52 protein-coding genes, 1 riboswitch and 2 other annotated features (1 of these 55 only partly in view) are annotated in these 57,671 nt (G+C 48.7%); of the genes, 40 read left to right on the top strand and 12 right to left on the bottom strand.

Going from position 1 to position 57,671, the window contains the following annotated elements:
• The 10 genes from PSHG_RS20745 to PSHG_RS20705 form a co-directional block, all read left to right on the top strand.
• On the top strand, window positions 1-1,933 hold the 3' portion of the coding sequence (locus tag PSHG_RS20745) for an ABC transporter permease (RefSeq protein ID WP_010277177.1). Its footprint begins 236 nt before the window's first position; the window shows 1,933 of its 2,169 coding nt (coding positions 237-2,169); its start codon lies beyond the left edge, outside the window; the stop codon is at window positions 1,931-1,933.
• Window positions 1,934-1,965: 32 nt separating this feature from the next.
• Complete coding sequence (locus PSHG_RS20740) at window positions 1,966-2,643, top strand: response regulator transcription factor (RefSeq protein WP_010277175.1); 678 nt, start codon at window positions 1,966-1,968, stop codon at window positions 2,641-2,643.
• On the top strand, window positions 2,640-3,677 hold the full coding sequence (locus tag PSHG_RS20735; RefSeq protein WP_010277173.1) for a sensor histidine kinase: 1,038 nt from the start codon (window positions 2,640-2,642) through the stop codon (window positions 3,675-3,677). The genes PSHG_RS20740 and PSHG_RS20735 overlap by 4 nt, the downstream gene beginning before the upstream one ends.
• Before the next feature lie 147 nt (window positions 3,678-3,824).
• On the top strand, window positions 3,825-4,760 hold the full coding sequence (locus tag PSHG_RS20730) for a VanZ family protein (protein ID WP_010277171.1): 936 nt from the start codon (window positions 3,825-3,827) through the stop codon (window positions 4,758-4,760).
• 279 nt (window positions 4,761-5,039) lie between these two features.
• The gene (locus tag PSHG_RS20725; protein WP_010277168.1) at window positions 5,040-5,699 is read left to right on the top strand and encodes a TetR/AcrR family transcriptional regulator; all 660 of its coding nucleotides are present in this window, start codon (window positions 5,040-5,042) and stop codon (window positions 5,697-5,699) included.
• A gap of 113 nt (window positions 5,700-5,812) precedes the next feature.
• Window positions 5,813-6,400, top strand: a complete 588-nt coding sequence (locus tag PSHG_RS31610; protein WP_235782094.1) for a hypothetical protein — start codon at window positions 5,813-5,815, stop codon at window positions 6,398-6,400.
• Window positions 6,401-6,407: 7 nt separating this feature from the next.
• On the top strand, window positions 6,408-8,168 hold the full coding sequence (locus PSHG_RS28530) for an FtsX-like permease family protein (protein WP_235782093.1): 1,761 nt from the start codon (window positions 6,408-6,410) through the stop codon (window positions 8,166-8,168).
• Between the two features lie 38 nt (window positions 8,169-8,206).
• Window positions 8,207-8,980, top strand: coding sequence for an ABC transporter ATP-binding protein (locus PSHG_RS20715; protein WP_010277165.1), 774 nt, complete (start codon window positions 8,207-8,209; stop codon window positions 8,978-8,980).
• Window positions 8,981-9,057: 77 nt separating this feature from the next.
• Window positions 9,058-9,870: a helix-turn-helix domain-containing protein gene (locus PSHG_RS20710; RefSeq protein ID WP_010277163.1), complete on the top strand. Its 813-nt coding sequence runs from the start codon at window positions 9,058-9,060 to the stop codon at window positions 9,868-9,870.
• Window positions 9,871-10,005: 135 nt separating this feature from the next.
• Entirely contained in the window at window positions 10,006-10,449 is a 444-nt protein-coding gene (locus PSHG_RS20705; RefSeq protein WP_010277160.1) for a VOC family protein, read from the top strand.
• Between the two features lie 883 nt (window positions 10,450-11,332).
• Here the strand turns inward: PSHG_RS20705 and PSHG_RS20700 are convergent.
• Window positions 11,333-12,232, bottom strand: coding sequence for a LysR family transcriptional regulator (locus PSHG_RS20700; protein WP_010277158.1), 900 nt, complete (start codon window positions 12,230-12,232; stop codon window positions 11,333-11,335).
• 169 nt (window positions 12,233-12,401) lie between these two features.
• Here PSHG_RS20700 and PSHG_RS20695 point away from each other — a divergent pair, with 169 nt between their 5' ends.
• From PSHG_RS20695 to PSHG_RS20640, 12 genes are all read left to right on the top strand, one after another.
• The gene (locus PSHG_RS20695; RefSeq protein ID WP_010277155.1) at window positions 12,402-13,409 is read left to right on the top strand and encodes an ABC transporter ATP-binding protein; all 1,008 of its coding nucleotides are present in this window, start codon (window positions 12,402-12,404) and stop codon (window positions 13,407-13,409) included.
• Window positions 13,381-14,466 carry an ABC transporter substrate-binding protein gene (locus tag PSHG_RS20690; protein WP_010277153.1) on the top strand — a complete coding sequence of 362 codons (1,086 nt, stop codon included), beginning with the start codon at window positions 13,381-13,383 and terminating at the stop codon, window positions 14,464-14,466. Before PSHG_RS20695 ends, PSHG_RS20690 begins: the two co-directional genes overlap by 29 nt.
• A 14-nt stretch (window positions 14,467-14,480) precedes the next feature.
• Window positions 14,481-16,145: an ABC transporter permease gene (locus PSHG_RS20685; protein WP_042122545.1), complete on the top strand. Its 1,665-nt coding sequence runs from the start codon at window positions 14,481-14,483 to the stop codon at window positions 16,143-16,145.
• A 5-nt stretch (window positions 16,146-16,150) separates the two neighbouring features.
• Window positions 16,151-17,461 (top strand): MBL fold metallo-hydrolase, encoded by a 1,311-nt coding sequence (locus PSHG_RS28525; protein ID WP_010277149.1) that lies wholly within the window; start codon window positions 16,151-16,153, stop codon window positions 17,459-17,461.
• 345 nt (window positions 17,462-17,806) lie between these two features.
• Window positions 17,807-18,445, top strand: coding sequence for a TetR/AcrR family transcriptional regulator (locus PSHG_RS20675; RefSeq protein WP_042122435.1), 639 nt, complete (start codon window positions 17,807-17,809; stop codon window positions 18,443-18,445).
• Between the two features lie 2 nt (window positions 18,446-18,447).
• Window positions 18,448-19,344: an ABC transporter ATP-binding protein gene (locus tag PSHG_RS20670; RefSeq protein WP_010277143.1), complete on the top strand. Its 897-nt coding sequence runs from the start codon at window positions 18,448-18,450 to the stop codon at window positions 19,342-19,344.
• Window positions 19,341-20,939: an ABC transporter permease gene (locus PSHG_RS20665; protein ID WP_010277141.1), complete on the top strand. Its 1,599-nt coding sequence runs from the start codon at window positions 19,341-19,343 to the stop codon at window positions 20,937-20,939. The genes PSHG_RS20670 and PSHG_RS20665 overlap by 4 nt, the downstream gene beginning before the upstream one ends.
• Window positions 20,940-21,292: 353 nt before the next feature.
• Window positions 21,293-23,092 carry a cache domain-containing sensor histidine kinase gene (locus tag PSHG_RS20660; protein WP_010277138.1) on the top strand — a complete coding sequence of 600 codons (1,800 nt, stop codon included), beginning with the start codon at window positions 21,293-21,295 and terminating at the stop codon, window positions 23,090-23,092.
• A gap of 25 nt (window positions 23,093-23,117) precedes the next feature.
• On the top strand, window positions 23,118-24,164 hold the full coding sequence (locus PSHG_RS20655; RefSeq protein WP_010277136.1) for a response regulator transcription factor: 1,047 nt from the start codon (window positions 23,118-23,120) through the stop codon (window positions 24,162-24,164).
• Window positions 24,165-24,259: 95 nt separating this feature from the next.
• A complete protein-coding gene (locus PSHG_RS20650; protein ID WP_042122432.1) occupies window positions 24,260-25,165 on the top strand; it encodes an ABC transporter permease in 906 nt (301 codons plus the stop codon).
• Between the two features lie 20 nt (window positions 25,166-25,185).
• Window positions 25,186-26,055, top strand: a complete 870-nt coding sequence (locus PSHG_RS20645; protein WP_010277129.1) for a carbohydrate ABC transporter permease — start codon at window positions 25,186-25,188, stop codon at window positions 26,053-26,055.
• A 32-nt stretch (window positions 26,056-26,087) separates the two neighbouring features.
• The gene (locus PSHG_RS20640) at window positions 26,088-27,656 is read left to right on the top strand and encodes an extracellular solute-binding protein (protein WP_010277126.1); all 1,569 of its coding nucleotides are present in this window, start codon (window positions 26,088-26,090) and stop codon (window positions 27,654-27,656) included.
• Window positions 27,657-27,960: 304 nt separating this feature from the next.
• Here PSHG_RS20640 and PSHG_RS28520 read toward each other — a convergent pair whose 3' ends face one another.
• Window positions 27,961-28,335 (bottom strand): DMT family transporter, encoded by a 375-nt coding sequence (locus PSHG_RS28520; RefSeq protein WP_010277123.1) that lies wholly within the window; start codon window positions 28,333-28,335, stop codon window positions 27,961-27,963.
• Between the two features lie 123 nt (window positions 28,336-28,458).
• Window positions 28,459-28,779: a DMT family transporter gene (locus PSHG_RS20630; RefSeq protein WP_010277121.1), complete on the bottom strand. Its 321-nt coding sequence runs from the start codon at window positions 28,777-28,779 to the stop codon at window positions 28,459-28,461.
• Between the two features lie 120 nt (window positions 28,780-28,899).
• Here PSHG_RS20630 and PSHG_RS20625 point away from each other — a divergent pair, with 120 nt between their 5' ends.
• The 3 genes from PSHG_RS20625 (at window position 28,900) to PSHG_RS20615 (ending at window position 31,454) form a co-directional block, all read left to right on the top strand.
• A complete protein-coding gene (locus PSHG_RS20625) occupies window positions 28,900-29,787 on the top strand; it encodes a LysR family transcriptional regulator (protein ID WP_010277119.1) in 888 nt (295 codons plus the stop codon).
• A 96-nt stretch (window positions 29,788-29,883) separates the two neighbouring features.
• On the top strand, window positions 29,884-30,744 hold the full coding sequence (locus PSHG_RS20620) for an ATP-binding cassette domain-containing protein (protein WP_010277116.1): 861 nt from the start codon (window positions 29,884-29,886) through the stop codon (window positions 30,742-30,744).
• Window positions 30,741-31,454: a hypothetical protein gene (locus PSHG_RS20615; protein WP_026021510.1), complete on the top strand. Its 714-nt coding sequence runs from the start codon at window positions 30,741-30,743 to the stop codon at window positions 31,452-31,454. The genes PSHG_RS20620 and PSHG_RS20615 overlap by 4 nt, the downstream gene beginning before the upstream one ends.
• A gap of 84 nt (window positions 31,455-31,538) precedes the next feature.
• On the opposite strand, the gene PSHG_RS28515 is transcribed toward PSHG_RS20615, so the two are convergent.
• A complete protein-coding gene (locus PSHG_RS28515) occupies window positions 31,539-32,402 on the bottom strand; it encodes a LysR family transcriptional regulator (protein ID WP_010277115.1) in 864 nt (287 codons plus the stop codon).
• 173 nt (window positions 32,403-32,575) lie between these two features.
• On the opposite strand from PSHG_RS28515, the gene PSHG_RS20605 reads away from it, so the two are divergent.
• The 3 genes from PSHG_RS20605 (at window position 32,576) to PSHG_RS20595 (ending at window position 35,093) form a co-directional block, all read left to right on the top strand.
• Window positions 32,576-33,490 carry an NADP-dependent oxidoreductase gene (locus PSHG_RS20605; protein ID WP_010277113.1) on the top strand — a complete coding sequence of 305 codons (915 nt, stop codon included), beginning with the start codon at window positions 32,576-32,578 and terminating at the stop codon, window positions 33,488-33,490.
• 78 nt (window positions 33,491-33,568) lie between these two features.
• Window positions 33,569-34,030, top strand: a complete 462-nt coding sequence (locus tag PSHG_RS28510; RefSeq protein WP_042122429.1) for a MarR family winged helix-turn-helix transcriptional regulator — start codon at window positions 33,569-33,571, stop codon at window positions 34,028-34,030.
• Window positions 34,020-35,093 carry a saccharopine dehydrogenase NADP-binding domain-containing protein gene (locus PSHG_RS20595; RefSeq protein WP_010277107.1) on the top strand — a complete coding sequence of 358 codons (1,074 nt, stop codon included), beginning with the start codon at window positions 34,020-34,022 and terminating at the stop codon, window positions 35,091-35,093. Before PSHG_RS28510 ends, PSHG_RS20595 begins: the two co-directional genes overlap by 11 nt.
• Before the next feature lie 16 nt (window positions 35,094-35,109).
• Here the strand turns inward: PSHG_RS20595 and PSHG_RS20590 are convergent, their stop codons facing one another.
• Window positions 35,110-35,469, bottom strand: a complete 360-nt coding sequence (locus tag PSHG_RS20590; RefSeq protein WP_010277105.1) for a winged helix-turn-helix transcriptional regulator — start codon at window positions 35,467-35,469, stop codon at window positions 35,110-35,112.
• Window positions 35,470-35,658: 189 nt separating this feature from the next.
• Here PSHG_RS20590 and PSHG_RS20585 point away from each other — a divergent pair, with 189 nt between their 5' ends.
• The 4 genes from PSHG_RS20585 (at window position 35,659) to PSHG_RS20570 (ending at window position 38,548) form a co-directional block, all read left to right on the top strand.
• Window positions 35,659-36,204 (top strand): NADPH-dependent FMN reductase, encoded by a 546-nt coding sequence (locus tag PSHG_RS20585; RefSeq protein WP_010277103.1) that lies wholly within the window; start codon window positions 35,659-35,661, stop codon window positions 36,202-36,204.
• Between the two features lie 305 nt (window positions 36,205-36,509).
• Entirely contained in the window at window positions 36,510-37,385 is an 876-nt protein-coding gene (locus PSHG_RS20580) for an RNA polymerase sigma-70 factor (protein WP_010277097.1), read from the top strand.
• Window positions 37,386-37,442: 57 nt separating this feature from the next.
• Window positions 37,443-37,898 (top strand): carboxymuconolactone decarboxylase family protein, encoded by a 456-nt coding sequence (locus PSHG_RS20575; protein WP_010277094.1) that lies wholly within the window; start codon window positions 37,443-37,445, stop codon window positions 37,896-37,898.
• A 119-nt stretch (window positions 37,899-38,017) separates the two neighbouring features.
• Entirely contained in the window at window positions 38,018-38,548 is a 531-nt protein-coding gene (locus tag PSHG_RS20570) for a cupin domain-containing protein (RefSeq protein ID WP_010277090.1), read from the top strand.
• A gap of 463 nt (window positions 38,549-39,011) precedes the next feature.
• On the opposite strand, the gene PSHG_RS20565 is transcribed toward PSHG_RS20570, so the two are convergent.
• Window positions 39,012-39,536: a hypothetical protein gene (locus PSHG_RS20565; protein ID WP_010277088.1), complete on the bottom strand. Its 525-nt coding sequence runs from the start codon at window positions 39,534-39,536 to the stop codon at window positions 39,012-39,014.
• Window positions 39,537-39,753: 217 nt separating this feature from the next.
• Here PSHG_RS20565 and PSHG_RS28505 point away from each other — a divergent pair, with 217 nt between their 5' ends.
• The 5 genes from PSHG_RS28505 (at window position 39,754) to PSHG_RS30750 (ending at window position 44,564) form a co-directional block, all read left to right on the top strand.
• Window positions 39,754-40,551, top strand: a complete 798-nt coding sequence (locus PSHG_RS28505; protein ID WP_010277085.1) for a hypothetical protein — start codon at window positions 39,754-39,756, stop codon at window positions 40,549-40,551.
• 346 nt (window positions 40,552-40,897) lie between these two features.
• Complete coding sequence (locus PSHG_RS29600) at window positions 40,898-41,815, top strand: helix-turn-helix domain-containing protein (RefSeq protein ID WP_010277082.1); 918 nt, start codon at window positions 40,898-40,900, stop codon at window positions 41,813-41,815.
• A 217-nt stretch (window positions 41,816-42,032) separates the two neighbouring features.
• Window positions 42,033-42,614: a GNAT family N-acetyltransferase gene (locus PSHG_RS20550; RefSeq protein WP_010277079.1), complete on the top strand. Its 582-nt coding sequence runs from the start codon at window positions 42,033-42,035 to the stop codon at window positions 42,612-42,614.
• A gap of 222 nt (window positions 42,615-42,836) precedes the next feature.
• Window positions 42,837-44,075, top strand: a complete 1,239-nt coding sequence (locus tag PSHG_RS20545; protein ID WP_010277078.1) for an MFS transporter — start codon at window positions 42,837-42,839, stop codon at window positions 44,073-44,075.
• Between the two features lie 333 nt (window positions 44,076-44,408).
• Window positions 44,409-44,564 carry a hypothetical protein gene (locus PSHG_RS30750; protein WP_157213480.1) on the top strand — a complete coding sequence of 52 codons (156 nt, stop codon included), beginning with the start codon at window positions 44,409-44,411 and terminating at the stop codon, window positions 44,562-44,564.
• Between the two features lie 124 nt (window positions 44,565-44,688).
• On the opposite strand, the gene PSHG_RS29595 is transcribed toward PSHG_RS30750, so the two are convergent.
• Both PSHG_RS29595 and pdxR read right to left on the bottom strand, forming a co-directional pair.
• Window positions 44,689-45,036, bottom strand: coding sequence for an aminotransferase-like domain-containing protein (locus PSHG_RS29595; RefSeq protein ID WP_052310084.1), 348 nt, complete (start codon window positions 45,034-45,036; stop codon window positions 44,689-44,691).
• A complete protein-coding gene (gene pdxR, locus PSHG_RS28495; RefSeq protein ID WP_010277075.1) occupies window positions 45,014-46,129 on the bottom strand; it encodes a MocR-like pyridoxine biosynthesis transcription factor PdxR in 1,116 nt (371 codons plus the stop codon). The genes PSHG_RS29595 and pdxR overlap by 23 nt, the downstream gene beginning before the upstream one ends.
• Window positions 46,130-46,481: 352 nt before the next feature.
• Window positions 46,482-46,745 (top strand) — a binding site (T-box leader).
• A gap of 104 nt (window positions 46,746-46,849) precedes the next feature.
• Here pdxR and ileS point away from each other — a divergent pair.
• The gene (gene ileS, locus PSHG_RS20530; protein WP_010277072.1) at window positions 46,850-50,038 is read left to right on the top strand and encodes an isoleucine--tRNA ligase; all 3,189 of its coding nucleotides are present in this window, start codon (window positions 46,850-46,852) and stop codon (window positions 50,036-50,038) included.
• Window positions 50,039-50,359: 321 nt separating this feature from the next.
• Here the strand turns inward: ileS and PSHG_RS20525 are convergent, their stop codons facing one another.
• Window positions 50,360-51,238 carry an aminoglycoside phosphotransferase family protein gene (locus PSHG_RS20525; protein WP_010277069.1) on the bottom strand — a complete coding sequence of 293 codons (879 nt, stop codon included), beginning with the start codon at window positions 51,236-51,238 and terminating at the stop codon, window positions 50,360-50,362.
• A gap of 172 nt (window positions 51,239-51,410) precedes the next feature.
• Window positions 51,411-51,489, top strand: a riboswitch (ZMP/ZTP riboswitch).
• 199 nt (window positions 51,490-51,688) lie between these two features.
• On the opposite strand from PSHG_RS20525, the gene PSHG_RS28490 reads away from it, so the two are divergent.
• A complete protein-coding gene (locus tag PSHG_RS28490; RefSeq protein ID WP_010277066.1) occupies window positions 51,689-52,486 on the top strand; it encodes a bifunctional 5,10-methylenetetrahydrofolate dehydrogenase/5,10-methenyltetrahydrofolate cyclohydrolase in 798 nt (265 codons plus the stop codon).
• 71 nt (window positions 52,487-52,557) lie between these two features.
• Complete coding sequence (locus PSHG_RS20515) at window positions 52,558-53,175, top strand: cyclodeaminase/cyclohydrolase family protein (RefSeq protein WP_010277064.1); 618 nt, start codon at window positions 52,558-52,560, stop codon at window positions 53,173-53,175.
• Between the two features lie 57 nt (window positions 53,176-53,232).
• Here the strand turns inward: PSHG_RS20515 and metG are convergent, their stop codons facing one another.
• From metG to PSHG_RS20500, 3 genes are all read right to left on the bottom strand, one after another.
• The gene (metG, locus tag PSHG_RS20510; protein ID WP_010277063.1) at window positions 53,233-54,864 is read right to left on the bottom strand and encodes a methionine--tRNA ligase; all 1,632 of its coding nucleotides are present in this window, start codon (window positions 54,862-54,864) and stop codon (window positions 53,233-53,235) included.
• A 136-nt stretch (window positions 54,865-55,000) separates the two neighbouring features.
• Window positions 55,001-55,346 (bottom strand) — a binding site (T-box leader).
• A gap of 104 nt (window positions 55,347-55,450) precedes the next feature.
• Window positions 55,451-56,353 (bottom strand): hypothetical protein, encoded by a 903-nt coding sequence (locus PSHG_RS20505; protein WP_010277062.1) that lies wholly within the window; start codon window positions 56,351-56,353, stop codon window positions 55,451-55,453.
• Window positions 56,354-57,247: 894 nt separating this feature from the next.
• A complete protein-coding gene (locus PSHG_RS20500; protein WP_026021509.1) occupies window positions 57,248-57,652 on the bottom strand; it encodes an organic hydroperoxide resistance protein in 405 nt (134 codons plus the stop codon).
• Between the last annotated feature and the right edge of the window lie 19 nt (window positions 57,653-57,671).

The raw sequence follows: 57,671 nt of genomic DNA, 5'->3' as shown, positions 1-57,671 counted from the left end.
CAACCGCTACCAGCTAAATCGCAGAAGTAAGGAATTTGGCCTTTATCTCATGTTAGGAATGCGCAAGGAACGCCTCGTTCTTCAGCTTTTGGCAGAGGGACTTATTACTTCTATTCTGGCACTCCTTGGCGGTATTTTGATAGGCGGATTTTTAGCAGAAATGATTAGCTTGACGGTTTCCAAATTAGTCGGACAGGGAATTATCGGTCATCAAATCAGCCTCTCGGCAAGTGCGGTGATCTTTACCGTTCTTGGCTTTTTGTTCATTCAATTTATAGCTCTGGCCATTCTTGGCGGACGATTATTTAATCAAGAGCTCCATCAAATGATTTTTGAGCAAATGGAGAAAAAAACCGATATGGGGCATATCAAAGGCAACGTGCTAAACATTTTGGCAGGGGCCGTCCTGCTGGGCGCTGCCTATTGGATTGCTTTATACCGTTTTACGGACTTTGGCGGCCTGTTTCTATTTGCGGCCGTAGCTCTCGGAAGTATGGGAACGATCCTTTTTATGAGGGGCTTCGCAAAGCTGTTAGGCTTATTGGCCAGCTTGTCCCGGCGTAAAGCGACTAAAGGACTGCACACCTTTACGCTAAGGCAGTTTCAGGAGAACATAGCGAACCGTTCGACTTCCGTTGCCGTAACGTCGATTCTAATCACGCTGTCCATCATTTTAATAGCGAATGGGGCTTCCACGATTTTGAGCTATGGAAGTCATTTGTATAATAGAGCATCCTCCCTATATGATTTTACGGTAAAGGGCGAGAGCAGCGAAGTCGAGGAATTTCTGGCTTCAGACATAATGGCTCCCTATGTGGCGGACTTAAACCTCCTCGAAATAGGGAAGATGAAGCAGCCGGACGAGCGCAGGGAAGATGATTTGCCGCAGTCCTTAGTGGATTGGTCTAAATTAAGAGAGCAAATCATTATGGCTTTGCCGAGCGACCATAAAGAACAATTTTTATCCGGGGAAACGACGGGTTACACGATCAGTCCGGACAACCCTGAAGCCCTTAATTTGTTAGGAGTCCTGGCGATAGATTCGACAAGGCCTTACCTCATTTCTGAATCATCCTATAACGGACTTTTGGAGGCTATAGGCAAACAAACGCTGAACCTGCGTTCCGATGAAATGGCTTTATACTTTAATCCGGATTTTATGCCTATGGAAAATCTGGACAGCATGCCTGTCCTGGATCATATTCTCGAAAAGGCTGCAGCAGAAGGGCAGAGCTTGATGAGCATTAACGAACAGGCGGTTATGATCCGCCCATCCGTTCCCATGAGAGGATTGGTGGCAGACCGTTCCGTAGAAATCTTCTCGGCATTTATCGTTCCGGATCCTATGTTTGAACAACTGGTCAATACGGAAACCTATGCATCCTATTGGAATTTTCGTATCCCGCAGCAGCTCCAGGACCAGCACGGCTTAATGAAGCCAATGATGGAGGCTAGGGATCTATTGAAAACTTCCGGTTTCCCGTTTGAAAGTTATTTGCAAAATTTTGGGCGCAAGCTCTTTTATGTTGTTGCCGGAAGCTATACAGTTTTATATATGGGATTCTTATTTCTGATTATTGCCTGCACCGTATTAGCCCTGCAATTTTTGACACAGATGAGGCAGACGGGAGGGCGCTATGTAACACTTTCCATGCTGGGCGCCAAACGCCATCAAATGAAGCAATCCATGCACAAACAGGTGTTGTGGACCTTTCTGCTGCCTTTGTCTCTTGCATGCGTGAGCGGAGCCGTTGGAATCATAGCGATGAGCTCATTTGTTATGATTTACGTCGAAAATCAAGCGCTGCTGTATCCTATTGCCTTCGCTTTTGCTTGTATAGTAATCGGAATTGTGGCGATCTATGGAGTGGCCGTAGCCCGTTCAGCAGATCATGAGATCGATAAATTACGCTGGAAGCCCAATATAGATTAGGGATTCTAAATTTTTCAGAAGGGGGTGCCGAAGTGGCGAGGATAGTCATTGTTGAAGATGATTCATGGATGAGAGAAGAGCTGGTGGATATTTTGCAAAAGGAAGGCTTTGAAACAGCGGCTATTACTGATTATCATGATATCGCTCTTCAAGTTGCCGCTTTGGCACCAGACCTGGTCTTATTAGATATCAATTTACCCGAGCAATCCGGATTTGAAATATGTAAAAGCTTAAAGGCCAAAGGGATTGGCCCCATATTGATTCTAACATCGAGAGATAAGCTGCAGGATGAATTACATGGCCTTCATTTAGGAGCGGATGATTATCTGACTAAACCGTGCAATCGGGATCGATTGCTGGCGCGCATTCACAACCTGCTAAGAAGATTTGAAGGGCAACCGGATTTGATCGATGGAGGCCAGTTTTCACTGGATCCTAATACCTTTACTTTGTATAAGGGATCGCAATCGTTAGTTTTACCAGCGAATGAGGGGAAAATTTTGTTGGCTTTAGTGCAGAATAGACCCGAGATCGTATCCAAATCAGCATTGAGCGAAATTTTATGGGGAACCGACCAATATATAGATGAAAATGCCCTGCAAGTCAATCTCACTCGCTTGCGAAAATCACTGCGGCAGTTTAACCTGGAAGATCAAATTGAAACTGTAAGAGGTCAGGGATACCGGCTTAGGGGGCAGGCAAAGCCATGAGGTGGATTAAGCAAATCTATGATTGTTTGCATGCTTATAAGCTATGGTTTCTTATTTTAGCTGCTACCAATCTCCTGTTTATGTTTTTGGCTTGGCTGGCTTATCCGGAAACGTTCATGGTGTTAGTGGGCTTGATGATTGCATTTACTCTTGCGATGATAGCGATGTCTGTATTCGTCATTATTAGAAAACAAAGCATAATCGAAGAGGCCTTTCAAGATTTTTTGCTGGAAGCGAATGAGACGAACGAGGAAAGACTATGCCGGGTATCCCCTAAAATATATTGGCCGTTTATCCGCAGAGCGGGGAACGCCTTAAGGTCTTATCAGGCGGAGCTTAACGAGCAAGTGATGGAGCTTGCCGATTATGAAAACTTTATAGAAGGCTGGGTTCACGAAATCAAAAAACCTCTGTCTTTAATGACACTGGTGTTGGATAACCGCAGTGATGAAATGTCTCCTCTTGTTAGACAGCGTATGCTGCATAGCAGAGACCAAATTGTTGGAGATGTAGAAAGAATTTTATATTTTGCAAGACTAGGGGCAGCCCATAAAGATTATATTTTTGAGCCCGTCAGCTTGCTTGCATTTTGCAAACAGATCATTGAAGATCATCAGACACTGCTGGATGAATCCGGGTTCCACATCGAGTTCATAGGGGATGAGGAGGAAGTTTTATCTGATCGCAAAGGATTAGCTTTTATCATCCAACAAATCATAGCTAACAGTACAAAACACGCTGCACAGAATCAGGATCGCCCCATTTTGAGATTTGAAACGGGTTATGACCCAGCGAATGACCAAGCCACGTTAACGGTTAGCGATAATGGGCCCGGTGTATCGGAGGAAGATCTGCCTTTTATTTTTGATAAGGGCTTTACGGGAAGAAGAGGGGCTTACACAAGAGAAGCAACAGGGATGGGACTTTTCCTGGTGAGCCGGATGGCTTATGATTTGGCCATTCAGCTGGATGCGCGATCCGAGCCGGGTTCGGGGCTGGCCCTAACGCTGCGATTTCCAAATGTGAAAAAATAATCGTCCCTCAAGATTAGGAATAATAAAGAAAAAATTAAGATTTGTAAAAGAAATAAAAAACAAATGGTTTGCTTTTATTTAGTAACATTTCTAAATGAAAGCAAGCCTTTTTACATGTTAATCATTAGATGGAGGAAAGATAGACAGATGGATCAGAATCGCAGCGCAAAAGAAAAAGTATTGCTGTATTGTATCTACGGGCTTTTTGCACTTTATCTTGTTTTTTTGCTTCGAATCACGCTTTTCAAACAGGCCGGTCTGCCTAATTTGTTTACTGCGATAGGTGCAAGTGAACGAAGCCTTAGTTGGATTCCTTTTGCGTCAATCATGGATATGGCAAGCACAGACACCTCAATAATGCGAATATTGGAAAATGTTCTTGGAAATATCGTTATTTTCATTCCCTTGGGACTGCTGCTGCCTGTTATTTTAAGAAGAGAAGGCAGGAATGTTGTGATCGGCGGCTTCCTTTTAAGTGCATCCATCGAAGTGACGCAGTATATCTTTGGTTTGGGAAGCACGGATATTGATGATTTAATTTTCAATACAGCTGGCACGGCTATCGGTTATTGGTTATTTAAGGTTATAAAGGGAAAGGCCAAATCCAGCTTTGCTTTTTTAGCTTCTATGGCAGCATTGGTCATGGTTTCGGGAACCATCGCCTTTATTGTTTTACTCGTTAATCATACGGATTTGGTTGCTGTCTTACCGAAAAAAATCGTTGTGGAAAACGAAGAGCTTGTTCAAGATTTTATCGAAACGCCACATGATTTTAGCGGAAAGCTTGTAGAAATGAAGGATTCCAGACTGATTGTTGAAAAAAGTGTGCAAAGCGCAGCAGAGCCGAGACAGCTGATCGAATTTGAACTGACAGCCGATAGCCGTATATATATCTGCCATCATAAAATAGATTACTTTTTCAATTCAGTTTCTGGAGAACATCAGCGTTATGAACAAATAGCGTATTCAGATTTTATCTCACAAAAAGCTGAACCATACAGCGGCAGCAATAATAATGTGAGGATATGGAGCACGGATGGGGAAACCGTAGACAGCTTGGTTGTAGTTGAATGGGTTGAATAGCGGGATAAGTTGAACCAATCCTCAGTAAGGGGCTATGTGGAGTATACCCATAGCCTTTTTTGAATGTTTAAAGTTTACCGGGGCCCGCCCGCAAGTACCTGAGTATGCTGCGACGCCAAGCTGTGCTTTGTGGGGATATTTTGAGTATCCGGACTATGTGAAACACGATCTTGACAATCAGATATATTATGTTAATCTTAAATCGACAGGCAGTCGGTCTAAAGAGCGATTTATACACAATAATTATTATACATTTAATCTATAAAAGGAGACAGACAGATGAGAGTAGTCAAAGAAGCGGAGGAACGGAGGAACGAAATCCTTGATGCGGCGGATGAGCTTTTCGCTCAGAAGGGCTTTGATGGCACAAGCACTAAAGATATTCTCGAAATGGTCGGCATTGCGCGGGGAACGCTGTATTATCATTTCAAATCGAAAGAGGATATTATGGACGCGCTGATTGAACGGTATAGCGACCGTCTTTTAAGCGCGGCGCGGGAAGCTGCCGCAGACAAGAGGATTCCCTTAAATGAGCGGATTATCCGTGTTGTGATGGCCTTAAACATTAGCACCAGCGGCAATGGCAAGGAAATTAAGGAGCACATTCACAAGCCTCAGAACGCGCTTATGCATCAGAAAATACAAAAGGTCATCATTACCAGTGTTCCCCCAATCTTGACGGAAATCATCCGTGAAGGCATTGAACAAGGAGTATTCAGTACGCCGTTCCCGTATGAATGCATGGAAATGGTCGTGATCTATCTGAATACGGTATTTGATGATGATAGGGTAACGATGAAGAACGAGGAGCTTATAACACGCATACAAGCGTTTGTTTTCAACCTGGAAAGGCTGCTTGGTGCTGAAAGCGGAAGCCTTAGCTACGTCATGCAGATGTTTGCCAGCGAGGATGGAGACAGCGATGAAAGCGATGAATAACCGAAAGCAGAAAATACGGAAACGAGTCAAAGGCAGTTTGCAGCAGTCCGTACAATCTTCTCAATAATTTGGGGGGGATTGACAAAAGGCGTGCCGTGGGCAGGGGGAAAACGATGTTTTTCAAAATGGTAAAGAACGATTTTCTAAGGAACAAAGTTGTAGCATCGGCTGTATTCATATTTATTACGATGGCCGTAATTTTGACAGCTAGCGCCATCAATAATATTGCCAATCTGCTTCAGTCGATGTCGCAGCTGCAGGAACGTGCGGTTCCAGCTGATATTACGCAGATGCATTCAGGAGAATTCAGTCAGGCCGACATCGATCAGTTTACGGAACAACAGCGTGAGCATATAGCGATGCAGGAGACGATGGTACTGCTGACGGTGGACGGAAGCCATATCCATTATGGCGGCAGCCAAACGATGGCTGGAACGATTCAGGATATTTCATTTGTTGTGCAGAACCGCCAATTTGATTTCATACTGGACCTCAATAATGAAAAGCTGGATATCGCGGCAGGGGAAATCGCCGTTCCCATCTATTTCATGCAGCAGTATGACCTGAAAATCGGTGAGACGATTACAGTGAGAAATGGGGAGTATGAACAGGAGTTTGTCATTTCCGATTACGCAAGAGATTATCAGATGAACTCTTCCTTTACTTCTTCGAAACGGTTTGTTCTGAATCAGGCCGACTAGTGATCAAATGCGCGAAATGCAGGCGGGGGAGCTGGAATATCTCATCCAGTTTAAACTAAAGGAAACCGGGGATTCCCAGGCTGTGCAAACCGCCTATATCGAAGCCGGACTTCCTGCCAACGGCCCTACAGTAGGCGGGCAGATCTTCCTGATCTTTAACGCACTGGCCGATACGGCTGTGGCCATGGTCATTATCCTTATCAGCATGCTGCTCATTATTATTGCTTCTCTCTGTATTCGGCTTACCTTTTTGGCAACGATAGATGAAGATATACGAGAAATTGGTGTCATGAAAGCAATAGGGATAGCCAAAAAGGATATTAAGAAGGTATATCTTAACAAATACAGAATCATGTCACTAGCAGCTGGTTTGATAGGCTATCTGCTTTCCTTTGCCGTCGTGAATCTGTTAAACGGTAATATCAAGCTTTACATTTCTTCGGATGTATCGGGAAATTTAAAATATGTTCTGTCCCTGATAGCTCCGCTCTTGATCTATTTCATGATTGTGATGTACTGCAAGAATGTGCTTAAACGAATCGACAAGATTTCAGCGGTGGAGGCTTTGCGTTCTACGATCGCGGAGCGTGGAGGGAAGCGGAAATACCGTTTTCCCCTGCATAAAAACAAATTCTTCAGCACCAACATTTATATGGGACTTAGGGATGTATGGAATCGATTCAAAGTGTACAGGCTGCTGTTCCTGATTTATATTGTGTGCACGTTTATTGTCATTCTGCCTATTCATCTGTACAACACCATGAATTCACCGGAATTTTCTACATACATGGGCATAGGAAAATCGGACATGAGAATCGATCTGCGAATGACAGAGACGATAACCGACGACTTTAACAAGCTGCAGGAAGAGCTGCGGAAGGATTCCGACATTGAAAAGCATGCCGCCTACATCACCAGCTCCTATCAGATTAAAAATGCGGAAGGGCTGTGGGACTACATCTATATTGAAATCGGAGACTTCTCTGCCTTTCCTCTTAAATATCTGGATGGCAGAGCGCCGCAGACGGAAGGAGAAATCGCACTCTCTTATGCCAACGCCTCGAAGGATGCGCTAAACAAGAAGGTAGGCGATGAAGTCGTCGTCAAGGCTGGCGGGGAGGAAAAGACGCTAAAGGTGACGGGGATTTACCAGGATATTACCAATGGCGGGAAAACGGCCAAGGCGGATTCCAGTCTCGGTATCAATAATGAAGCCGTGCTTTGGTATATTGTGAGCATGGATGCCGCTCCCGGTGTGAACATTCAAGAGAAAATGAGGTATTATCAAGACGCCTATCATTCTGCCAAAGTAAACGATATCCAGGAATTTACCCGGCAGACTCTTGGCAATATCATTGATCAGATGAGCGTGATGGTTATAGGCGGAATTGCCATTGCCGTCATCATTATAGTATTGATCACTGCGTTATTCCTCAGGATGTTATTATCCAAGGATATGTCTCAGATTGCCATTATGCGAAGTGTGGGACTAACTTCTGAACAAATTAGTCGTCAATATATGGCAGGAACTTTATTGGTATTGGTGTTGGGTATCGTATTCGGAGTAGCGGCTTCCAATTATTTGGGCGAGTTCCTGGCAAGTATGGCCATGTCCACTATGGGGGCTGCCAAAATTGAATTGGTCAATGTCGCCTGGCAGACGTGGGTGCTGTGTCCGTTAGCGCTGATCCTCGTAGTTGGGATTACGATATCTATGTCCTGTAAGGCAGCTGTAAAAGATGATTTATCTGTCATTTTAAGAAGTTAGACGTTGATTTTAATATGGGGCAGGGGAGCAATAGAAAAATGGGCATAATCTTGGAAGCAAGAAGCTTGAACAAAAAAGTAGAATTAGGAAACAGCCGTCAGCTTCACATCTTGAAGGACATCAACCTGGAGATCGAACAAGGTGAATTCGTATCGGTGATGGGGCCATCCGGAAGCGGGAAATCGACGCTGCTATATAATATAAGCGGCATGGACAAAATGACTTCCGGGAGTGTGAAGTTTAAAGGGCGTGAAATGGCCAGCTTAAAAGAAGAGGAACTGGCTCAAATTCGCCTGAATAACATGGGATTTATTTTTCAGGATATTAACCTGTTAAAGAATCTGTCACTGATTGACAATGTTATGTTTCCTGCTCTTGTATCCCAAGGAGCGGGCGCGGATAAAAAAGCGGTATATCAAAAAGCGCAAAAACTACTGGAGATGACAGGAATTCAAAAGCTTGCTGATCATCATATCACTCAGGCATCCGGCGGACAGCTGCAGAGAGTCGCTATTTGCAGAGCCTTGATCAATGAACCGGATATCCTTTTTGGAGATGAACCGACTGGTGCGCTGGATTCCAAATCGGCTGCAGAGATTATGTCCATTGTTGCGGAGATTAACCAAAAAGGGACAACCGTTATGCTCGTTACGCATGATGCCAAGGTGGCAGCCAAATCCGAAAGAATATTGTTTATGGTAGATGGAAATCTTGTAGCTCAGAAGAAAATGAGCAAATATGATGCGCAGCGTGACGATATTAAGAAAAGAGAAGAAAACATTATGAAATGGTTAGTGGAAAAGGGCTTCTAATATGGATTGGCACTCATTTAGGATCGCGCTTATATTTAAATACATTAATGAAGGTAGTGATTTGTGGTGGCCCTTTTTTGCACCTATCACCCGCAGCCGCGCTGTCGGATTTTATAAACGTTTTTTGGCTGCAGCAAGGCTGCAGCCCGGCTCATGGGATGGGGCGCGTCCTTCCGGACGGCACGATGGAATTGGTTATTAATCTTGAAGAAGACTTGATTAAGGTATACGACCAAACGAATCACGACCGGTTCGAGCGTTTTCGCGGGAGTCTGATCTCCGGACCGCATTCAAAATTCACAGTTATCGACACCGCATGCCAAGTGTCCGCAATAGGGGTCCATTTTAAGCCCGGCGGCGCTTTTCCGTTTCTAAAGGCAGCAGCTAACGAATTGCGTAATGTACATTTGCCGCTGGATATACTGTGGGGGACAACTGCGTCCGAAATGCGGGACCAGCTGTTTGAAGCTGAAACGCCTGCTGCTAAATTTAGAATTCTGGAATATTACCTCATGGGGATGATGACTGGAGATTCTGCATACCATCCTGCTGTCTTTTTTGCATTAAAGAAATTTCAGGCTACCCCTTATTATTTGAAAATTGCTGATGTGACCGAACAAATCACTCTGAGCTCACGGCGATTTATTCAGGTATTCAAGGAACAGGTCGGACTGTCCCCAAAACAATTTTTGCGTATCCAACGCTTTCAGCATGTACTTCAACAGCTTAAAGGTAGAGAGCAGGTCAATTGGGCGGAGCTTGCTTTAATTTGCGGTTATTATGACCAGGCTCATTTTATTCATGATTTTCAGGCTTTTTCCGGGATTAGTCCAAAAACGTACCGCTTGCATCAAAGCACACAGCACAATCACGTTCCGCTTGGCCAATAGGGTCATTTTTTTACAATACCATTTATTTTGATGCGACTTACAATAAATGTGATGCGATTTTGATCCCTGTATTGGATTTGCTTTTTTATGAGGGAAGGAATGCATTCAAATTTCAGATCATTGGAGGATTGTGTCATGACAGAGAAAACTAGAGGCATACCGGAAGGCCATCATGCTGTAACACCGTACCTGATCATCAAGGGTGCGGCCGATGCCATAACGTTTTACAAAAAGGCATTTGGAGCTGCGGAAATGATGCGTGTAACTGATGAAAGTGGAAAGGTTCGGCATGCAGAAATCAAGATCGGAGATTCGCGAGTCATGCTCGTCGATGAATTTCCAGAGCATCCGATTATGCAGAGCCCAGTTTCTCTTGGAGGAACTGCGGTACATATTTTCCTATATGTTGAGGACGCAGATACACTTTTTGCACAAGCGATTGATGCGGGTGCAGAGGAACTGATGCCTGTGGAGGATCATGTTGAAGGTGATCGGCGCGGAGGGGTAACGGATCCTTTTGGCCACATTTGGTGGATCGCAACACGTATAAGGGATGTGCCGCTTGAGGATATTCAGTAATGCAATGCCGTTTGGTCCTGCATGCCGCATGCCGGGATAAAATCTTGAGTGACCTGTAAGTCAATTGATCTGTATGATACTGTAAAGCAAGCGATACAGTAAAGCAAATGATGCTATAAAGCAAGCGATACAGTAAAGCAGCGATACTTAAGGCACATGGGAAATAGACAAAACAGTTCACGAGTCTCTCTACAACCTCACAGAAGAGTGTAATTTTCCGTAATGGAAATGAGCACTCTTTTTTGCATATTGCTTCGCAATAAGCTTGCTTCGTGGCGTGCCCTTTTGCCGGAAGCCATAACCGTGTACCCTCGATAACGTGCCCTCGGCAGTGTACCTCGGTGGTGTCGCTTGGAGTGCACGCTCTGCAGTGTACCTCGGTGGTGTCGCTTTGGAGTGCACGCTCTGCAGTGTACCCTTGGCAGTTTACTCTCCCCACATGTCCCCGCTAGTATCCTCCAAATATGTAACGCTCGCCCTTGATCTCTTATTTGTGAGAAAAAGTCCAGAAAACCGCGATTCTAGCAAAATAAGGACCATGGCAAGCGTTTACAATTTTTAACACCCTGATTTTGCTCAAATAAGGACAATGGCGAGCGTTAGAATTCGAAGCTGGCTGCCAAGGACCTCATCGCAAGCCAGCGACCTCACTGCCTGAAGCAAACTGTTACTAACAGTTAATCTACAGCCTCACTGCGAGCGTTGAGCAAAAATGGTACGGACCGCCGCACCAAAGCACCATGAGTATCATAAGCACTCGCTGCATCACAGCTTCACAGCACCATGAGCACCATGAGCATCGCCACATTTATACAGCATCGTGAGCATCACAGCACCATGAGCACCGCCGCATCATGAATCCGGAATTCATGACCGTTGGCAATCAATTGCCGGAGCTTGTCTCCGGTCTGCTGAGCAGCTCGAGCAGCGTGCGGATCGGCGAAGTCAGCCAGCGGTCGCGTTGATAGCAGGCAAAAATAAACCGTTTGGTAGATAACTCAGGAATCGGACAGTACTGCAGCTGCTTGCGTTCCGCTTCTTCGGCTATGGCCATCTGCGAGATGAAGGAGACGCCCGTTCCCGCGCGTACCGCCCGTTTGATTGTCTCGAGCGAATCAGCTTCCATGTTAACTTTGAGCTTAATGCTGTGTTTCTCCGCCCATTCCTCCGTCATCCGCCGCGTAGTAGAAGGGCTGTCATGCAGGATAAACGGCTCTTCGGCAATGTCGAGGGGGGTGACGGCTTCTCTTGCTGCGAACGGGTGGCCGGAGGGAAACGCTAGAACAAGATCATCGGGACAGACCCTGCAAATATGAAGCGATGGATCTTCAATGGCTGTATAAGAGATCAGCCCCACATCAATGCTGTGCTCTGCAAGCATGGCAAGCACGTTCGGCGCAGGGTTCAATTTCAAGCGAATCGTAATGCCGGGATAGATTTGGGCCAGTCGGTCGATCACTTCGGGCAGCAAATAGGCACCCGGTACATAGCTCGCGCCGATTGTAAGTGTGCCGCGTTCGTATGTTTTATATTCCCGGAGCACTCTTTTGGTCTCCTGTGATAGCGCCAATATTTTCGAGGCATAGTGGAGCAGGACATTGCCGGCATCCGTCAGCAGCACTTTACCGGCACGGTGCTCAAATAAAGGAACGCCCATCTCTTCTTCCAAGCTCTTCATATGATAGGTTACGGATGGCTGCTTTAGGCCGAGGTGCTCGGCGACGGTGGTCACCTTCTTATACCGCGCGAGGCAGACGACAACCTCCAGCTTCTTTAAGTTCATTTCAAATCTTCCCCTCTACATGTGGAATAGCCTACTATCATTATAGAAAAATTCTATGTAAATAAATATATATTAACAAAATAATTAACATCGCTCTTACATCCGTTTAATCATCCGCTGAACGTCCGGCGTTACGATAACAATAGAACGAGGGAAGAAAGGAGCAGATATGGAAATCACGATCCGCGATATATCCAAGTCATTCGGCGGGACGAAGGCGCTGCATCCGCTGGACCTTGCGGTTGGTTCCGGTGAATTTTTAACATTGTTAGGGCCATCGGGCTGCGGGAAGACGACGCTGCTTCGTCTGATTGCCGGGCTCGAAGAACCGGACAAGGGGGAGATTTTGTTTGGGGACAAGGTAGTTTTCTCTTCGGCTGCCGGGAAACGCCTGCCGGTGCAGAAGCGAAATCTTGGCATGGTCTTTCAAGATTTTGCGCTGTGGCCGCATATGACGGTCTTTGAGAATGTCGCCTTTGCACTCAAGGCACGGCGGCAGACGGATCGTTTGCGGGAGAGGGTCAAAGAGGCAGTGCGCTTCGTCCGCTTGACCGGCATGGAGGACAGGTATCCGCATGAGCTGTCCGGCGGGCAGCAGCAGCGGGTCGCTTTCGCCAGGGCAATTGCCGGCAGGCCGGAGATCATCCTGTTTGATGAACCGTTAAGTGCGCTGGATGCCTTGCTGCGGGAAGAGATGCGAGTGGAGCTGATCCGGCTTGTCCGGGAGCTGGGTGTGACCGCTGTCTACGTCACTCATGATCAATCGGAGGCGATGTCGATGTCTGACCGGATCGCCGTTATGCGGCAAGGGCGCGTACTGCAGCTGGGGACGTCCGAGGACATTTATCATTGCCCCGTTAATGAGGACGTAGCCCGTTTTGTCGGCAAGTCCAATTGGCTGGCGGCGGAAGAAGCGATGTTCCGTCCGGAGCATCTCGGGTGGACTGCGGCGCCGGGATGCCGAAGCTGGCGGGCTGTTATCCGGCAGGTAAGCTACACGGGCGATCGGTATGAGCTGGAGCTGGAACTGGAGGATGGCACCAAATGGACAGGATATCGTGCGGCGCGCGCTAACGCAGGCGAACGGACAACGGTATATGTCCCAGAGCAGCATATTTATAAATTTCTATCCAAGGAGGAAGTAATCCATGAAATCAAAAGCTCTTCTGCGGGGTAAAATGATCCCTCTGTTTATTACTGCCATGCTGGCACTAAGCGCTTGTGGAGGACAAGCTCCTGCACAGCCGTCTAACCAAGGAGGCTCGGAGCCGGCACCAGCACAATCACCGGCAGCGCCGCCGCAAGAATCGAAAAAACCAAGCGGCAAGGTTGTTGTTTACACGGCGGGCCCGGCCGGTCTGGCGGATAAAATCCTTGAGGGATTTCAGGCTGAGACAGGCTTAACGGTCGAGCAGTTTCAAGGAACGACAGGCAAGGTGCTGGCACGTCTGGAAGCTGAGAAAAGCAATCCGGTCGCTGATATCGTTGTACTTGCATCGTGGCCGTCCGGCATGTCCATGAAGCAGGAAGGATGGACTCAGGCTTATCCCGAGGCCGTTCATGCCGACCGGCTGTACGATGGCTGGGTGGATGAAGATCATCACTTATTCGGTTATAGTGCTTCTGCACTGGGAATCACGTACAATACGAAGCTTGTGGATGACGCCCCGGCCGACTGGAGCGATCTGGCAGACGCGAAATGGAGCGGCGTTGTGAATATTCCGGACCCGTCCCTATCCGGTTCAGCTCTTGATTTTGTATCCGGCTATCTGAACCAGTACGGAGAATCGGGCTGGAGCTTGTTCGAGATGTTAAGGCAGAATGAAGTAACGATGGCCGGCGCCAATCAGGAGGCGCTTGATCCGGTCGTGACTGGTGCGAAGAGCGTCGTTATGGCTGGCGTGGATTATATGGCTTATAGTGCCAGGGCCAAGGGTGAACCGGTAGACATCGTCTATCCGGCCTCGGGTACGGTAATCAACCCGCGCCCGGCTATGATCCTTAAGGACGCTCCAAACCTGGATAATGCTAAGCTGTTTATCGACTATTTGCTGTCGGATGAAGCACAGTCGCTGGTCGCCGATGCCTACTTGCTCCCGGGGCGCTCAGATATGCTGGCGAAGGAAGACCGCACCCAGGTACAGGAGATTAAGCTGCTTCAGTATGACTGGAATTGGATGTCGGAGAACGGGGACGACATTATCACGCAATTTTTGAGCGTTTTTAAACAATGAAGCCGGTTATAAATATGCAGACCCGATCGGGACGAATACGCTTTTCCTGGGGGACCGGCCTAGCCATCGGACTGCTGGTCCCGGCAATCGTGGTCCCCCTCTGCCTGGTTATTCTCAACAGTCTCATGGTGGATGGACGGTTTGATCCGCTTACAGCGATGGGGGTGGTGCTGGCACCCGGCGTTGCCAGCGTATTAAAAAACACCCTATTGCTGGGGCTGTTGGTGGTGGCTGGGGCGACGGCGGTTGCCTTCCCTATGGCCTACCTTGCGGCCAAAACGGAGATCGGTGAGCGGCGCTGGCTGGACGTCTTGATCATTGTCCCGTTCATGACCCCGCCCTATATTGGGTCAATGGGCTGGATTCTGTTCATGCAGCCGAGGGGGTTCATGGAGCAGCTGGCTCCTTGGGCGTCTTCGTTAACTCCGCATTTTTTCAGTTTGGGCGGTCTGGTGGCGATAATGAGCTTTCACCTGTATCCGTTCCTGTATTTGATGCTGCGTAACTCGATTCAGCGGATCGGACAAGGCTACGAGGAAGCAGGAATGCTGCATGGCGGCGGCTTCGGCTACCGGCTGCGGCGCATCGTTGTCCCGCTGTTGTTCGGCAGCTATCTGATGGGGGCGCTGCTGGTCTTCGTCAAGACGATTGCTGAATTCGGGACGCCGGCTACTTTTGGGCGGAAAATTGGCTTTTATGTGCTTACGACTGAAATTCACCGATTGACGTCCAGCTGGCCGATTGATTTCGGCAAAGCGACGGCGCTGGCCTCGATTTTAATGACTTCAAGTCTTACCGTGTGGTACCTGCAAAGCTTGATGTCCCGTAAATTCCACTATCAGACATTGGGCGGCAAAGGCTTGCGCACTCGTCCGGCACGCCTAGGCGTAGGCGGGAAAGTATTGGGCTGGGGCTATGTAGGGCTTGTGCTATTGCTATCCATCGGGGTCCCTTACTTCTCGATCATCGTGGCCTCCCTGCAGAAGCTGCGGGGCGACGGTCTGGCATGGGGAAACTTTACGCTGGACCATTATGCACGTCTCTTATCCTGGGGAAGCCCGGGCTTCAAGGCACTGACGAACAGTATCGGGCTCGCGTTACTGGCCGCTACGATCGCTGCCGTTATTGGCACCTTCCTGGCGCTGCAGATTCGCGGATCGGCAACGAGAGGGCAGAAGACTGCGGATATGTTCAGCCTGCTGCCCAATACCGTTCCAGGCATCGTCATCGCGGTCGGTCTCGTCCTGTTCTGGAATGCGAAGTGGATGCCGATCCCGCTGTACAATACGTACGGAATGGCCGTTCTGACGTATGTCGTATTTTTTCTGCCTTACACTGTGCAGTATGTAAAGTCCAGCTTTAGCCAGCTGGATGACAAGCTGTTTCAGGCCGGCAAGGTGTACGGGGGGACGGAGTGGTACATTTTCCGGCGTATTGCGCTGCCGCTGATTCTTCCGGGCATTCTGGCCGGATGGATGATGACCTTCACGATATCAGCGAGAGAGCTCGTAGCTTCGCTGATGCTGCTGCCGCCCTCTATGCATGTATCAGCAACTTATATTTTCTCCCAGTTCGAGCAAGGGGAGGTATCGATGGGCATGGCGATGGCCGTGCTTACCGTTGGCTTGACGACAGTAGTATTGGTAATCATGAATCAACTAGAATCTTACAGGAAGTGATCGGTTTGGCAAAATTAGAAGTCTGGGGAGGAGCCGGAGAGCACGGACGGGCGTGTTATTTTATCGCGAACGGGCCGGTGTCGGTGCTTCTCGACTGCGGCGGGAAGCGCAGGGCAGGGGAAGAATACCCTCTCTGGAAGCCGGAGGCGATTCCGCTGCTGACGACGGTGTTTTTGTCGCATGCCCATGAGGATCACTCGGTTGGACTGCCCCTCCTGTACCGGATGGGCTATCGCGGCGAGGTGTGGACGACCCGGGCGACCGCCAGGCGTATTGCCGCGAATTTCCGTATGTGGCAGGGTTATGCGGCAGGTCAGGGTGGAGAGGTGTCCTATGACGCCGAGGACGAAGGGCGGCTGTGCTTCCGCTATTTGGAAGATTATGCTAGTGAAGGAGAATGGTTTGACGCTGCACCGGGCATTCGGGCGTGCTGGGGACCGAGCGGCCATTTGATCGGCTCGGTCTGGATTCTGCTGGATGTGGCCGGATGCAAAGTGTTCTATTCCGGCGATTTCACATCAGAATCAAGCCTGCTGCGGGCCGAGCTTCCGCGACCGGAGCACTGCCGGAATCTCGCGGCAGCAATTGTGGATGCGGCCTACGGCGCCCGTATGGAGAGCCAGGCGGAGGTTATGGAGCAGCTGGTCAGCACGATTCGGGAAGTTGGCGAACGAGGCGGGCATGTCTTCCTCCCGGTGCCACTGCAAGGGCGCGGGCAGGAGCTGCTTGCCCTGCTGCCGGAGGCACTGCCCGGCTCGCGTATAGTTGGCGAGGTTTCCCTGCTGCAAGGACTGACGAAGCTGAAGGAGGAGCCGGCATGGTTGCTTCCCTCTGCGCTTGCGCGAATAGAGCGGGCAATCGGCAGCATTCGTTTGCAAGCAGCCGGCGAAGCCGACAGAAGCCTGCTGGCTTCCGGAACACCTGCCGTCATTGTCTGCCCCGACGCCCAACTACAAACCGATGCAGCCCAAGGCTTTTACCGGTTATTGAGTCAACCAAGGAATGCAGCATCGAATGCTGTTATTTTCACGGGGCATGTGTACGAGGACAGCTACGCCAGCAAAATTATTAGACGCTACGAAGCGGACCCGAGCCATGAGCATTGCCGCATCTTCCGTATTCCCTATAAAATTCATCAAGGATTGCCGGATGTTTGTCGTATGCTGGAGCATCTGAAGCCGCGCGTTCTGCTTCCGGTACATACGGACAAGCCAAAGACGGAGCAGCTGGTCTCCGATCTGGCCGAACGCGGGTATAGCGGAGCATACTCGCTCGTGCCGGGACAGGAGATAGATTTATCTGCTGACGCTGAATAACACTGAATGAAGCTGAATAATTCGGAAAGCGAAGCTAAATCATCTTCCCATTAGGGCCGCAAATCGCGTGGAATCTGCCTCACTTCAACCATAAATAAAAGATTGCATTCTGATTAAGCATTGTCAGAGGGCAATCTTTTTTTGTCGAAACCACCGGAGAAAGCAGATTAATTTATTCTAATTTTATAATTGTAACTAATTCGGGGGTCATGGAAAAACTTCTTTTTGCAGCAAGATAAAGTCGTACAAGCCGAAGTCGAATTGGATTGACCAGGGTGGTCAGTTTGTGGTAGGATTAGATTTGACCAGGGTGGTCAACTTTGCTTGGGGAAAGGGGGATTTCCTTTGTCAGAACGTTTTGAAGCCCTCGAGAAAGAGAAGCGAAGGCGGATTTTGGACGCGGCTTATCGGGAATTTGCTGAGAACGGATTCGAGAAGGCGTCTACGAATCGCATTGTGAAAGAAGCGGGAATCAGCAAAGGAACGCTGTTCTATTATTTCGATAACAAGGAAACGCTGTTTCACTACTTGATCGAGCATGCGATAGGAGTTTCCGGAGAGCAGTTTCTATACCGGATAGATGCTTCCGAGCCGGATATTTTCGAGCGTTTTAAACAGGCGGGAGCCTTAAAGTGGAACTTGTACAACGATCATGAAAGTCTGTCTCAGTTTCTGGCCGCCGTAGGCTTGAACATGGATGAATTGGATCTTCCTGACTCGCTTCGCCACAAGCTGGAGGAGCTGCACAGCCATTGGTACAGAGTACTGAACGATAACATCGATTACTCCAAATTCCGTGAGGATGTGGATGTAAGGAAAGCTTTTCAGTTGATTCGCTGGTCGATGGAAGGGTACCGGCAGGAGCTCATGCAAAAATATAAAAACAAAAATTTGGCGGAATTAGACGTTGAGCCGATTTATGAAGAGTTCTATGAGTACCTGGATATTTTGAAATCTTGTTTTTACAAGGAAGGAGAGGCGTAGTGATGAAGGTGCTGGTAGCTGAATCATTAACGAAACAGTTTGGCAATTTCACTGCGTTAAATGGAGTTTCTTTACATGTGGAAGAAGGGGAAGTGTACGGCTTTATCGGTCCAAACGGTGCGGGAAAGTCGACGACGATTCGGATTTTGCTCGGAGCCTTGAAAGCATCCAGCGGCAAGGCAGCCATTTTTCAAAAAGATGTATGGATAGATGCGGTGGAAATTCATAAACGCTTGGCTTATGTCCCCGGAGACGTCAACCTATGGCCGAATTTAACAGGCGGAGAAGTGATTGATTTATTCGGCAGAATGCGCGGTTCTTATAACAAAAAGCGAAAAAATGAACTCATTGAACAGTTTAGCTTCGATCCGTCCAAAAAGTGCCGAACCTATTCCAAAGGAAACCGGCAAAAGGTCGCGCTAATTGCCGCTTTTTCAGCAGAGGCCGATTTATATATTTTGGATGAGCCGACATCCGGACTGGATCCATTGATGGAAAGAGTGTTTCAGGATTGCGTCATGGCGGAAAAGGAGCGGGGAAAAAGCATTCTGCTTTCCAGTCATATTCTTTCCGAAGTGGAGCGGCTCTGTGATCGGGTCGGCATTATCCGCGAAGGAGAAATCATTGAATCCGGCACGCTTGAGGAGCTTCGGCATTTGACGAGAACGAACTTGTCCGTGCAAACCAAAGAACCGCTTGTCGGGCTAAGCGCAATGAATGGCGTGCATGACGTTCTTCAAGAGGAAGACGGTACGCTCCATTTTCAGGTGGATGGTGAAGAGCTGGGCACCGTGATGAAGCATATTAGCGCTCATGGAGTCGTGAAATTGGAAAGCGCTCCGCCCACGCTGGAAGATCTATTTATGCGTCATTATGAAGGTAGAGGTGCCCAAAGATGATGGCCTATCATCACACGTTCTCGATGGTGAGATTTATTGTCCGGCAGGATCGCTTCCGTCTCTTCATATGGCTTTTCAGTTTGGTGACGGCCAGTTTGGCGATCGCCTCCGCCTTTACGAATTTGTACGCCTCCGAAGCAGAAAGGCAGTCCATGGCTCAAACGTTGGCCAATCCGGCCATGACCGCGATGCTGGGGCCGGGCTACGGGCTCGATAATTATACGGAAGCGGCGATGATGGCCCATCAAATGCTGCTTTTTACTGCGGTGGTGGTTGCGGTGATGAACATTTTGCTAACAGCCCGCCACACCCGCTCCCCTGAAGAGGACGGTCGCCTGGAAATGCTGCGTGCGCTTCCGTACGGAAGGCTGTCGCAGCTTAGTGCAGCCTTGATCGTGATGGCAGGAGTCAATCTGCTTCTTGCACTGATCACCGGCTTCGGTCTTTATGCAATTGGCATTGAAAGCATGGATTTGCAGGGCTCCCTCCTGTATGGCGCTGTGCTCGGGGGCGCAGGCTTATTCTTTGCTGCGGTAACCGCGGTGCTTGCTCAGCTTTCGGAGAGCGCCAGAGGGACGCTTGGCCTCTCGTTTGCGGTGCTCGGCTTGGCTTATCTCATGCGGGCAATTGGGGATGTGTCGAGCGAGGCTTTGTCGTGGTTGTCTCCGCTCGGCTGGGCGGTAAGAACGGAAGCCTATGTCAACAATCATTGGGGGCCGCTCTTCCTGCTCTTGGTGGTCGCGTTATTCATGATCGCCCTCTCACTTCGACTGCAGTCTATACGTGATTTGGGTGCAGGGTTCTTGCCCGCGCGGTTGGGGCGGAAAGAAGCATCCGCTTATTTGCGGGGCCCGTTCACGTTAGCGATGAGATTGCAGCGTACCGCCATGATTTCCTGGCTGGTGGCGATGGTCTTGATCGGCGCCTCCTATGGCTCTGTGCTGGGGGATGTGGAGACCTTTTTCTCCTCCAACGAAATGATCAGGGAAATGTTCGCGTCTGACGGAGGCGGCCCGGTGACGGAGCAGTTCATTTCGGTCATTATGCTCGTAATCGCAATGATTGCGGCGGTTCCGGCAATACTCGCTCTCTTCAAGCTGAAAGGAGAAGAGCGTAAAAATCGAAATGAGCATGTGCTGGCCAGAGCGGTATCCAGATATCGCCAATTCGGAAGCTACGTCGTATTGGCGCTTCTTGTCAGTGCAGTTATGATGCTCTCGGCCGGATGGACGCTCGCGGCAGCGGGGGCGGCTGTCATGGAGGAACCGGTCAGCGTTGGCGAGTTAGCGGCAGCCGCTCTTGCTTATGTACCCGCGCTTTTCGTGATGGTTGGTCTGGGAGCGTTAGTGATGGGAGTTTTCCCGCGAGCAACGGGCTTGATCTGGCTATATTTGGTCTATGCGTTTGTCGTCAATTATTTTGGAGGCCTCTTCCAGTTTCCGGAGTGGGCGGCTCAACTGACGCCGTTCGGCCACGTGCCGCAGCTGCCGCTGGAAGAAATGGATTACACAGCAGTTGGTTTGCTGTCGCTTATAGCTGCGCTCCTGCTGTTTGTCGGCTTCCAAGGGTTCAGAAAACGCGATATGTATGGATAGAAGAATTCACTGTTCAAAAAAAGATGGCTCCATTTTCATCGGGGGTCATCTTTTTTTACCACGCCAAAAAGTTTAAGTATTCGATCCCCCGGACACGCTTTCTGATTGACATGAAAGTTATCGCTATTACCGGGTTATTCGTCTTCGGAAGGGCTTCGCTAGAAGCTTTTTTTATCGTATAAGAGGAAGAAACAGAGTTTACGTCGAATTTACCTTAAATTTGATTTGTAACGACTTGAGTGAGATATTCATAGAGCGGGACTTAGTTATGAAGTCACTGGCCCGATCCCCTGCTAAAACCCTGAAATCCTTACATCTTAACCACAAGGAAGATAAAGGAGGCTTCTCCATAAATGAAAACGTTTTCAATAAAAACGAAGCTGCTTCTGCTAATCTCCCTTCTTTTGCTGCCTTATTTGCTGTTTAATATTTTTACTTATATTCGCCTGGAGAAGCAAATCGAAATCAATGCCATGCATTACAGCGAACAGCTTGTTCAGCAGCTGAACAGCCGGCTGGACACCTATTTCAAGGATTTGGAGCGATCGTCCCTTCCGGTTATCGTCCATCCTCTCGTTCAGCAGCTGATGAATGTTTCGACGGAAAAGGAGGAATACCAGTATATTCTCTTGTCGGAGCGGATTCGCGAGGAAGTGATACCTGCGGTTATTTTTGACCGTCCAGAAATTTACGGCTTCAAGATCGTATCGGATCAAGGGGCGGCAGTCGGAAATTTCAGAGGACCGCAGAACGGACTTGCGGGCGTGAACAGTAAATGGGATGATATTCCGAATAATCAATTTACTATTCTGGGAGTGCATTATTTGGAGTCAGCCCCGATTCTGACGGTGGCCAGGAAGTTCTGGTCTGTCCCCTCCTACCTGCACGCCGGGCTGCTGGTGTTTGAGCTGAGACTGAATCATCTGACCCAGCATTTTGCCGAGGTCGAGCTGGGGCCATCGGCATTGCTGCAGGTGATTGATGCGAATCAGCAAATTGTTTTCCATTCCGGGCAGGAACTAGCCGGTCAATTCCTGGAGAGCACGGCTCTGCCCGGGTCGAATGGACTGCATACAGGCTCTGTCATTAAGAGGGATGACAACAACGCCAAGCGAATCGTCTCATTCGATCAATCCAAGCAAACCGGATTGACGGTCATTTCCGAAGTTCCTTTTGCGGATTTAACGGCTGACTCTAGCGGCCGCCACCTCAATATGTGGATTCATCTGATCTTTATCGCGGTGATTGTGCTGGGAGTCAGCTCTTTTTCCTTTTCTTTGACCCGGTCGGTCTCGCATTTGCAAAGATTGATGAAAAAGGCCGAAGCCGGGAATTTGCATGTCAAAGCTCCAGACAATCGCTACGATGAGATCGGACGGTTGAATCGAAGCTTCAATCATATGGTCGGAACGATCAGACATCTCATTGAAGTGATTCATAAAAAAGAGCTGCGCGAGAAGGAGGGGATCATCAAGCAAAGAGAAGCGACATTGCTGGCTATGCAGTCTCAGATCAACCCCCACTTTTTATATAATACGCTGGAAATCATTAATTCTTATGCCATTGTGCAGGAAGTCATGCCGATAAGCCGAATGGCAACTGCATTGGGCGAAATGTTCCGCTACAGCTTCAACAATCAGGCCAGGGTCACCCTGCAGGAGGAAATGGATCATGTCGGCTATTACCTTGAAATCCAGCGTGAGCGTTATCCGAAATTAACCATTCAGCAGGAGCTGGACTACGAGGAATTGCAGAGTGTACTGGCGATCAGGCTTGTCGTTCAGCCTCTTGTGGAGAACGCCTTCAAGCACGGCTACTCGAAGCATTCCTTGAAGCCGGACTACATCGGGATCTTCGGCGAATCCTGCCTGGATGGCTACAGGATCACGATATCCGACCGCGGGAAGGGCATGGCTCCGCAGCAAGTCGAGCGATTGAACGAGCTTTTTCGCCACACACCGGACGAGCAAGTGCAGCCGCATGGCATTGGTCTATGGAATGTTCACCAGCGCATACGATTGACTTACGGCAAGCCTTACGGACTGACCATTATAAAATCCGATGAAAAGGGCACGGATATTGCACTCAAGCTTCCTTTTGCAGGAGGAGGCCCAACCGGACATGATCAGTCTGGACGCGAGCAAACTCAATGAACGAACAGGAAAGAGGGGATAGCCGATGTATTCGGTTCTTGTAGTCGACGATGAGTATATGATCAAGCGCAGCTTGACCAAGATGATCGAGGAAGCTCGCCATCGTTTCACGATCGCAGGAGAAGCAGAGGATGGGAAGGAGGCCTGGACGAAGGTGGAGCAGCTAAAGCCGGATATTCTCATTACCGATATTTGCATGCCTGTAATGGACGGACTTGCTCTGATTCAAGAAGTCAGGGAGAAGTACAAATTCATTGAGCCGATCATTATTTCCGGACATGATGAATTCGCCTACGCCCAAAAGGCAGTGCAGTTCGGCGTCCATGATTATTTATTGAAGCCGCTTCGTCCGGATGCGTTATATAAAACGCTGGACCGGGTATACACCAAGCTGGAGGAGCGGAATGAACGATTCGCCAGGCATGGGGAGTGGACGGCCTTTTGCCGGGATGCGGCCGTCAGAATAACGGAGCACATGCTGCTTTTCAATGAAGGCGGAATCCTCGCGGAATTAGCTGAAGGTTATGAGCGTATGTTGAAGCTGGAACAGGATTTGGCCCCCTATCCGCTAAAAAATATGGTTCAAGACCTGCTCTCGGCCTGCCATGCATTGCTTGTAGAGAAATATGGCGACACTTTCCTGGAGTTCGCTTCTTTAAACACAACCCTGCTGTCTGCCGATCATTATTTTGCCCACATGCGGACCTCCATCTTGCGAATGATGAACGAGCTGCGCAGCAAAAAGCATCTTAAAATCAACATGAAAGTCAATCAGGCCATTGAACTGATCAATCAGCGTTTTACGGAGGTAATATCGCTGGAAGAAGTTGCGCAGGCAGTCGGATTAACCCCCAGTTATTTCAGCAGCGCCTTTGGAGAATCGGTCGGGATGAGCTTTGTCCACTATGTAACCCGGCTGAGAATGGCCAAGGCGCAAACGCTGCTAAAAGATACCTCGCTTAAAACCTACGAAGTGGCCGAACTAGTCGGCTATATGAACTATCCGCATTTTTCACGAGCCTTCAAAAAATATACCGGCGTTTCCCCTGGCCGGTTCCGAAAGCAGACGTAAAAAAACGCAACATTTTAAAAAATAGATCATGTTCATCCCCGGGCTGCAGAAAATATAATGAAAGCGTTACCCAAAAATGCGTAAGGGAGGAGTATATGGAATCTCTACAACGATTTAGGATAAGGAATTGGGCTTTATACACAATGATCCTGCCGGGAGTTCTTTATTTTGTCGTATTCAAATACATTCCTCTGACTGGAAGCATTATTGCGTTTCAGGATTACAACGTATTCGCCGGAATATGGGGAAGCAAGTTTGTAGGCTTTAAGCATTTTGTCAATTTGTTTACGTATCCCGAGTTTTACAAAGTGCTTACCAATACGCTGTTAATCAGCCTGTATAAGCTCATTTTCGGCTTTCCGGCTCCTATCCTGCTGGCGCTATTGCTAAATGAAATCAGAAAAATGATATTCAAAAGAACGATTCAAACGGTGCTTTATTTGCCCCATTTTCTGTCCTGGGTCATTGCCGGCGGGCTGATCATCAACTTCTTGTCGCCTAGCTCCGGAATCGTGAATGAGATTGTCCGTTTCTTTGGCGGAGAGCCAATCTTCTTTCTGCAGGAGCCGAAATTTTTCCGGACGATCATCGTCGGGTCCGGGATCTGGAAAGAGGTGGGCTGGAATACGATTATTTATTTGGCTGCTCTTACCGCTATTAATCTGGATCTGTACGAGGCGGCCAACGTGGACGGGGCAGGCAAGCTTCGCCAGGCTGTCAGCATTACGCTTCCGTCGCTGATGCCGACGATCATGGTGCTGCTGCTTCTCAACATAGGCAACATTCTCGATCTGGGTTTTGAGCAAATTTATATGTTTTTGAACCCGCTGGTGTACGACACGGGGGAGGTATTCGACACTTATATTTATCGCATTGGTTTGTTGGGCGGGCAGTTCAGCTATACGACCGCCATCGGTATATTTAAATCAGTCGTCGGCTTTGTCCTGTTGTTCGGAGCCAACTATGTGAGTAAAAAGGTAACGGATAATTCGATTTTCTGAACAGGAAGGGAGGCTCGCGGATGATTGGCATGACCAAAGGGCAGAAAGCCTTCTCCGTATTCAATCATATCTTTTTGATTGTGCTCAGCATAACGATGCTGTACCCGTTTCTTTATGTATTGGCAGGCTCCTTCAGCAGCGGACAGGCGATTTCGCAAGGCAGGGTGACGATTTTCCCGGTTGATGTGAACGTCGCTAACTATTTGGCGGTGCTGAGCAATCCGGGAATCTGGCGCTCCTTCGGGGTATCGGTTTTTATTACCGTAGTAGGAACACTGATTAATTTACTCCTTACGGCCCTCATGGCTTACGGACTATCGTACCGGGAATTGAAAGGCCGCTCCATCATCATCGTCATGGTGTTGTTCACCATGATTTTTCAGGCGCCCATGATTCCGAGCTACCTGCTGGTCAAATCATTGGGGATGCTCGATACTCTCTGGTCGCTCATTATCCCGTCAGCGATTAGCGCGTTTAATCTGATTATCATGATTTCCTTCTTTCAAGGCATACCGCGCAGCTTGCTGGATGCGGCCAAAATAGACGGATGCGGGGAATACAGAACCTTGTGGAAAATCGTGTTACCGCTTTCAATTCCCTCGCTGTCCACCATTGGCCTGTTTTATGCGGTAGCCCACTGGAACGGCTACTTTCAGGCTGTTATGTACATTACCAAGCCGAATCTGTACCCGCTGCAGCTCAGACTGCGGCAGCTGATAGTGGAGAATCAGGCTGAGCAGATGATGCAGACGGCATCCTTGACTCTGCAATCGCTGGAAGGCATCAAGATGGCGACGATCATTATCGCTTCCGTCCCTATTTTGCTGGTGTATCCTTTTATCCAGAAACATTTTGTCAAAGGTGCGATGCTGGGCTCGATTAAAGGATGACCTGACAATTCAAATTTGAGGAGGAATTCGTTATGAGTGTGAACAAGCGCCTTGTTATGAAAATAGCAGCTGTATTTCTGGCGGCCGGTTTGACCGGCTGCGCCTCCAACGCGAATGTTGCGGAGCAAAACCCAGGCCAACTGGGAGAAGAAGGGGAAAAGCAGGCGCCTGCATTACGCATCGGACAGACGACTGCCGGGCAGCAGTATATTGAGGCATCTCCGGACATTAATAAGGATAAGTATGTAGAGAAAATCCGAGAGCTGTCGGGCATTAATATTCGAATAGATCCTTTGATTCCATGGCAGGATTATCAGCAGAAGATGAATCTGCTCTTCGCCGGAGGAGACTTGCCGGATTTGCTGCAAACCCAGGGGATTAATGTGGCCGAAGTAGCGCCGGCGGTAGACCATGGGGCCCTGCAGCCCTTGAACGATTTGATAGAAGAGCATGGTCCGAATCTGAAAAAGCACATCCCGGAGGAAGCCTGGAATTCTCCAAAGGTTAGCAAGGATGGAATCATCTACGGCATTCCGCAAATTAAGTTTGTTCCTAATGATCATGTGGTTTACATCCGCAAAGACTGGCTGGATGAATTAGGGCTGGAGCATCCGAAAACAGTCGATGATTACATCGAAATGCTCCGCGCCTTCAAGGAAGGCGATCCAAACGGGAACGGAAGGCCCGATGAAATTCCGGTTAGCGGCCGGGTCAATTTTGCATTCACCAATATTTTCTTTGGTGCCTATGATGTTATTCCGGACGGATGGAAATATGAAAATGACCAGCTGGTGCCTAATTTTATTCGGCCGGCTATGAAGGAGGCGCTGGAGGTTTATCAGCTTTTATATCAGGAAAAGCTGTTGGACAACGAGTTCATGGTTCAGCAGGGCAAGGATTGGGACGCCAAGATAAAAGGACAGGGAACGGTTGGCATGTGGCAGCATGCTGCGACTTATCCTGACAAATGGTTGATAGAGGTTCAGGCTAATACGCCATCTGCGGAGGTCGTCATTCTCCCGGCACCGGTCGGACCTGACGGCAAAGGCGGCGCCAGCAGAGGGTCAACGGTAGGGATGGTCTACGTCATTCCAACCTCGAATGAAAATCCCGAAATCGCTATCCGGTATCTGGACTGGTTGTTGAGCGATGAAGCGAAACGGCTTTTGACTTATGGAATAGAAGGACATAATTACACGATGGAAGGCAATCAAATTAAATATAACTATCCTACAACCCAGGAAGAAATTTACGAAGAACAGATGTACAACATTTTCCTGGATTACATGGGGCAGAGCTACCTGGAAAATGAAGAATTTATGGCAGGGCGCAATCACGGCGATCTCATTATCGAAGCTATGAGGATTGCCAATGAGGAAGGCCGGATCAACGATGGGCTGGATATGCCCGCTATGCCAACGATGCAGGCGCGGCCGGAGCTGGCTTTTGACGGTCTGTGGATGCAATTTGCGGCTAAAGTGCTGACAGGAGAAGAGTCGCTGGACGGATTTGACAAGTTCGTAGAGGACTGGAAAAAACGCGGCGGCAATGAGCTGATAGAGGAAGCTACCCAATGGTATAAAGAGACGTATAATAAATAAATGCGGCATCGGAGCGAAACCATCCTGAAGCAGTTGAATTCTGTGCTAATGTAACAACAGATGATCCGTCCGGGTCGATAATCAGGTTAGCTTGACCTAAGATGGGGCTGTCCAATAATTCTGGACAGCCCGAATTCGCTCAGGCCCGCTGCTGCGGTGCTACTATGCGATTTTCGCATACAATTTGCATCTGGCCGCACTCGGCGGCAAACGTATGAGGTTTATCACATACAATTCCCTCGGGTCCGCTGCTTGGGGTTTGCTTTTTCTAAGCTATGTTGAACGATCAATTTTCCGGACAGCTTCATCTTTTTATTATCTGTCTCGCATTTCTATCCAACGTTGTCTCTGCCGACTCTGTCCGTCCGCCCAGCTGAACTGCGGCCAATCCAGAGATAATGAGAACAATTCCCGCAATCTGGATCAGCGTCAGCGTATCTTCGAGCCATAGAGCGCCTAGTAGCGCCACAGCCAATACGCCTACTCCCGACCATACGGCGTAGCCAATAGCGATATTCATTCCATACCTAAGACTTAGTGAAAAGTTAAAATACGAGGCGACCGCAAACCCAATCGTTATAATCGTAGGCAAGGCTACGGTGAACCCTTCCGTGTAACGGGCGGCTATAGCCGCGACTACTTCTAGAAAAATGGCTAACATGAGGTATAAATAGGCCATAATGATAGCGCTCCTTCCTTAACTGAGAGAATGCATGCTTAAGAGGATGAATACTTAAGAGAATGAATACTTAAGAGAATGCATGCTTAAGAAATTTCATAGCGTTTGCTGAGAGGCCGCGTGTTACACAGCTCCAAGCTCTAACGCAGCAACTCCGGATAGAATCAGCATCACGCCCCACACTTGGGTTTTCGTCAGACGTTCTTTAAAAACAAACAGCCCATACATCGCGACGAGCACTACACCGCCTCCTGCCCAAATGGCGTAGCCTATCCCGATGTGCAATCCATACTGAAGGCTGACAGCGAATAAAAAATAAGAAAGCAGAATAGCGAGCACGGTTATGAGGCTGGGGATCAGTTTTTTGAAGCCGCCCGAATAACGGCTGGCAATCGCCCCCGTTACTTCAGCAAGTATGGTAACAGCTAGAAACAAATAGGCCATGTCCAGGCTCCCTCCTTGATTTGTTTACAAGTAGTATAAATGGAGCTGCGGTATCATGTATAATGATTGTTAACGATATAAATATCATTCATAATGATATCCGATAGCAAGGGGGCCATTATGGAGCTGAGCGATTTAAAGGTTTTTCAAGCTATTGCTGAAGAAGCGAGTATTTCCGGCGCGGCTAAGCGGTTGGACTATGTTCAGTCGAATGTGACGGCAAGACTCCGCAAGCTGGAAGAGGAGCTGGGTGTTGTTCTTTTTCGCAGAACGGTGAAGGGAATGACGATTACTGAGAAGGGCCAGCTATTCAGGCGGTATGCGGACTCTATCCTGCAAATGGCCGATGAGGCCGTTATGGCCGTCCAGGAGCAGGATCAGCCGGGCGGAACACTGCGAATAGGCGTTGTTGAAACGGTAACCTGTGGAAATTTCATGAATCTCCTGGCGGCATACCAAGCTCAAAATGAGCAAGTGTCCCTTCGATTAGAGACAGGCAATCCCCTTCAGCTGATGGAGAAAGTAAAGAACTATGAGCTGGATGGCGCTTTGGTAACGGGAGACATACCGAAAACAGCTTTTATCCTCGATTATGTGCAAACCGATGAAGTAGTTCTTTTGTCTGGCAAAGCGATAGATTTCGGAAATACACGGAATGCAGAAGAAGCGATGGAAATCAGCGCCCTTTCCGCGATCAAGTGGGCAGTTTCTCAAGAGGGTTGTCCGTTCAGAAGCAGGCTGGCACGGTGGCTGAAAGACGAGCAAGCCGCTCTAACGAATTTCATCGAAATTAGTTCCCTGGAAACGCTACTAAGCAGTGTGAAGGAAGGATTAGCCTGCACCCTTTTGCCAAAATCGGTGTTAAGCGGATCTTACGAGCATTTGCATGTGACCCCTGTTCCTGCTCCTTATACCTTCATCGAAACGGGGCTGATTCGCAGACAAGATAAGTATGTGAGCCGTGCCTATAAAGCTTTTGCCGAGCTGGTTAGGGAGCAGGGGTTGTAGTTAGCGAATATAGATTAGCTAATGGACGGGTGACTGCGAAAATGACCGGTATTGACCGCGCCCGTTCATTGGAGTTGTGGAAAAGGTGGATAAACAGTGGAAGCAGACGCGTTAGTGAATTTGCAGCAAGTCAGCAAGATATACGGAAACCGGGTGGTATTATCTAATGTCTCGTTGAGCGTTTCTCAAGGGGAGAGTGTGGTTATTCGGGGAAGCAACGGTTCGGGAAAAAGCACGCTGCTGCGCATAGCTGCCGGTTTGATTCCGATGACCAAGGGGAGTCGAACGGTTAAGCATGCTCAATTAGTGATCGGCTATACGCCTGATCGGTTATCCAAAGTGCCTGTGACCTCAGTACAATATTTGACCCATATGGGGCGGATAGCTAAAGTGCCTAATAAAGAGCTCCAGCAGCGGATTCGGGAGCTGCACGCGCTTTTTCAGCTGGAGCTCAGTCCAAGCTTAGAGATGACTCACTTTTCCAAGGGAATGCTGCAAAAGGTTAATCTGATGCAGGCGACCTTGCGGCCGCCGGATTTGCTCATCTTGGACGAGCCATTTTCAGGGCTGGATAAAGAGACGGCGCAGCACTTGATTGCTTTTCTTAAACAAATGAAAGCGGAGGGGACAGCGATTGTAGCTGCCGTCCATGATTCTTTGCTTGCCCGGCAGATGGAGAGCCGCAGCTGCTGGCTTCTTCGGGGAGAGCTGCGGGAAGATTTAAGAGAAGCTCTGCCGATGAGAGAAGCTCATTATGAATTACAATGTTATCTAAGTCCGTTATTCGCTCAGGACCTTATCGCAAGATTTCCGGATCTGAAGTACAGACAAGAGGAAAACGGGCTTGTCAGCTTGACCGTTACGCAGAACGATTATCGTGATATTCTGCTTGATATCGTTCACGAAGGCATAGAGATTGTCAATTTACAACGAAAGGAGACGGGGATGGACGCATGATCTCCTTACTCTCCTATATACATACCTGTTTAATCCGCTCTTATCTTTATGGTCCGCCGACCTTTGTCTACATTCTGGCTTTGATTTGGATTTATAGTATGGGGCCCAACCCCATTATGGAAAGCTATGCCGTGTCTGCTTCATTCCTATTTATCATTTCCGCGGTGCTGTGCTGCACGATCATTGATATTGAGTCTCCCAACCAGGAGTCGGTCACGCTGCTTCATGCCGGGAGTCTGCTTAAGCTTTACTCTTCAAAATTATTGTACAGCTGGCTGTTTACCTTGCCGCTGGCCGCTTTTGCGGTACTAATCCCCGTTGTCATGCGGAGTTTCGAGCGAAGCCCTAGCCTAGAGGAATTAGGAATGGCTCTATCCTATCACGCTGCTTTATCCTGGCTCGGCGTTTCCTTGGCTTGCTGGTTCAGCTCTAAATTTATCCGTTCGCGGGTCATGTCTTTTCTGCTGTTAAGCTTCGTAATTGTTATCACCTTTTGCGTACCCGTGATCGCAAATGCGCTCCCGGAACGGCTTAAGTCCCTAGTTCTGTTATTTCCGCCTCTAAATCAAACCGTTGCGGTTTTGACGGCCTATGATGCTGCGCCACTCTACATGAAATTGTTGGCGATAGGAGCACCTTTTGCATACGGAAGCGTACTGATGCTCCTGTTCTTGATCGTTATGCAAAAGCGCAAATTGGAGTACAGATAACGGTCGCTCATCGGCTAACTTTCAAATCACAAGTGAATAGCTGCTTGAGATCACAGGGACGGGATTATAAGCACGTTCTGCTGATCAGCGCAATAGCAAGGCCTTGCTTATCTTGTCATCGGCTTGTTCTTGTTGACTAAAGTAATTGACGATGAAATCGCGGAAAGCAATGGCGGCCTTGGACAAATAGCGGTCTTTGTGCCAGGCGATACGGTAAATTCTTTCCCCTGCAGTGTCCCGGATAGGCAGCTTAACTAAATTCAAGTCTTCAGCGCTTTTGCAGCCGCCAACGATGGCAATGCCTAGCCCCGAGCGTACCAGATTGGCGATGCTGGCCGGGTCGTCGGTTTCACATACCATTTTTGGGCGGAACCCCGCTTGATAGCAAAGGGTATCATTCATTCTACGCAGGGGTGAATTTTCTTTATAGCCTACAAACGGCTCGTCAGCTGCCTCGCTAAGATGAATTTCTTTGCGGTGAGCATATTTATGCCCGTGGGGCACAGCGAGATAAAGTTTCTCTCGGATTAAAGGAATTTCCTGAAAGCCGTTCTGGTGAATCGGTAACGATGTTAAATAATAATCAACTTCATGATTGCTCTCTACCTTTTGGAAATCGTCCATCGACAACTGAAACATTTGAAAGTGAACGTCGGGATTTTCCTGCAGAAAGCTCTGCAATGGCTCCCGCATTTGTTCCATATTCATGATCGCCAAGTGAATGCGGCCTTTTTGCAAGCCAGCCATGTCTTCTAATTCACGGCGTCCCTCATCGAGCAGGTGAAGGGCAGCCTTAGCTTTTCTCACAAACGCTTTGCCAAATGGATTCAACCTGATCTGCCGGGCTTTCCGTTCAAACAAAGGGACTCCCAAATCCTCCTCCAGCCGCTGAATCGTACGGCTTAATGCGGGTTGAGCAATATGAAGCTCTTCCGCGGCTTTTGTCATGTGCTCTAGCCGGGCTACGGTTAAAAATATTTAAGCTGAAGCAGTTCCATATATCCCCCACCTTATTATTGATTACATCAAGTATATCATTATATAGCTTATTATGTATTTTTTATAATAAATGGACCGTTTTATAATGGAACCGGATAAAGAAAAAGTGAGGAGGGATGAGCATGCAAGCAGCCGGCTTTCATTCACCGGGTCCTCCGGAGGTATTACAGGTGATGGACTTTCCGGATCCGGTTCCCGGGCCTGGCGAGGTTCGAGTCAAGGTCAAGGCAGCTGGTGTGCAGCCAGTCGACTGTGCCATCCGTGGTTACGGGTTTAGTCCGCCGGGAGCAAAACTTCAATATCCGCAAATTGTTGGAAATGAATTCGCGGGGATTGTCGATCAGGTAGGTGAAGGAGTGGAGGATTTTCAGATTGGCTGCGAAGTGATCGGCTGGTCATTATTATCATGCTGCGCACAGTATGTGGTTGTTCCTAGGGACCAATTGGTGATCAAGCCCAGGACAATGCCTTGGGAAGAAGCCGGGGTACTCAGCGCCTCCGGGCAGACGGCCCATACAGCCTTGAAAGAGCTTGAAGTAGGGGAAGGAGATACTGTGCTCATTCACGCTGCTGCGGGAGGCGTCGGAACCTTTGCCGTACAATTGGCTAGAGCATGGGGGGCAGTGGTCATTGGCACAGCCAGTCCGCGGAATCATGACTACTTGCATTCCTTAGGCGCAATTCCGGTGGCGTATGGAGAGGGCTTGGAAGACAGGGTGCGAGAGCTGGCTCCGCAAGGTATTGATGCCGCTTTGGACGCGGCAGGGGAAGAGGCTTTAAGAGCCTCGGTCAATCTGGTAAGCAATAAAGAGCGGATTGGCACCATAGTCTCATTCGACCTGTCTGAAAAGCTGGGAACCGTTCCGATCCGCAGTAAGCGAAGCGCAGCCCGTTTGAGCGAGCTCACCCGTCTATATGAGCAAGGTATGCTGCGCGTGACTATTGCCAGGGTGTTTCCTTTGCACGAGGCTGCCGCAGCCCATAGAGCTGTGGAGACCGGACATATCCGGGGCAAAATAGTTATTGCCATCAACTAGCTGGCTCGTATCGTGCTGCTTTGCTGATGAAACGTAGAATACTCTTGACGTATATGGTATAGATGCTAAACTATATATATGAAAACTAAACAGCTAACTCAATTAATTGGACGATTACTTCATCATGTAAAAGAAAACGAAAAGGTCCCCTTTTATGTAGCAGACGTCGGGGAGGTTACTCCTAGTGAAATGCACATCATTGAAAGAATTGGAGAGAAAACTACGGTCACGGGAAAGGAGATTAGTACAGAGTTAGACATTACGAAAGGAGCGGTTTCTCAGCTGGTTAGCAAACTAGAAAGCAAACAATTGCTTGTGCGCCAGCCGCATGCCGGGGATCAAAGAAGCCATTGCCTGATTCTTACCGAGAAAGGCAGACTGGCCTTCAGGCAGCATCAGCGCATCGCAGATGAATTTCACAAGCAAGTAGACCTAATGCTGACGAGAGAGGAAAGGGCAGGTTTTGAAAAGGGGCTGGAGGTCTTCATCCATTACCTGCAGAAATCGGTCAAAGAAAGAAGGAATTTGGATGAGAAATAAAATCCTGGTGATAGGAGGTCATGGTTATGTGGGCCAAATTATAGTCAAAAATCTTCTGAAAGCAGGCATAGATCATCTCGTTATCGGCGGGAGAAACACGCAAAAAATGCAGGAGTTTGTGCAGCAAACACGGAAATCTATTGCCTATCGAGTCATGGATTTAGAGGCCGGGATAGACTCTGGGCAGCTGGATGATGTACAGATGATTGTCATGTGCGTAGATCAGAAAAATATTAAGCTGGTGAAGCTCTGCATTGAACACAAAATTGATTATGTGGATATTTCCGCAAGAAGTGAAACCGTGGAAGCTATTCATCAGCTAGCTGCTGATAAAGAAGTATCGATTATTACTAACGTAGGCTTAGCGCCCGGTGTTACCAATTTGATGGTCAGGGAATATCTGCAGCTGGCGGGGCGGGAGAAAACAAAGGTCGCCATCGATATTATTTTGGGCATCGGGGATGCTCACGGTAAAGCTGCAGTAGAATGGACCTTCTCCCATATTAATGACCGCTATGCTTTATTGGGAGAAGAACAGGAGGTAGAAAGCTTTACAGAAGGTCGCAGTGTCAACTTTTTTCTTCCTGTTGGTAAAAAGAGGACGTACCGCCTTAACTTCGCGGATCAGCATACATTGCGAAGGGAATATCCGGGTGTAGCTGTAAGCACTTATTTGGGCTTTGATCTAAGCCTGGTCACCCGAATCCTGCATGGATTGAAAAAAATGCATCTGCTGAAGGTTCTCCAATCCGCTAGGTTTATTTCATTTATGCAAAAGATCATGGGACACAAACGCTTTGGCTCTGATGTATTTGCCGTGAAAGTGTCAAATGGAGGAGAACAAGACAGCCGCTCTCTTGTGGTGTATGGATATCAAGAAGCCCGCGTGACCGGAGAGGTGGCCGCATTCGTTGTCCAAAAGCTGCTAAAATCTCCCGAAAAATTCGGGATAGCCACTATTAGTGCAGTGTGCTCACTAAGTGAAGTTCTTAATAAGCTGGACTCTTTGAAGCTGGGAGGGAACAGGCTGGAGGACCAAGCTAAGGACCAAGGATTGACTTAATAATCCATGTTGAACGCTACTTCCCTTTCGCCTGCTGCTGGTTTCCATGCAGCTCTTTCAAGTGCTGGATATGGGTGAGCCCCCATTGATGCATGGCTTCCAGGATCGGCCGCATGCCTTTTCCGTATTCGGTAATCGAATATTCAACCTTCGGGGGAATCTGTGCATATACCTTGCGGTGGATAATATCATGGTACTCCAATTCCCTTAGCTGGGTGGTCAGCATTTTTTTGGTAATACCCGGAATAAGGCGCTGCAGCTCGCTGAACCGCAAGGTTTCTTTTTCAAAAATGTAAAAAAGAATAACCGGCTTCCATTTGCCGACAATAATATCAAGAGCAGTTTCGACAGTGCCATTGCATTCTTCAGCTGCCATGTAAGCCTCCTGTCAGGTATCCTGCAGGATACCAGGATACTAATTTGTGCCTACTTCCATTAATCTTTCCTGGAGATTATTATAACCATAGGTTCCAAATGAAAACAAGGAGAACGAAATTCGGCTGCTAGAGATGACCTCACGAAAGTTCTCAACTAATAAATGTTCATTTAAGGGGAGGAAAAAACGATGAGCAATCTGAACATCGGTATTATTTTGGGCAGTACCCGCGAAGGACGGGTTAGTCCGCAAGTAGGAGAATGGGTGAAAGGAATTGCCGATCAACGCGGAGATGCCAACTATGAAATCGTAGATATTGCTGAGTACAATCTGCCTTTCTTGGGAACCACAGATGGCACAGAGCCTGGCATTGCTGCCTGGAATGAGAAGCTGGACAGCCTGGATGGGTTTGTCTTTATCGTTCAAGAGTATAATCACAGCATTACTGGCGCTCTTAAAAATGCTCTGGATATGGCACGTGAAGCCTGGAACAACAAAGCGGCAGGAATTGTCAGCTACGGTTCTACAGGCGGAGCCCGCGCAGCTGAACATCTTCGCGGCATTCTGGGCGAATTGCTGGTTGCCGATGTACGCACCCACCCAACGCTTTCTCTGTTTACAGACTTTGAGAACTTCTCTGTATTCAAACCAGCCGAATTGCATTTGGTTAACGTCAATCAAATGCTGGATCAAGTCATCGCTTGGAGCGGGGCTTTAAAAACGATTAGAGCTTAATCGATCGATTCGCTTTTGTAGATGATTCTATATGCTAAATGCCTAGGCAAAGGGCCATTGCCGGTTTTCCGTTACAGGAAGACCGGTTTTTTGATTTTATGGAGCTTATAGTAGAATCAAACCATGGCTTTCTTTTGCGTTTTATAGAGGTTTGTCTAGCCTGGATGCCAGCTGATGTCAGCTTGGATGCCAGCACACTATATACATTTCTGTTTGCAGGAGGAACTATAAATGTTGAACTATAGATAGGTAAACCTCAAGATAAAGTGAAGGATTCAAATTATAAAAAAAGCAGGTGAAGATAAATGCAAGACTTCGATGCTGTCTACAAGAATTACCGGTCTTTTCTTTTTTCAATCGCTTATCAGATGCTGGGCACCATTTCCGACGCCGAGGACGTGATTCATGATGTATTTCACTTGCTTCAGCATAAGGCGAATCTGGATCAGGTTAAAGATCTCAAGGCTTACCTGGCAAAAATGACGACAAACCGCTGCCTGAATCTGCTTCGGTCCGCCCGCAAGCGAAGAGAGGTATATACCGGGGAGTGGCTGCCGGAACCCCAGGTTAGCCATTTTGATACACCTGCGGATAAGGTGATGACTGGAGAAGCGGTGTCCTATGCGTTTCTCGTTATGCTCGATTTGCTTTCTCCATTGGAAAGAGCGGTGTTTATTTTACGGGAAGCGCTGGAGTTTAGCTATGACGATATTGCCCCCATCATTGAAAAAACGGAAAGCAACACGAGAAAGATCTACAGCCGGGCCAAACAAAAGCTGCAAAAGGATATTCCGGCACATCCACAACGGTCGGAGCAAGTGGATTTATTGGCGGATGCATTCCTCAAAGCAGCATCGACCGGCCAATTCACGGAATTGATTGATCTCCTGACAGAAGATGTTGTGCTGGTAAGTGACGGTGGCGGCAAAGTCAGAGCCGCTATCCAGCCGATTGTGAGCAAAACACGTGTGGCGGCCTTCCTGACAGGAATTTCGGGCAAGGGAAGCTTTTTGGGGGAGATCTACCCGGTTATGGTTAACGGCCAGAAGGGTGTATTACAGGTGCTTGAAGGGAAGCCCAAAAAAGTGATTTGCTTTGAAGGGAGCGCTGATCGAGGGCTTATCCAAACCATATTTATTATGTTAAATCCGGATAAATTAAAGCATGTTGTCACACCATGAACCTCTATTTTGTCTTATTAGGGAAATGAAATAATTAAACAAATGGAGGTTGCCACTATGAAGCAACGTGTCAATTACTTGCAAACCAACCGGGAATTTCTTCAGTTAATGCTGCAAGTGGAGGAGTACAAGAAAACAACCGGGTTCGATAGCAAGTTAATCGAATTGATCAAAATTCGCGCGTCTCAATTGAACGGCTGTGCGTATTGCCTGGATATGCATACCAAGGATGCCAGGGCGATCGGCGAATCGGAACAACGAATTTACTGCTTGAATGCCTGGCGCGAATCGCCATTCTATAGTGATGCGGAAAGAGCAGCCCTGGAACTGACGGAAGCCGTTACCGAAATCTCGGCTCACGGTGTGCCTAATGAGCTGTATGAGCGAGTCCGTCTGCACTTTGATGAGAAACAATATATTGATCTGGTTGCCCTCATTATCACGATTAATGGATGGAATCGTCTAGCGATTGCAGCTGGAAACGTTCCGGGGAGCTATCGGCCTGCGAAATAACCATCCCCTTGGACTCTGTCTGGAGAAATTGGGCAGCTGTACTTGAGAGCCAAGCACTCTCCCGGGCGAATATCATAAGCTAACATATAAGACTTATGACTAGCAGGGAGGAAAAAGTTATGTATTACACCCGCACCCCGGGGACCTATTATCAGCCCAATCATTATGCTTACCCGCCGGATTCTATGTGGAGGGGCTGGAGATGGCCCTATGAATTTGGTTATGTGCAGCGGCAGCAAACTGATTTTGGCAGACAACCCTATGTCCTTAATATCGACGAGGCCGCCCGTGCCAACAGCACATACCGCACTGCTATATGGACAGGTGAACATCTGCAGGTTACGCTAATGAGTATTCCGGTTGGAGATGATATCGGATTGGAAATGCATTCCGATACAGATCAATTTCTGAGGATTGAACAGGGGCAGGGGGTCGTGCAAATGGGGAAAAGCCCGGATCAATTGGAGTTCGTCCGCCATGCAGGGGACAACTTCGCCATTATGATACCTGCCGGCACATGGCACAATGTGATCAACACCGGAGCTGTACCGCTGAAGCTCTATTCGATTTATGCTCCGCCGCATCATCCCTTTGGTACGGTGCATGAAACGAAGGCGGCAGCAATGGAACAAGAGGAGCTTGCCCTCTAAGGCTCGCTAGGAGGCTCACGATTTATCGTGGATATCCAGCGCGCGGTGTCTCGCAGCATGACGGCGGTCGGTCGACCGCCTTGCAAGGGTGTAGCGCGCGGCCAGCCAGCGATGGGCCGATCACGCTGCAAGGGTGTAGCGCGCGTCGACCCGCAAGATGTTCTGCGCTAACGCTCGCCCTCGCTCTTATTTGGCCGAAATGTAGGCGATTAATTTTCTAACGCTCTTCCTCGCTAATTATGTGTGACAAAAAGGCGGAAAAACCGCGATCTGAAGCAAAATAAGACAATGGCGAGCGTTACAATTTTTAAAACCCCGTTTCACCTGCTCCCGAAGCCACTTTTCTCCAGAAAGCGTTAACCAGTATCTTTTCCCGCCTTTATCCTGAAGCTTGCCTCTCTTTAGTTCAACGAATATGGCTTTACTGGCCCTGGGGGGATAAAGGCGGAGAACTGTGTAACAATCAGGTGCCCTTTATCGCTGTGCTTCTTGCAAGTCTCTTCTTGCCGTATCCTGGGGCAAACGCCAGATAAATCGATTGAAGCCAGACAATTACAAGAACAAGGTGAAACAAAACATGAATAGTATTGGGCACGATTCCATTCATCACGGGCAAAAAAGCATGAGTGCTTCCGAACATAGCATCGTACCTCATTACCAGATTGTCATCCGCTCCGAACCAATAGGGAATCCACCATGCCGCCATTGCACCAGCGAAAATGCCTCCCAGATGGGCCACGAGCCAAATCCGCACCCACAGTGGATAAGCCTTGCCCAGGAACCACATTGCTAGCCCAAACACTATAAGAATGGAGGCAAAGTTAAACAAGGTGGCGCTTACAAGTTCTGAAGTCGTGTGCTGAGAGCGGATGCCTTCCAGATCATTTAAGCCTCCGAGGGGGATCCAGTCATGTGTAACCATAAAAAGCATAATGATCATCAAGCCTGCGGCGAATACTTTTTCAAAGTTGGAAATTGATCTGTCCATGGGCACCTCCATAATTAAAACGTGTTCATTTTTTGTCTTACCTAATTTTACCTCCTTGCTCTGATATGTCCCGATACTAAGGACTAGTTTTGGCTTCGGACTTCAGTCTAGGTACTAAAAAAAAGCTGCCTTGGAATAATAGGTAATGAGCTTAACCTTTTATGCTTTAAACTGTTGTAGAAGTACACCGCTTAGGCGGGGAGGGAGTGTCCGAAAAATGATTGGCAGCTGTAGAACTTTTCTAATAGGGATTGTGGTGATTCTCTTGCTGGGTCTCAGGCTAGGCTGCATACCGGGAAAAGCCACTGCAGCACCCCATTATCATCCGGAAGCACATACTCGTGAGGCGCCTCATACTCATCATAATGAAGAAAACTCCGAAATTAGTACGGAAGTGTCCTATGACGCAAACCGTCTTTTTGTTCAAATCCGAGACAAGGATGGCCGTTCTCCGGTTCTGACTGTTAATCATGAAAAAGAAATGCACCTGATCATTGTTTCCCGCGATTTGAAATCCTTTTTTCACGTACATCCCGAACGCCTGGACAATGGTGATTTTGCTGCTGATGTTCTCCTGCCTGATGGAGATTACCGCGTGTTTGTAGACATAACTCCGCGGGATCACAGTTATGCCGTTGCCGCTCACACTCTTGAGGTAGGAAATACAGATGAAGGCGAAGCTCCGCCTTTCTGGTCTGCAAGCCCATTGACCCAAGAAATCGAAGGCCGCCGGGTAACTTTAGAAGCCGGTCCAATCCATCTGCACGAAAGCTCCAATCTGCGTTTTCATTTACACGGAGCGAAGACTGAGCCATATTTAGGCGCCAAGGGCCATGTCGTCCTAATCGATGAAACCGCTCAAACGTACATACATGTACACCCTGTAGCGGAAGACGTTTTGGAGTTTTCTGCACATTTTGAAAAGCCGGGAAGGTACAAGCTGTGGGCAGAGTTTAATTTCCCGGGACAGGGGGTGCTAGCTTTCCCGTTTACAATAGAGGTTCCTTCTAAATAATCATTACGCTGCAGCATCCTTATTCCGGTTTCAGGACGCTCGATCCTATGCGATGAAAGAAGCGGGGCTTTCCAGCGGAAGGCCTCGTTTTAATTGAAAGTCTTGAAAAAGAAGGTTCAACCGATTTTCGGGTAGTATATAGTATAAAGATAGGGGTTCATTATGGATTGGCAGCACCCGCTGCTTTCGTCTTGCTTTACCTCCCCGCCCTGAGGCGGTTGCAACGGAGAAGCCCGCACTGCAACGCAAAAAAACGGAAAATGCAACTGCAAAATGACAAGGTTGCAACCTCTGGTAGGTAGTAGGATAACGACTTCTTGTTTACGATAGGGGTGAGGTGAGGAGAATGGAATTTTATCAAAAACTAAAACGATTAAGAGCACAAAAAGGCTGGTCCCAGGAGGAATTTGCGGAGCGCTTGCAAGTATCCAGACAAGCGGTAAGCAAGTGGGAGAATGGACAGGGCTTTCCGGAAACCGAGAAGCTGGTCAAGATGAGCCGCTTGTTCCAGGTTTCAATCGATTACTTATTAAAAGATGAAGATCAAGCTCTTGGAGAACAGGGAACAGCGGAAGATGGCTACTATGCCAGTCAAGAAGTCGTGGAAGCCTATCTACTAAGCAAGAAGCAGGGAGCGCAAAAGATCGCAGTTGGAGTAGCTATTCTTATAGCCTCTATCCTATTGCCTATGTATTTTCAAGAGGCGTTCGGTTATGTGTTGTTTATGATGATTGTCGCAGTTGGCGTAGCGATCCTGGTGTGGCAAGGTTTTACTGCAAAAGAGTACACAGAGCTTGAAACGCAGCCGCTAGTTTTTGACGAATCCTTTATTCAAGAATTTAGGCAGAAAAGCTCAGCCAATCGCAAACGCTATGGAATACTGATTGTCACCGGGATTGTGGTCATTATATTAAGCTTTGCAATCCCTTTTTTGATTAGCGAAACAGGGAATGTAGAAAGAGACCCGCTTCAAGCATTAATGCCGATTATATGGGCATTGGCCGTCTATTTGTTCATTATTGCCGGTTCAGCGATGAATTCGGAAAAATTAATTGCTTATAACGAAGAATATCGTAAAGAAAATGAAGAATATGAAGCTGAAAGCAAGCATTATTGGATCCATGCTGTTATTTGGCCCCTGACGGTAATTATCTTTTTGGGTATCGGCTTTCTATGGGACGCTTGGCATCCGGGCTGGCTCTTGTTCCCGACAGCTGCTGTCATTACAACTGCCTATACCGTATGGAGAAATTCACGAGACTAATCCCTTTTGTACCAGTGGTTTGGAAGTAAGGGGTCGCATAGAAAAACTGGATCGATTATACTAAATGTAAATAACTTCCTTGCGCTCAGGAGAAGGGGCCGGATGCTAGGACGCTCTTCCTGAGCGTAAGGCAGCTGAGGGAGGGCCGGCTTAGTCCGGCCTGTTGCCATCTTAATGAAATGGATTGCGTTTAATAAACTATTTGGGGGATATGGGTATGGAAGCGGTTACGATCTATAGACTCTCCGAATTGGAAGGCAGCTATATAGATCAGGCAGCAGAGGTTTATGTGGATGGCTTCTACAAACAATTAAGCTCGTTAACCAAGGACAGAGCCAAGTTAACTCGTTTCATTGCTGCTTCTTTTGTTACCAGACAATTTTTTGTCGCCGTGGCGGATGACCGGGTAGTTGCTATAGCTGCCTATTCAACCGAATATCAGGATGCCCAAAAGTTTGACAAGAAGACGTTAAGCGAGCTCGGCTGGCTGAATGCTTGGTTAATTGCGCTGTCCGCGAATATAAAAAACAGAAAAATCCCGAGTCATCAATGCTTAATCGAAAGTGTTACGACGGCCAGAGACTACCGCGGCCGGGGAATTGCCCGTCAATTACTGACCCATATGGTAAATCTCAAGGAATTCGAGGAGTATACTTTGGAGGTTGTTGATACTAACATTCATGCTGTGCAGCTGTACGAACGGCTTGGCTTTGAAGTGACCCGCAAGGTCAAAAAATGGCTGTTTCGAAAAAGAGCAGGCTATAATGAAACCTGGGTAATGAAAAAGCTGGTTCGCTAGAAATCGGAAAAGAATGTGCGTAAAGCTTCGATTTTATTCACTCCAAACCCGCTCACACGGATTTTTACAGCAATTCGTATCAAGAAGCGGTTCGTCTTTCCGTCCTTGTTCTGTTATCATGATTAACAATAGATTAATCAATGACAGCCTGGATGCTGTCTAACCATAACCCGGTTTGCCTGATCCGAATTTCGCCAACGCCAAGGCTAGGCGTTGCCCATCATGGAATATGGAAGTGAAGCGGTCTTGGAACCTTGGAAACGAACAATGTGGATACTATGGGCTGGAGTGCTGCTGTGCAGCTCGAGCTATACGATGGCGGTTCCTTTTTTACCGCTTTTTTTATTTGAGCTCGGTGTGGAAGACGAATCGGTCAATTTGTGGGCGGGGGTTGTCCATTCCTCGGCTTTTTTAGTTGGCGCGATTATGGCTCCGGTGTGGGGCTCTCTAGCGGATAAATACGGAAAACGAAAAATGGTGATACGCGCAGGGCTTAGTCTGGGCCTCATCTATGGATTGATTGCCTTTGTACAAACCCCGTGGCAGTTAGTTGTAGTGCGCATGCTGCACGGGTTAGTAGGGGGATTTGTTCCCGCCTCTATGGCGATCGTGGCGTCCATTGCTCCTAAGGAGAAGATGGGCTGGAGCCTCGGCATGATGCAGGCAGGAACGATGACGGGCGGCATTATGGGCCCTCTTTTTGGCGGGCTGTTAGCGGAAGGCTTTGGCCAGCGGATGTCCTTTCTGATTGCCGCCATCCTGATTTTGCTTGCGGCGGTTGCCGTCATTTTTTGGGTCAAGGAAGGCAATACCGTAATGCCGGGCAAACGGCAAAAGATGATTGAAGATTTGAAGTACGCAGTCAAAAGCCGGACACTCCTGCACCTGCTGCTTCTTCTGCTGATATTCCAAATGTGCATAAATATGGTCCAGCCGCTGCTGACCTTGCATATAGCCAACCTAAGGGGCAGTCTCGAAGGTGCCGTGCTGTCGTCGGGATTCATCTTTGCTCTAATTGGGGTTGCGGGGATTGTCGCTTCTCCAGTGTGGGGACGAGCCGGGGAGAAGAAAGGCTACGGCATTATTCTAACCTGCTGCCTAGGAATAGCCGGTGTTATGGCCGCTATGCAGTATTTTGTCTATGAGCTGTGGCTGTTTACGGTGGTGCAGTTTTTATTCGGGCTCTTTATGGCGGGCGTAGCGCCAACCATAAATACCCTGGTCGTCAACAACACGTCAGAGGAGTTTCGCGGGCGTTCCTTCGGTTTAACGGCAAGTGCCAACCAGTTCGGGGCGATGATTGGCCCGCTGCTTGGCGGTTTGCTTGGCTTATACCTGAATATTCATTGGATTTTTGTAGCAACTGGAGTGATAATGGCTGCAGCCGGATGGTGGGTATGGGTGCGATTTGTGCTCCGTCGGAGCAGCAATAAGCGCAAGAGTGCCACTTTGCAAGGGTGAGCTAGGACCCCTTCTTTAAGGCAGAGCTTGGCCGCTGCTTAGGTCGAAGCCAGAGCCGGTGTTTTGAGTCGAAGCCAGAGCCGATGCTTCGAGTCGAGGCCGGTGCCGGTGCTTTACAGCACTTTATAAAGGGTAGCAGCCGCATCCTCCTAATCGTTTTTAAATTAAGTCCGACTGCCTGGTAGTAAATTACATCAGGGAGTAGGGCTTATTTTCATATACGGGAGCTGTCTTATTTTCGCATTTCTGACCAGTTGACACTTGAAATGATCTGCATCTGTACATTTTTGTTTTTATCCTGGAGCTATACACTTAGGGCATCACGGAAGTCTGATGAACCAAAACAGTTATCGGGAGGAAAATAAAAGATGCGCAATCGTCTACCCACCTAACTTGCAGGCGGCTGTTCAGGAGCATCTGCACAGCCGGGGGTACCCAAGCTTTGTTATCGGGGAAATCAGGCCGGGCAGCGGCAAAGTGGAGTGGTAATGATACTGCTCTGCTCCACTGGCATAATGGAACAATCAATAGAACCGGCAGCCAATCATGACCTTGAGATTTACCCTTTATCACGGAGAAAACCGAGCTTCATTTTAAGAGAAGCCAAGCTTTCTCACGGAGAAAACCAAGCTTCACTCAGGAGGCGGATGCCTTGACGAATCTGGTCGGGTGACAGTCCGCCGAAGCCGACTAGAATGGACGGGGGCTTGTTCCCGTTAACCAAGCGATAGGGGGCGGAAGGATAGACCCTAACCCCTGCGGCTGCTGCCCGTTTAACCAATTCGGCTTCGTCCAATGACGAAGATGAAAAAGAAAGAACAACATGGAGACCGGCGGAGATGCCTTGGACGGATAGGCGATCTCCCATTCTTTTATTGATTTCGGTCAACAATACCTCTCGTTTCCGGGAATAGTGCCCCTTCATTCTTCGCAAATGCTTATCTAGGTGTCCTTGTTTCATGAACTCTTCCATCGTTTTTTTGCTGCAGCCGGGAGACCGGCTGATCGTAGCTGCCGAACCGCTGTTCCCTGTTGTGGAGGAGGTGCTTAGGTAGAACAATATATCCCATTCGCAAGGAGGGAGCGAGTGCTTTGGAAAAAGTACCAATATAAATGACATTATCCTCCTCGCTCAAGCTGAAAAGGGAATGAACAGGAGGCCCTTCGAAGCGAAACTCATGGTCATAATCATCCTCCAGAATAAGGCCTTTCTTCTGCTTGGCCCACTCAAGCAGCTCTCTTCTCCGCGGGAGGGACATATCAATTCCATATGGGAACTGGTGAGAAGGAGTGACATACACCCGGTTTACATTAGCAGCGGATAACGCTTCGACGGAAATTCCCTCGCTATCCAGCTCTATCGGGGTTAAGACGAAGCCCTGCCGCAGCCAAAGCTTGCGGATACCGTCATGAATTGCTTCTTCTACTCCCAGACTCCCCTTGGACTCAGGCAGCAGCCAGCTTAACCAAATGAGGGAATGCTGAGTGCCTGACGTGACAATAATTTGCGAAGGAGAGCAGAGAATACCGCGGGTTTGTCTCAGCCACTGCGCGATTTGCTCCCTTAACCCGATTTCCCCCTGGGGATCGCCATAATGAAACAACTCTTTGTGGGCAGGCTGCAGCAAGGAAATAGCCAGCTTGCGCCAGACCGCATAAGGGAAAAGCTCAGTAGCCATGTGATCAAAGCCGAAGTCGATGAAGCGAAGGGGGGAATTGCTTCCGTCACATGGAGCAGGCGGGACGGGGGGCGCGCTTCTTTGTGCGGATGAAGGAAGAACTGATGGTAGGAGCTGACTACCCGTTTCCTGCCAATCGAGCACAAATAACCCTCTTCTAGGCTGGCTCTCAATATAGCCTTCTGCGAGCAATTCCCGATAAGCCGCTTCCACAGGGCTGCGACTGATGTTGAGCTGACCGGCCAGCTCGCGGATGGAGGGCAATTTCGTGTGGGGCGCGAGTCTTCCCGTACGAATCTCCTCTTTGATATAGTCATAAATTTGCAGGAATAACGGTTCCGTACGCTGCTGGTCTAATCGGGGAATTAGCGGCATGGCCTGATCTCTCCTAGCGACAGTTGTTTTCGTTGACAGACAGGGTAGGCATGTGGAAAAAAATGACACGGAATAACGATGCAGTATAGGAATAGTATACTTGAAGCGGCCTGCAAACGGGAGTAATCTGCAACGCGGGCTGTAAATTGCCTTCCGTCGAGGAAAGCTTTGCGCTATAGAGTTCTTTTTGTACCACGTTTATTTTGCACAACGAAAGGCCACACTTAAGCCTAGGGTCTTTATTCCAATGTATAGTTATAAAAAACTATAGACTTCCTGGAACGACCTTGCTATTATGTTGAATAAGGTTTTGGTTACAACATCATGTTGAACGCATTACTGAATACCGTGAGCAAATTCATTGACGAGAAAGAGTAAGCTTGGACTCCTTGTTCTCCAGAGAGTTGGCCTTGTGCTGAAAGCCAACGTTCAAGACTAAGCTGAAAATCCTCTCCGAGAAGGAAGGCTGAAGAATGCTGAGTAAGCCGCCCCGGGGTCCCGCCGTTACAAGGGACGCGTATGATGGTACGTAGTAGAGTGCTGCAGCCGCCGGATTAGGATCGGTATGGCTTGCGGAACGAGGGTGGTAACGCGAGATGATGATCTCGTCCCTTAGGGGACGGGATCTTTTTGTTTTCAGCTGGAATGGGTGAAGTCAGCTTAGGTGCAAAACCTTGCAACATTTTCCCGAGCAAAAAGAATCGAAAGGAAGTGAGGGCCATGAACGAATCTAAAAAAGACCGGACCCCGGTCGACGTAAAGGAAAAAGCCGCCGCCCGTGAACAGCGGACAAGAAAGCATTGGACTGAGGAAAACACATTTCCTCGTTCCGTTCAGCAAAGAGAAGGGGCGCCCCGTTTTGTCTTATATGAAGGTCCACCGACTGCTAATGGCGCTCCTCACATCGGTCATGTGCTGGGCCGAGTTATCAAGGACTTCATTGGCCGTTACAAAACAATGACCGGTTACCAAGTCGTCAGGAAGGCCGGCTGGGATACCCATGGCTTGCCGGTTGAGCTTGGAGTTGAGAAGGAGCTGGGGATTTCCGGCAAACAGCAGATCGAAGCGTACGGGGTAGAGCCGTTCATCGAGAAGTGCAAAGAGAGCGTGTTCCGTTATGAACAGCAGTGGAGGGAGCTAACTGAGGCAATCGGCTATTGGACGGACCTGGATGCTCCCTATCTTACGCTCTCTAATGACTATATCGAGTCAGTGTGGCATATTCTATCCGATATTCATGGAAAAGGCTTGCTCACCAAAGGTCATCGGGTTAGTCCTTACTGCCCCAGCTGCCAGACGACCTTAAGTTCACACGAGCTTGCCCAAGGCTATGAGCAGGTCAAAGACCTCAGTGCTACGGTGGAGTTCAAGGATGTGAAGACAGGAGAATATTTTCTGGCTTGGACGACAACGCCGTGGACACTTCCTGCTAACGTGGCTTTGGCGGTTCATCCCGAACTGGACTACGTTAAAGCGAAGCAAGATAACAAGGTGTATATCGTAGCAAAAAGCCGCGCCTCACAAGTATTAAGCGGAGAATATGAAGTTGTTTCAGAGCATAAAGGAAGCGAGTTTACAGGCAAAACGTACGCAGCACCGTACCCTTCCGGCAGGGTGAAATCTGCTTACAGGGTCATTGCAGCGGATTTTGTCAGCGATGCCAGCGGGACCGGCATCGTGCATATCGCTCCGGCTCACGGTGAAGACGATTACCGGGCGGCTCAGCGCGCTGGCATCGACATGCTTCAGATTGTCGGGCTCGATGGCTGCTATCTTGAAGATGCGGGTGCTTTGGCCGGACGCTTCGTCAAAGATTGCGATCTCGATATCATTAAAGATTTGGCCGCCCGGAAGCTGCTGTTCGCCAAGGAAAAGATCGAGCACAGCTATCCCTTCTGCTGGCGCTGCAAAACCCCGCTTCTCTACTATGCGCTGGATAGCTGGTTTATCCGCACAACGGCTGTGCGGGATCAACTGCTGGCCAATAACCGCACGGTTGAATGGTACCCGCCCTCCACAAGGGATGGCCGCTTTGGCAAGTTTCTGGAAGAGCTCGTCGACTGGAATGTCAGCCGAAATCGCTATTGGGGGACGCCGCTCAATGTCTGGATTTGCAAAGCCTGCGAGCATGAGCTCGTCCCTGATAGCATCGCTGCCCTGCGGAGTCATGCGGCCAAACCTCTGCCCGAACCGTTGGATCTGCACAAACCTTACGTCGATGGTATCGAGCTCAGCTGCCCGGCTTGTGAAGGAGGAAAGATGATTAGGACGCCGGAGGTGATCGATGTTTGGTTCGACAGCGGCTCCATGCCCTTCGCGCAGCATCATTATCCGTTCGAGAATAAAAGCCGCGCCGAAGAGCAGTTTCCGGCTGATATCATCTGCGAAGGCATCGATCAGACCCGGGGATGGTTTTACAGCTTGCTTGCAGTATCCACCATGTATACTGGGCGAGCTCCCTATAAAGCGGTCATTGCGACAGGCCATATTCTCGATGAGAACGGGCAGAAGATGTCCAAGAGCAAGGGAAATGTGGTCGACCCCTGGGAGATCATTGACCAGTTCGGAGCCGATGCCTTCCGCTGGGCTCTTTTGTCCGATAGTGCGCCCTGGTCCAGCAAACGCTTTTCGCGAACGATTGTAGCTGAAGCGAAGTCCAAAGTGATCGATACGTTGATGAACGCTTTTGCTTTTTATAGCCTTTATGCTTCGATTGATGGTTTCGTGCACCATGCAGATACGGCGCAAGCAGCGGGTACGGCGCAAGCAGCGGATGCGGCGCAAGCAGCGGACCCCGGTCATGCAGTTGGCGATGCTGAACAATCAGGCATAAGGCAGGTGCTGGACCGCTGGATTCTGTCCCGCTTGAACGGAACGATAATGGAAGTTCGCACTGCATTGGAAAGCTATGACTTTATGAAAGCCGCCCAAACGCTGGAGGAATTAGTTGATGACTTCAGCAACTGGTACATCCGCAGGTCGCGGGAACGGTTCTGGGGGAGCGGGTTATCCGCAGATAAATTGGCAGCTTATGAGACCACACACCGGGTTCTGACTGTCACAAGCCAGTTAATCGCGCCTTTTGCTCCCTTTCTGTCCGATGATCTGTATCGCGGTCTGACCGATGGCGGCAGTGTTCACTTAACAGATTTCCCTGAACCGGAGGAGGCGGAAATCGACAGCGGGTTGGAGCGGGAAATGGGTCTCGTCCGTCAAGTCGTGGAGTTAGCCCGCTCTGTCCGCAATGAAACCGGGCTCAAAAACCGTCAGCCGCTGGCAGAGCTCATCGTGGTTTCGGATGTCGCGCACACTATACAGCCTTATGCCGAAATTATTCGTGATGAGCTCAATGTCAAATCGGTTAGGCTGGAAAAGCAGGACAGCGATTTAACCGAGTATACGCTTAAGCTGAATCTGAAATTGGCGGGACCTAAATACGGGAGAAGAGTTGTTGAGCTGCAAGAAGCATTGCAAGCGCTCCGGCAGCAGGACATTGAGGGGATACTGCAGCATCAGCAATGGAGCTATGAGACGATAGCGGGGGAGACTCTAGTGATCCCTGTGTCGGAGCTTCTTATTGAACGGCAGGCGGCTTCCGGCTACTCCTCAGCTTCCGCCGGCGCTGTTACCGTCGCCCTGAATACGGAAATTACCGAGGAGCTGGCCAAAGAAGGATTTGTCCGGGAAGTGATCAGAGGGGTTCAGGATTTGAGAAAGCAGCAAGGGCTTCCAGTAGAAAAGCGAATTAATCTCGTGCTCTACGGAGATGAGGGAGTTCAAGCCACGCTTGAGCAATATCGGCGGTTATTGGAGGAGAATGTGCTAACCCGGACGATTCAGTTTCAGCAGCAGGATGGGATGGCGGAACTGCAGGTTGAAGATAAAAGGGTCTATGTCTTTCTTGGCTAATCTATATAGTTTGAACTAATCAATCAAGCGACTAGAAAAGTCATGTGAAAGGTTCTTCCGTGCTTACGAAGCGAGTTTTCTTACGAAAACTTTGAGTTCCAGAATTCTTTAATGAACAGGCAAGCAGAGTGGAAATCCGGAAACAAAGGCGACCGCTTCGCGGCACATGCTCCCTAAGCCGTTTTCCTGCGGATAGCGTTGACCGAATCCTTTCACATTTTATTTTGAAGCTTACCTTTCTTTAGTTAAACTTATCCAGCCTTTGCAGGTAGTTAAGAAAAAGGGAAGCAAGTAAGGGCAACAAGGACTGTCCAATAACTCCTATTTTCTCTTATATTCATCAACTATAGCTGCAATCACACGTCTGCCCCATTCCGACAGTTCGGATCCTTTTTTATTCCAATCGTATGAGATCAGCGCTTTCCACAAAGCCCAGCCCCGCGCACGATTAATCGTGTCTTCTCCAAAACCCATACGGTCAAAAAAAGTGATGCGACTTCTGCTATCTAAGAAGTTCCACGCGATCACCAGGTCGCTGGAAGGGTCGCCGACGCCCATTGTACCGAAATCAATGACACTGCTCAGCCTCCCATTTTTTGCGAGGAGGTTTCCAACGGCGATGTCGCCATGTACCCAGACGGGTGCAGCGGAATATTTTGTGGCGAGGGCAAGCTCCCATATTTCGGTCAATAGTTTTGTATCATGGGTGCGGGTAATTTTGGCAAGTACGGATCGGGTATCCTCTTCATAGATGGTGAGGTCACCCCCACGGTGGAAATTTTGGGCGCCTGCAGGTACACCTTGGCTTGCATCGATCGCTTCGAGCTCCTTAAGGAATGCTGCAAGATCTTCAGCGAATTCGGTCATATCGCGTATATTGGAATGCGTGACCGTGTCACCTTCAAGCCATTGACTGATTGACCAGGGAAGCGGGTAGTCTTTCGTGGGCTCGCCTTTTGCGATAGGGACGGGTATTGGAAGTGATAGCTGCGGTTTGAAAACCGGAAGCCATTTGATCTCTTTCTCCACTGCAGAAGCATAACGCTCGTGACTTGGCAGGCGAACGGACATTTCCTCGCCCAGCCGATAAGTGCGGTTATCATGTCCGCTTTTTTCAACGGGTTTCACGGTTAGATGGCTCCACCGGGGAAACTGGCTGGCGATTAACTGGCGTACAAGTTCGGTTGTCACTTCAATCACGGTCCCACTCCTATCCCGTTTTGCACAAAGTTTAACAGTGCGCTTGCTGATCAAGCAATGGAGAAAATGAATATATCGAACTATAAGCAGAAAACATTCAGGCGATTAGAGATGCTGTCTGTAAATTTTCTTTTCTATCCTTGAACAGCTGTGTTACAATAACGCTAGATGGAAAGCCATGTGTAACTGGCGGAGCGTGGGGAACCACGGGGGAGCACATGGAACAATAGCCGTACGCCTGGGCACAAGTATTCGGAAGGTTAGCCTTCCGGATGCTTTTTTTGTTTTGTTGCAAGCAAAAGATATGGCTGTGCACAAGTCATAGCTGGAAAACACGACAGAACCAAACCCAACTAGGCTTTGGCGCAGCAATGGGAGGCGGTTAAAATGGAAAAGCTGTTAAAGACTAAGGAGTTGGCCAGTCAGCTTACGGAATCAATTTAAACAGAAGTGAAAGCGTGGAAAGAAAAGCAGGTGGAGCCGACGCTGTGTGCCTTTCTGGTGAAGGGGGATCAGGCGTCCGAATATTACGCCCAATCGAAGGAGCGGTTCGCCCGTAAGCTCGGAGTGGCATTCCTTCTTAAAACGTTTGAGCCGGATGTAACAGAAGCGGAACTATTGACCGAGATTGAGAAGGCAAACGCGGATTCTTCTATTCATGGAATTATGCTGGAACTGCCAATGCCTGCATCGATTCGAGCCGGCAAGCTGCAAGAGGCAATAGCTCCGGGCAAAGATGTTGACGGCCTGACTCCAGCCAATCAATTGGCTTGCTTTACAGGTACCCAGGGACTGTACCCGGCGACACCGCAGTCCTGCATTCGCATCTTGCATCATTTCGGATTTCCGCTGCGGGGAAAGCACGTTGTGCTGATCGGAAGAGGGGAAACCGTTGGCCGTCCCCTCATGCAGATGCTGCTTAGAGAAAATGCTACGCTGACGGTCTGTCATTCTCACACCAAGGATATCGCTTCCCATATTGCACAGGCGGATATTTTAATTACCGCAGCAGGCAAAGCAGGCCTGGTGACCGTTGATGGGATTCATGAGGAGCTTGTCATTGTGGATGCGGGGATCAGCGAGATGGCTGACGGGAGCGGGATTACAGGAGACGTAGATCCGGCGGCCTATGAGCAGGCCAAAGCGGTAACGCCTGTACCGGGTGGAGTAGGGACGCTGACAACCGTTATCCTATTCGAAAACTTGCTGAAAGCTGTGAAATGGCAAATAACCGGGCATTTTGCATAATTGGGTCTATATCTCCATGCATTACAAGGATGTGGGATATATGAATTGTCTCAAAGAAAGGATGATCGGAAATGAGCGGTTTCAATCAGACTTTAACCTCCTTCTTGAAAGAGGCAAGCTCCGCTTCCCCAACTCCGGGAGGAGGCAGCGTTGCGGCTGTGGCCGCAGCTCTGGGGGCTTCTATGGGTAGCATGGTTGCAAATTTGACTACAGGCGAGAAGTTCAAAGAAGTTGCGGATCAAATGGTGCATGTGGCTGAAGAGATGGAAGCGGCTATCTCGGAATTTGAACAAATTTTCGTTAAAGATATCGAAGCGTTCGCCGAGTATATGCAGGCATTAAGTTTACCTAAAGCGACAGAGGAGGAAAAGAGCCTGCGCTCCACCGCCTTGAGAAAAGCGGCCAGGCAGGCGGCGGACGTTCCTTTCCGCTTAATGAAGCTAGGTCACGGTTTGATGGCAGCGCTCGACCGTATAGCTGCTAAGGCTAACCGGAATGTGCTGTCCGATCTCGGAATAGCAGCAATAATGGTGGATGCTGCCGTGCAATCGGCCTGGCTTACCGTGAAGATTAACCTTCCGGCTGTCAAAGAAGAGGAAACGGTCCGCCGCTACCAAGAAGAGGGCAGCCGGCTGCTGCAAGAAATCGCCGATTGGAAAGGATCCATCCTGCAGCAGCAGGCAGAGTGAGCTTTCGAACAAGCCCTTTGCTTTGCACAATTAAGCTTCCTTATGGTTTGCTGAGTATTAGTTGGCCTGGTCATAAAGGCGAGCGACCTCTTCCTGAATCCGGCTGACATCGATTCGCTCAAATAACGCTTCCGGTTTGTTCAGCTGGCTGCCGGGAGCGAGCTCGATATAGCTCCAGTAAAGGTCCGTATCTTGAAGCTGGAAGAAAGATTGCAGCCGGCGGCAGGAAAAGGGCAGAAAAGGGGTTAGCAGGTTAACTAAATTAGCTATGATTTGCACGCAAGTGTAGAGTGTGGACTCGCAATCGGCCTTTTGTTCTTTCAGCTGAATCCAGGGCTTTTGCTCGTCAAAGTATTTGTTGGCTCCGCGAATAAACGAAAAGATACATTCCAGAGCCGTTTTCAGCTTGCCGGCTTCGAGATAAACGCCGGCCTCCTTATATAATTCCTTCAGCAGTTCCTTGATTCGGGCATCCGTTGTTCCCTGAGGAACCTCCCCCTGCAAAAACTTGTCTATAAATACCAGAGAGCGATTGGCAAAATTGCCAAATGCCCCGAGAAGCTCGCTATTGTGGCTGTATATAAATTCTCTCCAGGAAAAATCGGTATCCCGATTCTCCGGCCCATTCATAATTAGAAAATAGCGGATGGTGTCGGGGTGATATCGTTCCAGCAAATAGGGGACCCATACAGCCCAATTGCGGCTGGTAGAGAACTTTTTGCCTTCTAGCGTCAAATATTCGCTCGAAATGATTTGATCCGGCAGACGTGGCGAGATTCCGCTTCCCATCAGCAAGCAGGGCAAGATCAGACTGTGAAAAGGGATGTTATCTTTACCATGCACATAATAGGATTTGGAATCCTCTTCCCAGTAGGGTTTCCAATCCTTTCCCGTTTCCTCCGCCCACTTCATGCTGGCTGACAAATAACCGCTTACTGCTTCAATCCAAACATAGATTTTCTTCCCTTCATATCCCGGCAGCGGGACGTCTACTCCCCAATCCAAATCACGAGTTGCCGCTCTGTCCATAAGGCCTTCAGCCAAGTATCTTTTCGTTAGGTCCAGAGCGTTGCTTCTCCAATTTGTCGCCTCTTTCAAGTAGGCTTCCAGCTGTTGCTGAAATTTCGATAACGCAAGGAAATAGTGGTCTGTATAGCGAACCTCAGGCGGGTGTCCGCATAGCTTGCAGGTTTTGTGCTGAAGATCCAGAGGGTCCAGAAGAGAGGAGCAGTAATCGCATTGATCCCCGCGTGCTGTCTGACCGCAATGGGGGCAAGTGCCTTCTACATAACGGTCCGGCAAAAAGCGATTGCATTCCGCGCAATAGGTTTGCTCTACCTGTTTGGAATACAGGGCTCCTTGTTCGACCAGTCGTAAAAAAAGCTGCTGCACTACCGAGTGATGATGCGGATCATCAGTTCTAGTGTACAGGTCGTAGGAGAAACCCAGCTTGTTGAAGCATTCTACAAATTCCTTATGATAGCGGTCAGCAATTTGCCAAGGCGGTAAATTCTCCTGCGAAGCCAGGATAGAAATAGGGGTGCCATGGCAGTCGCTGCCTGAAACGTAGAGCACATCATCTCCCTTTAAACGGTGATATCTAGCCAGTACGTCACCGGGAAGTATGCCGGCCACTCGTCCTAAATGCAGTGAACCGTTGGCGTAAGGCCAGGCTCCTCCATGCTGCATCCAACCTCCAATAATCCATATTTTTTGTAGTGAAATCATACGGTAAACCCATAAATGTCCTTCAAAGTGCAGCAGTCGTGTGCAGCTAAATCCGATTAAGCAGTTCGGGCTCAGACAACAAAAAAACTCCCATCCCTGAAGGGACGAGAGCTTACTCACGCGGTACCACCCAAATTTATCCTGAGCCTCACGGCCAGGTCCTCTTCGGGTACGGCATGACTGCATGCTTATACCCTAGTGCGATAACGGGCACACCCGTTGCAGCCTACTTCCTGAAGTCCTATTGTTATCCGGCAAATGAGTTCCGGATAGCAATAATGCCACATTAATCACCATAATACACAATAATGCGGCAGACTATCAGGTTTCGGTGCACAGCTCAGAGACCATATTCATGAGAGTTTTCTTTGCTCCTTCTCAGCTACCGGAGCTCTCTGGCGAAAGAAAAGGGACTCACTACTCTTTCTCTTCCATGCATTTGGATTTGTATGAATTTTCACTGAATTTCTTGTTGGTTTCGATTATAGCCGATAAGGTGTAAATGTGCAACAGAGGTAATCCAGTACTGGGGTGATCCATAATCTTATTATTCCTTTGGAATAGACGCTTCAGTTGGTATCGCGGTCTCCGCCGTTTCGTTATTGTTGTGCACGGGGATCACGTCCGGATCGCTATAGCTGGCTTGAACCTCGGGAGTTACAAAAGCTTGAATAAATTCAAGCGCCTTTTCCGGCTTCTTGGCGGAAATGCTCATGGCCGCAATTAACGGTTCCTCGGCCGGGTAGGAAACGATTTGGCCAAGCGGCCCTTTGATTAGATTGACTCCATAATTGTCCCAGGGCTGAAGTTCTTGAACATAGCCTAACTGCAACAGCTTCGAGAAGTGATGGGAGTCCACCAGATACACATCAGAGTGTTGGCTTAACAGGGCAAGCGCGCCGCGCTTCGCTATAGCCGACTCATATTCGTCAGCAGGGTCGAGGGGGATGGAAATGCTGCGAAACCCAAGCTGCCAGGAGTCAGGCAAATAGGCTGCCAATTCCGCGCGGATGGCCTCGGCCTCGGGCTCGAGCTCCAGATCCGAAAAATCGCCTACCAGTGTCACGGTCACGTCCGGGTTGGGTTGAGCCGCGGCTTCCAGCTTCATATGCTGAAAATGATTATAGCTTTGAATAGCTGCCAGTAGGAACACCACGAACAAACCTAGAAAAATAACGTGGAATTTATAATAAAAAAGAAATTCATCTATTTGTTCGGCAATTCCGGCGAAAGAGCCAAAGCGCCCGTAGCGGTGTTCGCGGTACTCTGCCAATTTACGGGTTCTTTCCTGCTGGAGCCATTCTTTATAGTGGCGGTCGACCTGTCGGAATTCCACTTCCTCCAGGTCCGTCAGCGTTCCCTGCAGGAGCTTCAAATGGACTCTTCGGGAAAGCAGCTCGTATCGTCGTTCGATATCTTGCGGCGAGAGAGTGTCGCCTGATATTTTCATGGATGCTCACCTCATGAATAGCTTTCCTCGGTTGGTGAATTTTTACCCTCAGCATTTTGTATAAATCGAGTTGGATTTTAATCTCCCCGGAAAGGAGCAACACGATTTAGTTCATCTAGGATCTTATCTTTGCAGGATATCTTTTCAGCGGAGAAAAAGCGTGGAATGGCGAGAAATAACATGAAAAAGCGTAAAAAAGCGTAAAAAAGCGTGAAATAACCTTGGTATGAGAATAGTGGTGACAAAGCGGTGGAAAATGTATGCGATAATAGTCGTGCCATTGAATTCTCAGGCACAACTCCAGCATGAAAATAGCAAGGTTCGCAAGGTTCGCGGGCTGCACGGGCTTGTTGCCTGTTGTTGCCTGCATGGGATTGGAGTGCGATTGCCCGAGATTTGTATGACAAATCGTACAAATGCAAGGTCTTTAAGCTATTAAGGGCCTGCAGCCATCTGCAGCCAGTGTTTCAGACGAAATTTCGTAGCAAGTTATGGGATTGAGGCGCGATTACCCGAGATTGCTCATCATGCGGAGAGTTTATAAGAGGGGTATTTTCACGGAAAAACCGCATACAATCACCGCCGCAGGGTGCTCCTGGGCGAAATGTATGCGGAAAACCGTATAGAAAGAGCGGTACCGGGGTGAAACCGCGAAGGGACTGTCCAGAGTCAGTGTATACTGGCTCCTGGACAGCCCCTCTTAGCGAAAGACGATGCAGCGCTAATTCATTTTCCATAAGACGATGCAACACATTACGCAATACATTACGCAATACATTACGCAACACATTATGCAACACATTATGCAACCTGTTGTGCAGCACGGTTGGCTCCTATAACAGGCCGTTCAAGTTTTAGGGTTACCGGTAAGTGTTCTTGAAAGGATAGCTGGTGTCAACCTGCCACCTGCAAATCCACTTCAATATTATTCTTAATGGCTTTTGAATATGGACAGGTGTCATGAGCCAACTGAGCAATTTCTTTCGCTTCTGCTTGGCTGGCACCGGGAATGCGGATGATCAGCTTAACGGACAGCTGAAAGCCGTCCTTCTCAAGAAGGGCAACCTCTGCAGTCACTTCAGACTGATCCGCGTCAATGGATTTGTTCTTGGCCGTCATCTTCAGAGCACTGTGAAAACAAGCTGCATATCCCGCTGCAAACAACTGCTCCGGATTAGTTCCCTCTTGCTGTCCTCCCTTAGGGGAGGTAACCTGTAAATCGAGCAAACCATCCGAGGAGCGGACGGTGCCGTCACGGCCCCCATGGGAGGTCACTTTAGTTGAGTAGATCGTCTTCATAGGCTCTCCCTCCCTCAAT

This window comes from Paenibacillus senegalensis JC66, from assembly GCF_000285515.1.
Classification (GTDB): Bacteria; Bacillota; Bacilli; order Paenibacillales; family NBRC-103111; genus Paenibacillus_L; species Paenibacillus_L senegalensis.
The sequence above is the reverse complement of the archived record's forward strand: the minus strand, read 5'-3'. Positions and strand labels throughout refer to the sequence as shown.

What these genes read in the sequence shown, in the direction of transcription:
- PSHG_RS20735 (WP_010277173.1), top strand. Translation starts at nt 2,640, where the DNA reads ATGAGGTGGATTAAGCAAATCTATGATTGTTTGCATGCTTATAAGCTA.
- PSHG_RS20730 (WP_010277171.1), top strand. Translation starts at nt 3,825, where the DNA reads ATGGATCAGAATCGCAGCGCAAAAGAAAAAGTATTGCTGTATTGTATC.
- PSHG_RS20725 (WP_010277168.1), top strand. Translation starts at nt 5,040, where the DNA reads ATGAGAGTAGTCAAAGAAGCGGAGGAACGGAGGAACGAAATCCTTGAT.
- PSHG_RS31610 (WP_235782094.1), top strand. Translation starts at nt 5,813, where the DNA reads ATGTTTTTCAAAATGGTAAAGAACGATTTTCTAAGGAACAAAGTTGTA.
- PSHG_RS28530 (WP_235782093.1), top strand. Translation starts at nt 6,408, where the DNA reads ATGCGCGAAATGCAGGCGGGGGAGCTGGAATATCTCATCCAGTTTAAA.
- PSHG_RS20715 (WP_010277165.1), top strand. Translation starts at nt 8,207, where the DNA reads ATGGGCATAATCTTGGAAGCAAGAAGCTTGAACAAAAAAGTAGAATTA.
- PSHG_RS20705 (WP_010277160.1), top strand. Translation starts at nt 10,006, where the DNA reads ATGACAGAGAAAACTAGAGGCATACCGGAAGGCCATCATGCTGTAACA.
- PSHG_RS20700 (WP_010277158.1), bottom strand. Translation starts at nt 12,232, where the DNA reads ATGAACTTAAAGAAGCTGGAGGTTGTCGTCTGCCTCGCGCGGTATAAG.
- PSHG_RS20695 (WP_010277155.1), top strand. Translation starts at nt 12,402, where the DNA reads ATGGAAATCACGATCCGCGATATATCCAAGTCATTCGGCGGGACGAAG.
- PSHG_RS20690 (WP_010277153.1), top strand. Translation starts at nt 13,381, where the DNA reads ATGAAATCAAAAGCTCTTCTGCGGGGTAAAATGATCCCTCTGTTTATT.
- PSHG_RS20685 (WP_042122545.1), top strand. Translation starts at nt 14,481, where the DNA reads ATGCAGACCCGATCGGGACGAATACGCTTTTCCTGGGGGACCGGCCTA.
- PSHG_RS20670 (WP_010277143.1), top strand. Translation starts at nt 18,448, where the DNA reads ATGAAGGTGCTGGTAGCTGAATCATTAACGAAACAGTTTGGCAATTTC.
- PSHG_RS20665 (WP_010277141.1), top strand. Translation starts at nt 19,341, where the DNA reads ATGATGGCCTATCATCACACGTTCTCGATGGTGAGATTTATTGTCCGG.
- PSHG_RS20660 (WP_010277138.1), top strand. Translation starts at nt 21,293, where the DNA reads ATGAAAACGTTTTCAATAAAAACGAAGCTGCTTCTGCTAATCTCCCTT.
- PSHG_RS20655 (WP_010277136.1), top strand. Translation starts at nt 23,118, where the DNA reads ATGTATTCGGTTCTTGTAGTCGACGATGAGTATATGATCAAGCGCAGC.
- PSHG_RS20650 (WP_042122432.1), top strand. Translation starts at nt 24,260, where the DNA reads ATGGAATCTCTACAACGATTTAGGATAAGGAATTGGGCTTTATACACA.
- PSHG_RS20645 (WP_010277129.1), top strand. Translation starts at nt 25,186, where the DNA reads ATGATTGGCATGACCAAAGGGCAGAAAGCCTTCTCCGTATTCAATCAT.
- PSHG_RS20640 (WP_010277126.1), top strand. Translation starts at nt 26,088, where the DNA reads ATGAGTGTGAACAAGCGCCTTGTTATGAAAATAGCAGCTGTATTTCTG.
- PSHG_RS28520 (WP_010277123.1), bottom strand. Translation starts at nt 28,335, where the DNA reads ATGGCCTATTTATACCTCATGTTAGCCATTTTTCTAGAAGTAGTCGCG.
- PSHG_RS20630 (WP_010277121.1), bottom strand. Translation starts at nt 28,779, where the DNA reads ATGGCCTATTTGTTTCTAGCTGTTACCATACTTGCTGAAGTAACGGGG.
- PSHG_RS20625 (WP_010277119.1), top strand. Translation starts at nt 28,900, where the DNA reads ATGGAGCTGAGCGATTTAAAGGTTTTTCAAGCTATTGCTGAAGAAGCG.
- PSHG_RS20615 (WP_026021510.1), top strand. Translation starts at nt 30,741, where the DNA reads ATGATCTCCTTACTCTCCTATATACATACCTGTTTAATCCGCTCTTAT.
- PSHG_RS28515 (WP_010277115.1), bottom strand. Translation starts at nt 32,402, where the DNA reads ATGACAAAAGCCGCGGAAGAGCTTCATATTGCTCAACCCGCATTAAGC.
- PSHG_RS20605 (WP_010277113.1), top strand. Translation starts at nt 32,576, where the DNA reads ATGCAAGCAGCCGGCTTTCATTCACCGGGTCCTCCGGAGGTATTACAG.
- PSHG_RS28510 (WP_042122429.1), top strand. Translation starts at nt 33,569, where the DNA reads ATGAAAACTAAACAGCTAACTCAATTAATTGGACGATTACTTCATCAT.
- PSHG_RS20595 (WP_010277107.1), top strand. Translation starts at nt 34,020, where the DNA reads ATGAGAAATAAAATCCTGGTGATAGGAGGTCATGGTTATGTGGGCCAA.
- PSHG_RS20590 (WP_010277105.1), bottom strand. Translation starts at nt 35,469, where the DNA reads ATGGCAGCTGAAGAATGCAATGGCACTGTCGAAACTGCTCTTGATATT.
- PSHG_RS20585 (WP_010277103.1), top strand. Translation starts at nt 35,659, where the DNA reads ATGAGCAATCTGAACATCGGTATTATTTTGGGCAGTACCCGCGAAGGA.
- PSHG_RS20580 (WP_010277097.1), top strand. Translation starts at nt 36,510, where the DNA reads ATGCAAGACTTCGATGCTGTCTACAAGAATTACCGGTCTTTTCTTTTT.
- PSHG_RS20575 (WP_010277094.1), top strand. Translation starts at nt 37,443, where the DNA reads ATGAAGCAACGTGTCAATTACTTGCAAACCAACCGGGAATTTCTTCAG.
- PSHG_RS20570 (WP_010277090.1), top strand. Translation starts at nt 38,018, where the DNA reads ATGTATTACACCCGCACCCCGGGGACCTATTATCAGCCCAATCATTAT.
- PSHG_RS20565 (WP_010277088.1), bottom strand. Translation starts at nt 39,536, where the DNA reads ATGGACAGATCAATTTCCAACTTTGAAAAAGTATTCGCCGCAGGCTTG.
- PSHG_RS28505 (WP_010277085.1), top strand. Translation starts at nt 39,754, where the DNA reads ATGATTGGCAGCTGTAGAACTTTTCTAATAGGGATTGTGGTGATTCTC.
- PSHG_RS29600 (WP_010277082.1), top strand. Translation starts at nt 40,898, where the DNA reads ATGGAATTTTATCAAAAACTAAAACGATTAAGAGCACAAAAAGGCTGG.
- PSHG_RS20550 (WP_010277079.1), top strand. Translation starts at nt 42,033, where the DNA reads ATGGAAGCGGTTACGATCTATAGACTCTCCGAATTGGAAGGCAGCTAT.
- PSHG_RS20545 (WP_010277078.1), top strand. Translation starts at nt 42,837, where the DNA reads ATGGAATATGGAAGTGAAGCGGTCTTGGAACCTTGGAAACGAACAATG.
- PSHG_RS30750 (WP_157213480.1), top strand. Translation starts at nt 44,409, where the DNA reads ATGAACCAAAACAGTTATCGGGAGGAAAATAAAAGATGCGCAATCGTC.
- PSHG_RS29595 (WP_052310084.1), bottom strand. Translation starts at nt 45,036, where the DNA reads ATGAAACAAGGACACCTAGATAAGCATTTGCGAAGAATGAAGGGGCAC.
- pdxR (WP_010277075.1), bottom strand. Translation starts at nt 46,129, where the DNA reads ATGCCGCTAATTCCCCGATTAGACCAGCAGCGTACGGAACCGTTATTC.
- ileS (WP_010277072.1), top strand. Translation starts at nt 46,850, where the DNA reads ATGAACGAATCTAAAAAAGACCGGACCCCGGTCGACGTAAAGGAAAAA.
- PSHG_RS20515 (WP_010277064.1), top strand. Translation starts at nt 52,558, where the DNA reads ATGAGCGGTTTCAATCAGACTTTAACCTCCTTCTTGAAAGAGGCAAGC.
- metG (WP_010277063.1), bottom strand. Translation starts at nt 54,864, where the DNA reads ATGCAGCATGGAGGAGCCTGGCCTTACGCCAACGGTTCACTGCATTTA.
- PSHG_RS20505 (WP_010277062.1), bottom strand. Translation starts at nt 56,353, where the DNA reads ATGAAAATATCAGGCGACACTCTCTCGCCGCAAGATATCGAACGACGA.
- PSHG_RS20500 (WP_026021509.1), bottom strand. Translation starts at nt 57,652, where the DNA reads ATGAAGACGATCTACTCAACTAAAGTGACCTCCCATGGGGGCCGTGAC.